The organism is Spartinivicinus marinus (assembly GCF_026309355.1).
Taxonomy (GTDB): domain Bacteria; phylum Pseudomonadota; class Gammaproteobacteria; order Pseudomonadales; family Zooshikellaceae; genus Spartinivicinus; species Spartinivicinus marinus.
In genome coordinates this window covers 1,381,440-1,439,110 of the sequence record NZ_JAPJZK010000001.1, presented here as the reverse complement: position 1 = coordinate 1,439,110, position 57,671 = coordinate 1,381,440, and the positions used below count along the sequence as shown (strand labels likewise).

General features: G+C 38.7%; 52 protein-coding genes and 1 pseudogene (2 of these 53 cut by a window edge). 30 read left to right on the top strand and 23 right to left on the bottom strand.

The features are described from left to right. On the bottom strand, window positions 1-593 hold the 5' portion of the coding sequence (locus OQE68_RS06685) for a phosphatidate cytidylyltransferase (protein WP_180570827.1). It extends 331 nt beyond the left edge of the window; the window shows 593 of its 924 coding nt (coding positions 1-593); the start codon lies at window positions 591-593; its stop codon lies off the left edge, out of view. Window positions 594-1,079: 486 nt separating this feature from the next. Between OQE68_RS06685 and OQE68_RS06680 the strand changes: the two genes are divergently transcribed. From OQE68_RS06680 to OQE68_RS06670, 3 genes are all read left to right on the top strand, one after another. Further along, complete coding sequence (locus OQE68_RS06680) at window positions 1,080-1,640, top strand: hypothetical protein (protein WP_180570828.1); 561 nt, start codon at window positions 1,080-1,082, stop codon at window positions 1,638-1,640. A 138-nt stretch (window positions 1,641-1,778) separates the two neighbouring features. Next, the gene (locus tag OQE68_RS06675) at window positions 1,779-2,552 is read left to right on the top strand and encodes a ferredoxin--NADP reductase (protein ID WP_180570829.1); all 774 of its coding nucleotides are present in this window, start codon (window positions 1,779-1,781) and stop codon (window positions 2,550-2,552) included. A gap of 190 nt (window positions 2,553-2,742) precedes the next feature. After that, the gene (locus OQE68_RS06670) at window positions 2,743-3,645 is read left to right on the top strand and encodes a hypothetical protein (protein ID WP_180570830.1); all 903 of its coding nucleotides are present in this window, start codon (window positions 2,743-2,745) and stop codon (window positions 3,643-3,645) included. A 147-nt stretch (window positions 3,646-3,792) separates the two neighbouring features. Here OQE68_RS06670 and OQE68_RS06665 read toward each other — a convergent pair whose 3' ends face one another. Further along, the gene (locus OQE68_RS06665) at window positions 3,793-4,656 is read right to left on the bottom strand and encodes a LysR family transcriptional regulator (RefSeq protein WP_180570831.1); all 864 of its coding nucleotides are present in this window, start codon (window positions 4,654-4,656) and stop codon (window positions 3,793-3,795) included. A gap of 101 nt (window positions 4,657-4,757) precedes the next feature. Here OQE68_RS06665 and OQE68_RS06660 point away from each other — a divergent pair, with 101 nt between their 5' ends. From OQE68_RS06660 to rimK, 3 genes and pseudogenes are all read left to right on the top strand, one after another. Further along, complete coding sequence (locus tag OQE68_RS06660; protein WP_180570832.1) at window positions 4,758-5,111, top strand: MaoP family protein; 354 nt, start codon at window positions 4,758-4,760, stop codon at window positions 5,109-5,111. Window positions 5,112-5,347: 236 nt separating this feature from the next. Then, window positions 5,348-5,761 (top strand): annotated as a pseudogene (locus OQE68_RS06655) (ATP-dependent zinc protease family protein); the annotation flags it as partial. 81 nt (window positions 5,762-5,842) lie between these two features. Then, entirely contained in the window at window positions 5,843-6,778 is a 936-nt protein-coding gene (gene rimK / locus OQE68_RS06650) for a 30S ribosomal protein S6--L-glutamate ligase (protein WP_219340186.1), read from the top strand. Between the two features lie 259 nt (window positions 6,779-7,037). Here rimK and OQE68_RS06645 read toward each other — a convergent pair whose 3' ends face one another. The 3 genes from OQE68_RS06645 to OQE68_RS06635 form a co-directional block, all read right to left on the bottom strand. Beyond that, window positions 7,038-7,394: a hypothetical protein gene (locus tag OQE68_RS06645; RefSeq protein ID WP_180570834.1), complete on the bottom strand. Its 357-nt coding sequence runs from the start codon at window positions 7,392-7,394 to the stop codon at window positions 7,038-7,040. 588 nt (window positions 7,395-7,982) lie between these two features. After that, window positions 7,983-9,977: a hypothetical protein gene (locus tag OQE68_RS06640; RefSeq protein ID WP_180570835.1), complete on the bottom strand. Its 1,995-nt coding sequence runs from the start codon at window positions 9,975-9,977 to the stop codon at window positions 7,983-7,985. A gap of 67 nt (window positions 9,978-10,044) precedes the next feature. After that, a complete protein-coding gene (locus tag OQE68_RS06635; protein WP_180570836.1) occupies window positions 10,045-10,863 on the bottom strand; it encodes a M90 family metallopeptidase in 819 nt (272 codons plus the stop codon). 125 nt (window positions 10,864-10,988) lie between these two features. Between OQE68_RS06635 and OQE68_RS06630 the strand changes: the two genes are divergently transcribed. Genes OQE68_RS06630 through tesB form a run of 3 tightly spaced genes read left to right on the top strand, consistent with a single transcriptional unit; the run spans window position 10,989 to window position 13,426 of the window. Continuing rightward, window positions 10,989-11,819 carry an SDR family oxidoreductase gene (locus tag OQE68_RS06630; protein WP_180570837.1) on the top strand — a complete coding sequence of 277 codons (831 nt, stop codon included), beginning with the start codon at window positions 10,989-10,991 and terminating at the stop codon, window positions 11,817-11,819. Between the two features lie 5 nt (window positions 11,820-11,824). Further along, window positions 11,825-12,538, top strand: coding sequence for a tRNA (guanosine(18)-2'-O)-methyltransferase TrmH (gene trmH / locus OQE68_RS06625; protein ID WP_255491042.1), 714 nt, complete (start codon window positions 11,825-11,827; stop codon window positions 12,536-12,538). Between the two features lie 30 nt (window positions 12,539-12,568). After that, a complete protein-coding gene (gene tesB, locus OQE68_RS06620) occupies window positions 12,569-13,426 on the top strand; it encodes an acyl-CoA thioesterase II (protein ID WP_180570838.1) in 858 nt (285 codons plus the stop codon). Window positions 13,427-13,532: 106 nt separating this feature from the next. Here tesB and OQE68_RS06615 read toward each other — a convergent pair whose 3' ends face one another. From OQE68_RS06615 to OQE68_RS06605, 3 genes are all read right to left on the bottom strand, one after another. After that, window positions 13,533-14,045: a GNAT family N-acetyltransferase gene (locus OQE68_RS06615; RefSeq protein WP_180570839.1), complete on the bottom strand. Its 513-nt coding sequence runs from the start codon at window positions 14,043-14,045 to the stop codon at window positions 13,533-13,535. 26 nt (window positions 14,046-14,071) lie between these two features. Further along, window positions 14,072-14,863, bottom strand: a complete 792-nt coding sequence (locus tag OQE68_RS06610; protein ID WP_180570840.1) for a substrate-binding periplasmic protein — start codon at window positions 14,861-14,863, stop codon at window positions 14,072-14,074. A gap of 115 nt (window positions 14,864-14,978) precedes the next feature. Further along, window positions 14,979-15,764, bottom strand: a complete 786-nt coding sequence (locus tag OQE68_RS06605; RefSeq protein WP_180570841.1) for a substrate-binding periplasmic protein — start codon at window positions 15,762-15,764, stop codon at window positions 14,979-14,981. A gap of 459 nt (window positions 15,765-16,223) precedes the next feature. Here OQE68_RS06605 and OQE68_RS06600 point away from each other — a divergent pair, with 459 nt between their 5' ends. From OQE68_RS06600 to OQE68_RS06590, 4 genes are all read left to right on the top strand, one after another. Next, window positions 16,224-17,834: a BCCT family transporter gene (locus OQE68_RS06600; protein WP_180570842.1), complete on the top strand. Its 1,611-nt coding sequence runs from the start codon at window positions 16,224-16,226 to the stop codon at window positions 17,832-17,834. 8 nt (window positions 17,835-17,842) lie between these two features. Then, window positions 17,843-17,944 carry a hypothetical protein gene (locus OQE68_RS30765; RefSeq protein ID WP_353618585.1) on the top strand — a complete coding sequence of 34 codons (102 nt, stop codon included), beginning with the start codon at window positions 17,843-17,845 and terminating at the stop codon, window positions 17,942-17,944. Window positions 17,945-18,149: 205 nt separating this feature from the next. Beyond that, window positions 18,150-20,123, top strand: coding sequence for a M12 family metallopeptidase (locus OQE68_RS06595; protein ID WP_180570843.1), 1,974 nt, complete (start codon window positions 18,150-18,152; stop codon window positions 20,121-20,123). Window positions 20,124-20,197: 74 nt separating this feature from the next. Then, window positions 20,198-20,590, top strand: a complete 393-nt coding sequence (locus tag OQE68_RS06590) for a YbaY family lipoprotein (protein WP_180570844.1) — start codon at window positions 20,198-20,200, stop codon at window positions 20,588-20,590. A gap of 241 nt (window positions 20,591-20,831) precedes the next feature. On the opposite strand, the gene OQE68_RS06585 is transcribed toward OQE68_RS06590, so the two are convergent. Beyond that, on the bottom strand, window positions 20,832-21,689 hold the full coding sequence (locus OQE68_RS06585; RefSeq protein WP_180570845.1) for a glycine betaine ABC transporter substrate-binding protein: 858 nt from the start codon (window positions 21,687-21,689) through the stop codon (window positions 20,832-20,834). An 801-nt stretch (window positions 21,690-22,490) separates the two neighbouring features. Here OQE68_RS06585 and OQE68_RS06580 point away from each other — a divergent pair. Continuing rightward, on the top strand, window positions 22,491-24,101 hold the full coding sequence (locus OQE68_RS06580) for an RICIN domain-containing protein (protein WP_180570846.1): 1,611 nt from the start codon (window positions 22,491-22,493) through the stop codon (window positions 24,099-24,101). Between the two features lie 186 nt (window positions 24,102-24,287). On the opposite strand, the gene OQE68_RS06575 is transcribed toward OQE68_RS06580, so the two are convergent. The 3 genes from OQE68_RS06575 to OQE68_RS06565 form a co-directional block, all read right to left on the bottom strand. After that, entirely contained in the window at window positions 24,288-24,959 is a 672-nt protein-coding gene (locus tag OQE68_RS06575) for a GntR family transcriptional regulator (RefSeq protein WP_180570847.1), read from the bottom strand. Window positions 24,960-25,238: 279 nt separating this feature from the next. Then, window positions 25,239-25,820: an HD domain-containing protein gene (locus tag OQE68_RS06570; RefSeq protein WP_180570848.1), complete on the bottom strand. Its 582-nt coding sequence runs from the start codon at window positions 25,818-25,820 to the stop codon at window positions 25,239-25,241. Window positions 25,821-26,126: 306 nt separating this feature from the next. Next, entirely contained in the window at window positions 26,127-26,693 is a 567-nt protein-coding gene (locus OQE68_RS06565; protein ID WP_180570849.1) for a hypothetical protein, read from the bottom strand. Window positions 26,694-26,956: 263 nt separating this feature from the next. On the opposite strand from OQE68_RS06565, the gene OQE68_RS06560 reads away from it, so the two are divergent. Continuing rightward, the gene (locus OQE68_RS06560) at window positions 26,957-28,192 is read left to right on the top strand and encodes an MFS transporter (protein WP_180570850.1); all 1,236 of its coding nucleotides are present in this window, start codon (window positions 26,957-26,959) and stop codon (window positions 28,190-28,192) included. A 50-nt stretch (window positions 28,193-28,242) separates the two neighbouring features. On the opposite strand, the gene OQE68_RS06555 is transcribed toward OQE68_RS06560, so the two are convergent. Beyond that, entirely contained in the window at window positions 28,243-28,614 is a 372-nt protein-coding gene (locus OQE68_RS06555; RefSeq protein WP_180570851.1) for a GFA family protein, read from the bottom strand. A 197-nt stretch (window positions 28,615-28,811) separates the two neighbouring features. Here OQE68_RS06555 and OQE68_RS06550 point away from each other — a divergent pair, with 197 nt between their 5' ends. Further along, on the top strand, window positions 28,812-29,393 hold the full coding sequence (locus tag OQE68_RS06550) for an NADPH-dependent FMN reductase (RefSeq protein ID WP_180570852.1): 582 nt from the start codon (window positions 28,812-28,814) through the stop codon (window positions 29,391-29,393). Between the two features lie 73 nt (window positions 29,394-29,466). On the opposite strand, the gene OQE68_RS06545 is transcribed toward OQE68_RS06550, so the two are convergent. Beyond that, the gene (locus OQE68_RS06545; RefSeq protein ID WP_180570853.1) at window positions 29,467-30,114 is read right to left on the bottom strand and encodes an HD domain-containing protein; all 648 of its coding nucleotides are present in this window, start codon (window positions 30,112-30,114) and stop codon (window positions 29,467-29,469) included. 221 nt (window positions 30,115-30,335) lie between these two features. Between OQE68_RS06545 and OQE68_RS06540 the strand changes: the two genes are divergently transcribed. Both OQE68_RS06540 and OQE68_RS06535 read left to right on the top strand, forming a co-directional pair. After that, entirely contained in the window at window positions 30,336-31,556 is a 1,221-nt protein-coding gene (locus OQE68_RS06540) for an RtcB family protein (RefSeq protein WP_180570854.1), read from the top strand. Window positions 31,557-31,814: 258 nt separating this feature from the next. Beyond that, a complete protein-coding gene (locus OQE68_RS06535; RefSeq protein ID WP_180570855.1) occupies window positions 31,815-32,186 on the top strand; it encodes a hypothetical protein in 372 nt (123 codons plus the stop codon). A gap of 5 nt (window positions 32,187-32,191) precedes the next feature. On the opposite strand, the gene OQE68_RS06530 is transcribed toward OQE68_RS06535, so the two are convergent. Continuing rightward, window positions 32,192-33,748 carry an ATP-binding response regulator gene (locus OQE68_RS06530; protein ID WP_180570856.1) on the bottom strand — a complete coding sequence of 519 codons (1,557 nt, stop codon included), beginning with the start codon at window positions 33,746-33,748 and terminating at the stop codon, window positions 32,192-32,194. 391 nt (window positions 33,749-34,139) lie between these two features. Here OQE68_RS06530 and OQE68_RS06525 point away from each other — a divergent pair, with 391 nt between their 5' ends. Next, window positions 34,140-35,012, top strand: a complete 873-nt coding sequence (locus OQE68_RS06525) for an SDR family oxidoreductase (protein WP_180570857.1) — start codon at window positions 34,140-34,142, stop codon at window positions 35,010-35,012. A gap of 106 nt (window positions 35,013-35,118) precedes the next feature. Here OQE68_RS06525 and OQE68_RS06520 read toward each other — a convergent pair whose 3' ends face one another. Continuing rightward, window positions 35,119-35,784 carry an OmpW family outer membrane protein gene (locus OQE68_RS06520; protein WP_180570858.1) on the bottom strand — a complete coding sequence of 222 codons (666 nt, stop codon included), beginning with the start codon at window positions 35,782-35,784 and terminating at the stop codon, window positions 35,119-35,121. 267 nt (window positions 35,785-36,051) lie between these two features. Here OQE68_RS06520 and OQE68_RS06515 point away from each other — a divergent pair, with 267 nt between their 5' ends. Next, entirely contained in the window at window positions 36,052-36,459 is a 408-nt protein-coding gene (locus OQE68_RS06515) for a hypothetical protein (RefSeq protein WP_180570859.1), read from the top strand. Between the two features lie 460 nt (window positions 36,460-36,919). Here OQE68_RS06515 and OQE68_RS06510 read toward each other — a convergent pair whose 3' ends face one another. From OQE68_RS06510 to OQE68_RS06500, 3 genes are all read right to left on the bottom strand, one after another. Next, on the bottom strand, window positions 36,920-37,540 hold the full coding sequence (locus OQE68_RS06510) for a class I SAM-dependent methyltransferase (RefSeq protein ID WP_180570860.1): 621 nt from the start codon (window positions 37,538-37,540) through the stop codon (window positions 36,920-36,922). A gap of 298 nt (window positions 37,541-37,838) precedes the next feature. After that, window positions 37,839-38,963, bottom strand: coding sequence for an ISAs1 family transposase (locus OQE68_RS06505; RefSeq protein ID WP_219340303.1), 1,125 nt, complete (start codon window positions 38,961-38,963; stop codon window positions 37,839-37,841). A gap of 103 nt (window positions 38,964-39,066) precedes the next feature. Next, the gene (locus OQE68_RS06500; RefSeq protein ID WP_180570685.1) at window positions 39,067-39,429 is read right to left on the bottom strand and encodes a SpoIIAA family protein; all 363 of its coding nucleotides are present in this window, start codon (window positions 39,427-39,429) and stop codon (window positions 39,067-39,069) included. Window positions 39,430-39,763: 334 nt separating this feature from the next. Between OQE68_RS06500 and OQE68_RS06495 the strand changes: the two genes are divergently transcribed. The 8 genes from OQE68_RS06495 (at window position 39,764) to OQE68_RS06460 (ending at window position 50,968) form a co-directional block, all read left to right on the top strand. Then, a complete protein-coding gene (locus OQE68_RS06495; RefSeq protein WP_180570684.1) occupies window positions 39,764-41,875 on the top strand; it encodes a type VI secretion system Vgr family protein in 2,112 nt (703 codons plus the stop codon). Continuing rightward, entirely contained in the window at window positions 41,876-42,814 is a 939-nt protein-coding gene (locus tag OQE68_RS06490) for a DUF4123 domain-containing protein (RefSeq protein ID WP_180570683.1), read from the top strand. A 51-nt stretch (window positions 42,815-42,865) separates the two neighbouring features. Then, window positions 42,866-47,539, top strand: coding sequence for an RHS repeat-associated core domain-containing protein (locus OQE68_RS06485; RefSeq protein ID WP_180570682.1), 4,674 nt, complete (start codon window positions 42,866-42,868; stop codon window positions 47,537-47,539). Beyond that, on the top strand, window positions 47,540-47,923 hold the full coding sequence (locus OQE68_RS06480) for a hypothetical protein (protein WP_180570681.1): 384 nt from the start codon (window positions 47,540-47,542) through the stop codon (window positions 47,921-47,923). It begins immediately after the preceding gene. A gap of 176 nt (window positions 47,924-48,099) precedes the next feature. After that, the gene (locus tag OQE68_RS06475) at window positions 48,100-48,429 is read left to right on the top strand and encodes a HEAT repeat domain-containing protein (protein ID WP_180570680.1); all 330 of its coding nucleotides are present in this window, start codon (window positions 48,100-48,102) and stop codon (window positions 48,427-48,429) included. Window positions 48,430-48,617: 188 nt separating this feature from the next. After that, window positions 48,618-49,043 (top strand): hypothetical protein, encoded by a 426-nt coding sequence (locus OQE68_RS06470; RefSeq protein WP_180570679.1) that lies wholly within the window; start codon window positions 48,618-48,620, stop codon window positions 49,041-49,043. 186 nt (window positions 49,044-49,229) lie between these two features. Continuing rightward, complete coding sequence (locus tag OQE68_RS06465; protein ID WP_180570678.1) at window positions 49,230-50,075, top strand: ADP-ribosylglycohydrolase family protein; 846 nt, start codon at window positions 49,230-49,232, stop codon at window positions 50,073-50,075. 104 nt (window positions 50,076-50,179) lie between these two features. Continuing rightward, complete coding sequence (locus tag OQE68_RS06460; protein ID WP_180570677.1) at window positions 50,180-50,968, top strand: substrate-binding periplasmic protein; 789 nt, start codon at window positions 50,180-50,182, stop codon at window positions 50,966-50,968. Between the two features lie 44 nt (window positions 50,969-51,012). Here the strand turns inward: OQE68_RS06460 and OQE68_RS06455 are convergent, their stop codons facing one another. From OQE68_RS06455 to OQE68_RS06445, 3 genes are all read right to left on the bottom strand, one after another. Continuing rightward, window positions 51,013-51,858: a rhodanese-like domain-containing protein gene (locus OQE68_RS06455; RefSeq protein ID WP_180570676.1), complete on the bottom strand. Its 846-nt coding sequence runs from the start codon at window positions 51,856-51,858 to the stop codon at window positions 51,013-51,015. 44 nt (window positions 51,859-51,902) lie between these two features. Continuing rightward, window positions 51,903-52,691, bottom strand: coding sequence for a rhodanese-like domain-containing protein (locus tag OQE68_RS06450; RefSeq protein WP_180570675.1), 789 nt, complete (start codon window positions 52,689-52,691; stop codon window positions 51,903-51,905). Window positions 52,692-52,915: 224 nt separating this feature from the next. Next, complete coding sequence (locus tag OQE68_RS06445) at window positions 52,916-53,707, bottom strand: rhodanese-like domain-containing protein (protein ID WP_180570674.1); 792 nt, start codon at window positions 53,705-53,707, stop codon at window positions 52,916-52,918. Window positions 53,708-53,967: 260 nt separating this feature from the next. On the opposite strand from OQE68_RS06445, the gene OQE68_RS06440 reads away from it, so the two are divergent. Both OQE68_RS06440 and OQE68_RS06435 read left to right on the top strand, forming a co-directional pair. Then, the gene (locus OQE68_RS06440) at window positions 53,968-55,308 is read left to right on the top strand and encodes a sulfite oxidase (protein ID WP_180570673.1); all 1,341 of its coding nucleotides are present in this window, start codon (window positions 53,968-53,970) and stop codon (window positions 55,306-55,308) included. 23 nt (window positions 55,309-55,331) lie between these two features. Further along, a complete protein-coding gene (locus OQE68_RS06435; protein ID WP_180570672.1) occupies window positions 55,332-56,030 on the top strand; it encodes a c-type cytochrome in 699 nt (232 codons plus the stop codon). Between the two features lie 150 nt (window positions 56,031-56,180). Here OQE68_RS06435 and OQE68_RS06430 read toward each other — a convergent pair whose 3' ends face one another. After that, window positions 56,181-57,671, bottom strand: the 3' portion of a protein-coding gene (locus OQE68_RS06430) for an alanine/glycine:cation symporter family protein (protein ID WP_180570671.1). The gene runs 66 nt beyond the window's last position; only the last 1,491 of its 1,557 coding nucleotides appear in the window; its start codon lies off the right edge, out of view — the gene reads right to left on this strand; its stop codon occupies window positions 56,181-56,183.

The window sequence follows — 57,671 nt, the reverse complement described above, 5'->3', positions numbered from 1 at the left end:
TTACCAAAAGTGAACTGAGCAACATCATTAAACTGGGTAAGTAACAATAAAAATAAGACTAGTCCTAAGCCTGATGGTACGCCTTCATTGGCAGGCAACTGAATTAAAAAAGCCATGTGGCCTAAAGAAAAAACGGTGAGCAGCAATAACCAGTTAATCGTGCTAGCGGCGACAGTGAACTGTTTGGTATTACCTATGAGCACCATTCTCATGGGGATAAACAGCATCATATACAGCGGAATAAAAATAATAAACATGCCGTACCAACCGATATAGATCCAGTAAAACTGGATGGGAATAGCGATATAGGCCCAAAAAATTGGCCGATGGTCTGTCCGACGGGTAGGGATTATTGAAACAAACTCTTTAAAGGCCAGATAGCTTAATACGCCAATTGTGGCAATAGTAAAGCCTTCGCCTAGAGCAAAGGAGGCTAAAATAACCGACACCATTACCCACCAGGACACGATTCGTTGTTTAAGCTCTGTAACATCTCTTTGCCTCAAGCTGAGCCCATAGCAGACAAGAGATGCAAGGGTTAATAACCCATAAATGCCTGCAAATACCTGTAGGATAACAGGGGGTAACGACATAAAGTTTGCTCCAGGTTGAACACTTAGGGAAAACCAAGTGAACTATAGTATAGGTTTGTTGCCCTAATAAACACAGTTAGTGAAGTATAACTACATAATACTAAAAGGCTCACCACATATACGCTTCACTGTGAGTATAGTGCTGAGGGCTGACTGATTTTTCAGCAGGACTAATAAGCTATATGAGTAAGCAGTAGTTGATGGCTCTCTAAGGGGAAACGTCGAAACAAACATAATTTTTAAATTGAATTGTAAAGACTCAGCTTGCTGTGAGCTAGCTCCTATAAACGGCAGTAGTGGAGTGGCAGAATGCTGAAAATATTAGTACCACAAATTTTTACTACCGGCTTTTATCTACAGCGGCCTGATAACCTAGGGTTAGTATAAGGGGTATGATGATCGCTATGAATATTACCATAAAAATGTTTCTAATAATTATGTGAGCTGGAAAATAAAGAAAAGAGGAATGAGTGGAGATCATGAAGGATGTTAGATGTCAGTCCAACTTCAGATAAGCCTTTCTTTGGTGTTGTTCAACTATCAACATCATTAGGTTATAAACAGTTCTTTCACCCAGAAGCTGCACGGCACCGGCCTGATGTCAGTTATCTTGCAGATATTTTGCGTCATACTCATCAAGCACCTAATAATCGAGCAAAAATAATAATTCAAAATGAACTGCGTCAGGAATGGAATAAGCTTCTAGAAGAAAAGCATCATTTACTTAATCATTATGTCAGTCAAATCAAAAATCACTACCAAAATGAAATGCTTAACTGGCTAAAATTTTTATCAAAACAGAAAAAAATGGTAGATATTCCTTGGAATGATCCAACAGTTTGGCAGTTAATTCGAATGGTATTACTGTTTGATGAAGGGTGTCATTATTTAATCTGTGCTAAAAAACAGCAGCTAATGACTGAGCAATGCTTTAGTAAAGCTTATTTAGAGCTGGTTAGACCCATTCGCTTTTGTCTGGCAAAGATGTTGCGCAGTTTGGAAGAACACCATTTATCTTTCGATAGCAGCCGCAAAAATAGCATATGAGGTTATTTAACGGTAAGATATATCCATCACGACTCATTTTTAGGTATAAAATAAGCGGTATATACTCACAGCGAAGGGTAACATAAGCGAGGAGTATATACGGTGAAGACTGAATAAGTCAGGAAAGGGAGGCTAATAATGGGACCAACTTATCAGATGACGTTGGTAGAGCAATATGAACTTGCTGAAAATGTAGTTGGCTTCCGCTTTTCACTCCCAGATAAAAACTTCCAATTTATTGCTGGGCAATTTATTTCACTGCAAATTCCTTGGCAGCAACGAATTCTTAAGAGAAGTTATAGCATAGCTTCAACACCAGTATTGGCACAACATCAAGGATTATTGGAAATATCAGTCGCCTTAGTTGAAGGAGGGCGAGCCAGTCAATATTTAACCAATATGCAGCCAGGTGATCAATTAGAAATGGCTGGGCCCTATGGTAGATTGATATTACCAGAGCAGCCACCTAAACGTATTGTATTGGTAGGTACTGGCACCGGTATTGCTCCTTATAGAGCGATGCTTCCAGAACTTCGCCAATTGGCGCAGCAAGCATATCAAATTGATGTGGTTATGGGTATTAGAACGCCGGTCCATTTATTTTATCACCAAGAGTTTACAGAGCTGGCAGCAGAGTTTAGCAATGTACATTATTGGGTTTGTTTTAGTCGGGAAATATCTGATCAGTTGTTTGTTGATGGTGAGTATTTGCATTTAAATGACTGCTATAATCAAAAAAAAGGCTATGTACAAACACTGCTACCAGAACTGAAATTGAATTCAGAAGAAACCATTGTGTTTTTGTGCGGCAATCCGGCAATGATTGATGAAGCGGCTACACAGTTACAAGTAAAGGAAGGGTTTTCTGTAAAGCAAGTAAGACGTGAGAAGTATGTCCTATCAACAAATTAACATTACCTATTAATGCCCTTTGTTTTGGTCGTAATTTAGCGCAATTTACTAGATACACTTAGTTACATTTATTTGTTGTAAATGAGAATCATTTTTTATAAGCTTGGTTTCCTTAATTAATACCACCTTTAAGAAGTGCGTCCTTCAAAGGTGGCCTAATTTTAATCACCAAGGAATACAGGTTTATAAAATGAAAAAAAAACTTGCATTTTTAGCCACCTTTCTTTGCTCTACTGGCTTTGCTCAAGAGCCAATTCGGGTTTTAGATATAGGGGTAATGGGGCTTGCTTCACACGACTTATTTCAATGGAACGGCAGAACAAAAACCAACGAAGAAAATGGTCGATTTGATTTAAGTACTATTTTTGATTATGGCAATGGAGAAAAAATAAGACAAGGTGGTAATAGTAAGAACTCTAGTAATGCAGCTGTATTTACAGTTACTCAAAGTTTAGTAAGTTTTTACTATGGACAAAAAGCATCTTTGCTTATGTCTAGACGTTTTACTGAAGAGCAAGCTCACGAGATTGCCAGAAAAGAAACCGTTACCTTTTTTATTGGTATGGTAAAAGAGTCATATCAGCGTTTTAGTGATAAATCATTGCCAGAAGTAGCGAGTAGTGGCAGCGTTACTGACGAAGAGCAAGCAGTAATGCGAGCCTTACATGATATCCTTCCCGGAAAAATTACCGTTAACCGTGGCGTTACCTCTCAAACATTTGAGGTAACAGACTATAAAACGGCAATGACTTTCCTTTCGCCAACAGAACTTAATCAAGAAGTGAAGTTTTTTGATGGAAAATATGATGTTGAATATTTAAATGTTTCTGTGCCAGGGCCTCGTGGGCCGATAACAATTAATTTACAAGAGGCAGATCAGCAATTTGTAGAAGGGCAAACTGACTTTAATTTCTCTATTATGCTGGGAGAGTTGGGGCGCTATGGTAATCAAACACAGCAGTATACTCAAAACTTGGTTGAGTATACTAGCTTTGGCTATCACCTAGAAAACCTGTTTGCTAAAGGCTTATGTAAACAAAATCCGGATGGCACTGAAAATAAATGGGTTATGCCTGGGATAGTTTGTAATTAAATTTTATTGATCTGTAAATTTATTGAACAGTAACGATTTGTTTTGGTTATAAAAAATAATAAAAATAGACACCGATCATGAATCATGTTTAAGTGTAAAAGTTATTCGCAAAGATTGTGGGTTAAAAAAGTGACTTTTGTTGTTAAGTCACTTTTTTGTCTCAGACGCGCAAATATATCTTTTAATTTGTTTGGTCAACTGTTCAATTTGTTCTAGATAGTCTGAAGAAAGGTGCCAGGCGGCGTATATATGCCTGGTAATAACCGGGGCATTTTTAAACACCTTAATAGCGCCAGATTCAATATGTTGACTGACTAAACTGATTGGTAAATAAACACAGCCCCCACTGGTTAATAAAAAGTCTAATGCAATACGAGTGTTGTTGGTGTGGAGGATAGGAGGAGGATTAGTTAACTGTTTACTAAGCTCGATACCAAAGCGTACTCCCCAGTCCATCATAATCCAACGGTTTATTTGAGGGTTGCCATCTTGGTAGGCAACCTTGTTTCCTACTAACATCAGCTCTAAGCTTGCTAGCATTTCATACGATAGCTCATCAACTTTGGGCGGGTCGAGAATGATGGCCAGGTCCAGTGACCGTTCTAATAGGCGCCTTGGAATTATCTCAGTACTCAAGCTTTCTGCACGAATAGCTAAACTAGGAGTGCTACCAAACACTTGGTTGATGCTTTCATGTAAGAGGATATCCCATATATTGGGTGTAGCTCCAATGGCAATCTGTGCTTGCTGGGTTTCGTTGATCACTGCAACTTGCTTGGCTCTTTCCCAGGCAGTCAGCACTGCTTCGGCATGTGGTAATAGTCTTTCACCACCAGGCGTGAGCTTTAAGTTATGGCGATGACGGCTGAATAGAGGTACTCCAAGGTGTACCTCTAACTGTCTTATTCTGGCACTAACCGCAGACTGAGTTAAATAGAGGTTTTCTGCTGCTTTGCCAAAGTGGCGAGTTTTCTGTACTTCAAGAAAGGTTCTGAGCAGCTCTGTATCCACAAATTTTACTCCTGACGAGAAAAAAATTTCATTTTACAGAATTTCTATTAGTGATTAAAAAGTCATTGTAGTGGGTATGTCTTACTTATGGGTAGTGTGGCATGAAAGGACAATATGATCTTACAGGTTTTTTTCGCAGCAATGCTGCGTGGTTTGACGATGTAAACTACTTCCATGGTTTTCATCGCTGTGGTGATTTCTCGGTTAGTGAGGCTGACTTTCTAAGCTATTATGGTCGAAGCCTGAATGACCTGACTGCAGGTATAAGAGAGCCTCAAACTGAGCAGGAGCAGGCTTTGATAGAGGTAATCAGTGGCCTTAGGCAACCAGAAACGTTTTATGAGAAAACGTGGCTTAAGTATTTAAATAAGACCAGAGATATTCCAATAGTTAGCTCAGTGCACTATTGTGATTACAGCCGGTCTTACTACGATAGTGTTGAAGAGTATGGCTAAGTGTTTATGTAACTAAGTGGTTACGTAACTAAGTGATTACGTAAACAGCCACTATTAAAAAATAGTGTGTGGCAATACTAATTGACCAAGCTATATATGTTGTATTCTTTCCCCTTCTTGGGCTAGCATTCAGCTCTGTTCTATCGTTTATCATTAAACCAGTGCTTGTGATCAAGCACTGGTTTTCTTTATTAAAATTTTTACATGAAGAGCAAATCACTGGAGACCATTTAAAGATGACAAATGGAGAATTCAACAAATTGATTGTCGGAAGTGAAGAATGGTGCAGCTTTCCTGACATTCACATTCCGGCAGTTAAGGCGCGTGTTGACTCCGGTGCTAAAACCTCTTCACTACATGCGTTTAATATAAATACCTTTAGAAAAGGGACTGAGCTTTGGGTTAGCTTTGAAGTACATCCACTGCAAAATAACCGTAAAGTAACTATACGATGTGAAGCGAAGGCCGTAGACCGCCGTTCAGTAAAAAGCTCCACTGGCATCAGTGAAAAACGTTATGTAATACAAACAACATTAAATCTTAATGGCCAACAGTGGCCTATCGAATTAACACTGGCTAACCGAGACTCAATGGGGTATCGGATGCTATTGGGCCGGGAAGCCATGATTGGCAGAATGCTGGTTGATCCATCTAGTAGCTTTTGTTTGGGGGAGTTAAATCAAGATAAGCTGAATGAGTATTATGGATCTACCTCAAACCAGACGAGTGGATTGAAAATTGGCCTGTTAGCCAGCAACCCAGACTTATACAGTAACCGTCGCTTAATGGAAGCAGGGGAAGAACGTGGCCATGAAATGATCTTTCTTAATATCAAGCAGTGTTATATGAAGCTTGATGCAGAAAATCCTGAAGTACATTATCGGGGAGGTCATTTACTGAGTAGCCTTGATGCAGTTATTCCCAGAATAAAACCCAGTGTTACCTTTTATGGTTGTGCGTTAACCCGGCATTTTGAAAGCTTGGATACTTATACGTTGAATTCGGCTGAAGCTATTGCTCAATCCAGAGATAAGTTGTATTCACTACAACTGTTGTTAAAAAATGGTTTAGATATTCCTACCACAGGTTTTGCCAATTCTCCCATGGATACTAATGATCTGATTGAAATGGTTGGTGGAGCGCCCTTAATTGTAAAATTATTAGAAGGGGCTCAAGGGCGAGGTGTCGTATTGGCTGAAACTAAAAAAGCCGCAGAAAGTGTGATTAATGCTTTTAAATCACTAAGAGCAAATTTGCTAGTGCAGGAATTTATTAAAGAAGCCAGAGGGAAAGATTTACGTTGTTTTGTAATTGATGGTAAAGTCGTTGCTAGCATTGAACGCCAGGCATCACCTGGTGAGTTTAGAGCTAATATTCATCAGGGAGGTACAGCCTCAGTGGTGAAGGTAACTGCTGAAGAGAAAAAGCTAGCAATAAAAGCATCGAAAACCCTAGGCTTAAAAGTGGCAGGTGTTGATATTATTCGATCTGATAAAGGTCCATTGCTTTTAGAAGTCAATTCATCGCCAGGGCTTGAAGGCATTGAAACCGCTACAGGAAGAGATATTGCTGGCGAAATGATCCGCGCCATCGAAAAGAAATTAAATTGGAAACCGGCAATGCCAGAAGCAGTAGCCACAAATAACCTGGAAACTGAGCAGGTGTAATTAGAAAACCTCTAAGGTTCAAAATGGATTTCTTGGGGCTAGATTAATAGCCCTACCAAATAATCCCTTATCAACAATGTATTAAATTATATATAAACTCAAACGTGTCTCCTCGGTAGCTGGGCGTACTAATATAAAATATTTTTGCTGATTCATGCTCACCGAGGAGACGCACTTTTAACAGTGGTACTTTAAACCGGATGCAGCCATTCTACAGCCAGGCTTTTAGGAAGATTCGGTTGGATTAATTACTAGATTCCTAGTGGGCGCTTTTAATTTTGTAGAGGAGTTCATAGTTTGCATCGGATGGTCGCTTGAAGTAGACACCACAACGATGAAGGTCTAGTTGTAAATCATAGTAATTGTCGGACCTTTTCAGATAGACTGACCACTCATCCCGAGCTGTTTCGTAGTAAGTATGGCGGCCATCTGAATTGTTTTCTACCCAGTTTCTGTCATTTTTTTCAATAAAAGATCCCGAAAAGTGATTGACAACACCAGTATTCCACCCATTGATGTTAGGACCGGCACACTGGGAGGCAAAGGCATTTGCGACAAGAAGCATTCCGCCTGTTAAAGATGCAAAAACCGGTTTTAATATCCGTTTAATTTTCATGTATATTTCCTGTTAAAAAAATAGAATTCAAACCCAAATTAGCTTTGCTATATTTGAATTTGTTAAGCCTTATATCAAAAAAAAACAGCAAATACAAAGAATTTACATTTGATATAGAGCAATAAAATATTGAAATAAGTATTTACTTTGATGGAGGCGATCTCCCTGCACTTTTGTATGGTTATGTTTGCGTCAAGTACAAATGTCACTCCTTTCCTCTCAAGTATCAAATTGTCAGAGTGGATGATGACTGAAATAGTTGTACATTTACCTACTAAGAATTGGTCAAGGCTATCACTAAACCCTTCCCATAACATCTGAAGTAAACCAGAGTCATTATCAGTATCGCTAATATATATTCCAGGCCGCTTTTGTACAACATCCAGGTCCTTTAAAGTTTAGATATCAGAAGCGGAATATTCATTTGCTATTTTAGCGATTCTTCGTTTTTGAGTGGTTGCGTATTATATCATATTTTGGCTAGTACATGTCTCAAATCCTGGATGCTTATCAAGCTAAGTAGCGGCTGCTATTTTTAAAGCCTTGGTGGTATTATTTGTATAACTGATTAAAAAATAATTATGACGCTTAACCAAACCTCAACTCCTCTATCGCCTGCTCAATTTCAGTGGATTTATTGTTGACTGCTTTATCAAGTTTATTCATTTCCTGAGATAGTTTTTCAAGTTGATCTTCTTCGTTACTTAAGGTTTTGACGTAGCGTTGTCTTAACTGTGATTCTTCTGGGGTACTTCCTAGTGCTTCAATATTTTTTCTTATTCTATCCTGACCTTTTTCAATTTTCTTTAGTTGATTTAGTTGCTGTTTGTGTTGTTGTACTAAACTGGTTTTTTCGGCGGATAAATTGGCGATAACCTCCAGTTGTTGTTTTATTTCGCTTGAGATTAGTTTTAATTGATTCATAGCCTGAATTTCTTGATAGGCTATATTAGGAATTTGGATAGCATCATAACTACGTTTAACTTCAACCACTTGATAGTTTATTTGTTGTTTAGCGGGTAGGGGAATATGAAAGCGCCAGTAGTTGTCTGTGGTTTCAATTAAGTCATCAGTATCTTCGTTTAATTCATAACTAAATGGGTGGTCTAAATAGAGAGTGGCTGCTTCATTTAATGTTGAAGCTACCGTATATTCAGTCATATACTCTTCACGATAGTGCCTGATAATAAGTTGTTGTTTATTAGTTGCTTGAGTATAAAAACGTTCGCTGGTGGTAATTTTTTTTCTAATAGTAACGCCGAGTTCTACTGAATAAGGAATTACTTGCTCGCTATCAGTTTTCATAGTGCCTAGCATGGCTTCACCAACGTAATTATCACCTTCAAAAACAGTAATTGGGCCGCCTTCCAACGTAAGCTCTGATCTATTTTGCAAGAAAACACTGGACATTGGATTGATGTCTCGAATATCTGCATTAAAAAACAATATTTTATTTACTGCCATATTGGTCTGTAAAATTGGTACTAATGCTGATCGGCCACGCTCAACATCGACAGGCTGGGTGATGTCATAAGAAAATAAATCCCCCATTTCTTGGTGTTGTGTTTGTATATTAATAGACTGCTCAAAGGCTTTCGCTCTACTTAAGGGTGTAGGTGCTGCACCTACTGTGATAGGCTCCGCAGCTGCTGCAGCGAATACTTCGGTATCTGACTCTGCCAGGTCAAGCATGGCTTCTGGTTCGTCAAGGATTGTCTGGTAGCCCCTTTCTACTATAGGGGGAGCGGTGACAGGGGCTTGCTCAACAGCAATTTCAGGGCGCTGGCGAAACCTTGGTGTGTAAAGATCATGAATAAAAGAAATAGGTAATCCTGCTACTAATGAAAGTTTAATATTACGCCAGTCTTCATCTGTTGTATTATCAATTAAGGCCCAGCCTTGTAAAATAGCCAATTGTTTTTCTGAGTTGTTAGCGTTGGCTGTATTTGACTGGCTGTCTGGTAATACCAATCGGTAAGAAGTTTTCCAAACCGGTGCGGCCACGACATAAGCAATTGATATCTTCCGCTTACCTTTACCCACAGTATAAATGGATAAGCGCTTTTGACCCTTATTTAAACTGGCAGCAAAAATATCCAGCAATGAATTAAGTTCTTCTTGAACTGAGTGGTCTTCAATCGTGATTTCAGATAATGCTGATAAACGGTAATGAACAATACCTTTGGCTAAGGTATAAATAGCTAAATAAGGAGCTGACAGATTGTTGTCATTGGCAATGGGTAGCTCTTCGATACCAATGATTGAACCGGTAATAGCTTGATTGTCATGGTTAAGTTTAACTTTAACTCCTTTCAGTTGATCTAATAAGCTGGTAATTGCGCCTTTTTTGGGTATTTTAATATTGAATTCTGCTAAGCGTTTATCAATAGGTTCTTCGCTATCGTATGACAGCGCGCCAAAAGTACCATCGTTAAAATCAAGTGTGGTCAGGCTTTTAAGCACATCATTCATTTGTTCCTGTTTAAACGATAGTTGAATTATTTCATTGTCTGTCACCTGACCATCATGTTGATAGTAGGCAACACCATGTTTAAATAGAACGACACGGGTAATTGGCAACATAAACACATCCATTGTGTGAGAGTTATTAGAGACGCCACTCGTTTAGATATAGAATATTAGGGGATAGTTAATGCTGCCACTCCCTTGGGTCCAACTTATAGAACTCAGTTAATTGCTCAAATAACTCAGGTTGTTCATGGGCCATAGCATGAGGCTTTTCAAAAAAGGTCTCTGTAGCCACTGCAAAAAACTCAGCAGGGTTAGTAGCGCCATAGTAATCCATTACACTATTGTTGCCGTTTAGTGCATTTGTTCTTAAACGGTGAAACTCTTCAGCAAATACTTGAGTCCAGACATTATACGACTGATTGATTGCCAGTTGTGGTAGGCCGTCAGCATAACCATCAGCTGTATCCAGTTGATGAGCAAATTCATGAAAAGTCACATTATGACCGTCATCAGGATATAAACCACCGAACTTTACATCATGCCAGGACAAAATAATACGGCCATTCTGCCAGGATTCACCCAGCCTTATTTCTGGAGAAGCATGATGAATATCATCAGTATTTTCTCCATGCAATTGAAATGAACCAGGATAAACTAGGATAGATTGTAGTTTGTCATACCAGTTATCAGGACGGCCAACGACTAATAAGCAAGCTTGTGCTGCAATGGTAACTTTTATCTCATCGGTAATGGTTAGGTCGGCGCAACCATAAAATTTTTTTTGTGCTACAAACAGTAAAATTAACTGATGTAAGCGTTGTTTAATCGGATCAGGTAATTGTTGGTAAAACGAAACATTTTCCTGTAGATATTGCTGCCATTGAGGAGGGAATGGCTGGCTGATAATTTTTTTAATCTTTTGGCGAGGATAAATTAGTAAATAATAACTTAATCCACCAATAAGTAGCAGTGAAGCAAGGGTAAAACCTAGTAGCATATTGGCTCCTATAGCACTACTTGGTATCTCTGGTTCAGGTATAGATAAGAAGATGGGGTGTTTTTTGACTTTTAAAAGGCTAACAGATATTGCTAGTCTCATATTAAGCTTGATGAAAAATAAAAATGATAACTATGACAAATCCAATGGGGCATTTTCGTAACAAAGTAGTGGTTGTTACAGGGGCATGTGCAGGAATTGGCAGACAACTCTGCTTGCGGTTTGCTAAAGCGGGGGCTTGGGTGGCTATGCTGGACTTAAACCAGGATGAGCTGGATACCATGGTCAATCATTTAGAAAGCCTCAATACTCAAGCATTAGGTCTAAAGTGCGATGTTGCTGATTATCAGTCAGTGCATGAGGTCTTTAATCGTATTGTTGACCATTTCTCAGGTATTGATGTGTTGATTAATAATGCAGGTATCACTCACCATAGCGCCTTTGCTGATACTGATATTCAAGTGTTACGACGAGTGATGGAGGTTAACTACTTTGGGGCCGTTCATTGTACCAAAGCAGCACTGCCCAGCATACTTGAAAGGCATGGTCAGTTAATTACCATGAGTAGTGTGTCTGGATATGCCCCTTTGTGGCATCGCAGTGGCTATAACGCTAGTAAACATGCATTGCATGGTTTATTTGATTGTTTGCGGTTAGAGGTGGCTGAGCAAGGAGTGGATGTTATGCTGGTCTGCCCTGGGTTTACAGCTACAGACTTAAATCGTAATGCTTTGCAAGGTGATGGTGGGATTGATGCTAATCCTTTTTCTTGGCAGGGGCAGCTGTCTTCGGCTGTTGATGTGGCCGAAGCGATTTATCAGGGAGCATTGCAGCGTAAGCGGTTATTGGTTTTATCTAATCTCAATAAAAGTGCGCGGGTTTTATATCGGCTCTTTCCTTCTTTATTTGAGCGTTATATTGCATTGAAAATGAGTGGTGTAAATGGACAGCGGTAAGTAAAATGTTACTATTTTGCAGTAACTACTACGACCTTATGACACCAGAACGTTATCAAAAATATCAACAAACATTAAATTTGCGTCAACCTGACTTAACCGTGTTAACAGATCAGGTGCATAAACCCCATAACTTATCTGCCATTATCAGGACCTGTGATGCGGTAGGGATTCATGAAGTTCATGTTACCCAGCCTAAAGAAGGTTATCGAGATTTTCGCGGTCGTGCTTGTGGAAGTCAGCGCTGGGTGCAGGTTAACTTGTATGATGAAGTAACGGATGCTATTACGCAACTACAACAGCAGGGGTATGCTATCTATGCTGCACACTTTTCTGAGCAGGCGGTTAACTTTCGAGATGTTGACTATTGTCGGCCTTGTGCCGTGTTGTTAGGGGCTGAAAAAAAAGGGGTAAGTTCTGCTGCCGCAGCCCTGGTTGATCAGCATATTACTATTCCAATGCAAGGTATGGTGGGCTCTTTTAATGTATCAGTTGCTGCTGCAGTAATTTTGGCTGAAGCACAGCGCCAGCGGGAGCAAGCGGGTCTATATGAGCAAGCTAGGTTAAACCAGGGTGTTTACCAGCAGACTTTATTTCAGTGGGCGTATCCTGAGCTAGCTGAGTATTGTGATCAACGAGGACTGGCTTATCCTGAGTTAGACGGGCAGGGAGTATTGATTAACCCGTCCGACTGGTATGCAAAGGTAAAAGATAAATAACTAATCATAAAGTTGATAGCTGGTATCAGTATGAGTAATGTACTTGAGAACTTATTAAATTTATTAAAGTTAGAAAAAATAGAAGAAACTTTGTTTCGTGGCCAGAGCCAGGACTTAGGTTTTCCTAATGTATTTGGTGGCCAAGTCATGGGGCAGGCGCTATCTGCAGCCAAACAAACTGTGCCAGAAAGCCGCTCGGTGCATTCTTTTCACAGTTATTTCTTGCGCCCTGGTGATGCATCAAAGCCGATTATTTATGATGTTGATTGTATTCGCGATGGTAAAAGCTTTACTACCCGACGAGTGGTGGCTATTCAAAAAGGTCGCCCTATTTTTAATATGTCGGCTTCGTTTCAGATAGAAGAAAAAGGCTTTGAGCACCAAATGCCAATGCCTGATGTGGCTTCTCCGGATGGGTTGATGTCAGAACTGGAAATGGCTCGTCGTTGTAAGGAAAAAATTCCTGCAAGCTTACGAGATAAATTCACCTGTGATCAGCCAATAGAAATTCGTCCTGTGACGCCTATTAATTATTTAGCGCCGGAAAAACGAGAAGCTAGGCATCAGGTGTGGTTTAAAGCGATCAGTAAAATGCCTGACGACCCAAGGGTGCATAAATATTTGCTTGCTTATGCCTCTGATTTTAGCTTTGTCACCACGGCATTATTGCCCCATGGTGTGTCTTTCTGGCAGCCTAATATGCAGGTAGCGACAATTGATCATGCGATGTGGTTTCATCGTAAATTTCGTTTTGATGAATGGTTGTTATACTCCATTGATAGTCCATCTGCCTCAGGGGCTAGAGGCTTGGTGAGGGGGCAGTTTTTTAACCAGGCAGGTGAACTGGTTGCGTCAACCATTCAGGAAGGGTTGATTCGGCAGCATTAAAGTATACCCGTCGCGAATCATTTTTAGGTTTTGTTCTCTTCGTCTGGCTAAAGCTATTCTTGTTAAGTTGGAATAGCTTTGGGGATTATTATTGTCAGCGATTTTTTCAAAAGTGCACCCCAAATAGGCTGGTAATGGGGGAGTTTTTGGTTTCTTGAATGTTTTTTTCAAATATTAGCCCAAGCTTGTTAAGTAGTTTAATAGAGGCTTGGTTATCAGGTGAGCTAATGGCGACTAGCCGTTTAAGTTTTAATGTATTTTGGGCATGGTCAATAACTGCTTTAGCTGCCTCATAGGCATAGCCATGGTTAAAGTATTCAGGAAGAAACCCGTAGCCAATATCAATATCATCAAGAAAGTCCCTTTTAATTAAACCACAAATACCAATGGGGGTATTTTCTTTAAGTGTTTCTACCATATAAAGCCCGATGCCAATGCGTTGATACATAGCAATAGGGCCGTTTAACAGATATTCTCTAGCTGCTTCAACTGAATGAAGTTGCTTATCTCCTACAAACTTCAGAAAAAGTTCAGTGTTATATAGTCGATAGATAAATGTAGCATCGTTTTCTGTTAACCAGCGGATATGTAACCTTGGGGTTGTAATGTTAAGAGTCATAATTAAATGAAAAGTTTATTGTTTGATTATTTATTGTCAGGGCGATATTTTCCTAACAATACGTCTTCCATGATTTGATCAAGCTTACCATTAAGAGTCAATACCTTAAGCCCTTTATTAAATTTTTCTAACCAATACTGTGCTTTAGGGCTTTTTTTCGATATTAATAAATGCCACTGCGTTTCTCGTAATGGCCTAGGATGGTTGGTGAGTAATTCTGTACTTGCATCGGTAAAATGTTCCGCTAATAGTTCATAGCCAACTTCAGGCTCTATTACAAATAACTGAATTCGTTTTGCTAGTAACTTGTGTAAATTAATTACATCTGTATTGCCAATATCAACTTCAAAAATATTCTTCTCGATAGATTTTTTTAAACCTTCCCCATAGTAGTATCCACGAGTAACGCCAACTTTATATCCTTTTAGATCATCCCAGTTTTTCCAGTTAAAAGGCATATCTTTTCTATGAAAAAAAACAGTTCGAAGGGTTAAAACAGGGTCACTGTATAGAAAATACTGTTGCCGTTCTTCATTTTTTCCCCATAGTAGGGTCGCATCCCATTTGCCCTCACTTGCTTCTTTCATTGCTCTTTTCCAGGGGTAAAAACCATAGATAACTTTGATGTTTTCCAAGGCAAATGCGGCTGACACAATATGCGAGCCTGCACCATAATTAAGGTAGTCTTGGGACATAAAGGGTGGCCATTCACCATTGGTGATTCGAATAACTTCTTCAGCTTGAGCAAATAAGCTACACCAACAGGAGAAAAAAATGAGCGTAGTAGTTTTGGTTCTAAATAGACTACATAATATCATGTTCTGCTCTTAATAATGGTACCAATATTGATGAACAGCCTATGTGGTGAATAAAGTATAGGCTATTTGAAACTACTACCCACAAAATATAGCGTAGAGATGAAGGTGATATAGATCAATTAGAATCATTATTTGATGCTGGCCGATATATTCCCATAATAACGTTGTCTAATATTTGCTCATACTGTCCATTCTTATTTAATTGATTTAGGCCAGTGTTAAACGCTGATATTAAATCAGCTCCCCTATTGATTTTTCTAGAAATAATAAGGTGAAAACTGGTTTCTCTGATAGGTAACGGATGGTTGGTTATTAGATTTTTTATGCCTACTGGAAAACGCACATTTAATATTTCATAACCGATTTCTGTATCAATCACAAATAGATCAATTTTTCTAAGCAGTAGTTTTTTTAAATTAGCTATATCAGTCGGTTGACGTATTACAGTAATAATACCTTGTTCCTCTGCATGCTTGAAATTTTTACCGTAGTAGTAACCCTTTGTTGCACCAACCGTTTTACCTTGTAAGTCGTTCCAGTCTTTCCAATCAAAAACGGTATCAACCCGATGAAAAAAAACCGTTCGCAAAGTAATAACAGGATCGCTATATAAGAAGTGTTTTTCTCGCTCTTTATTCCAAGTCCATACTAGTGATCCATCCCACTGGCCTGTTTGCGCGAGCTTAAGGGACTTATCCCAAAGGAAAAAACCATATTGCACTGCTATGCCTTGGAGTTTGAATGCTTGAGTAACAATATCAGAGGCTGCACCATAATTTTTATAGTGCTCTGACATGAACGGTGGCCACTCACCATTAGTAAGGCGTACCGTTTCACTAGCATTTACTCCTGGGTATATCACCCAAAGAGCACTAAAGACAATCATTATTAATAACTGCACATTGCACTCTCAAACTCTCCAGTGCGTTAGCACTTAGTATAGATACAGGGGCTGTAATCATTTCTATTAAGTTGCCAAAGCGGCTTAATGCTGGCATGACTTGGAGGCTTTCACTTGCTTTCATTGACTTACATTCTGTAAAAATTTGCTTAACATTTATTGTATGTTGTCATACAATCTGCGGTATTCTAAAAACAATAGACATAAATAAGGAGTTTACAATGAACTAATGTTTAGTCTGATTTAGTGCCAAGGGCTTTTTTAGTGATCCCATGCTAAGCATTGGCTAATTGTGTCTACCATTTCTTCCAGTGGGCCAATGTACAACTATTGTTTTAGTTTTACTGAGTTATATGGATGTTTTCTGTGGTTTGATGAAATATTTGGGCTGGCTGCCCTTAAGCTGATGTGATCCTTTTAGTCTTGTGTTGAAAGCTTCAGCACAAGAAGGAGAGACTTATGATAAAAACAAAAAAATTAGATGTATTATTACTAGCCATTAGCCTGATTACTGTTAGTACTATTGTAATTACCCTTACTTTGTTTCCTGAGTTTGGTAAATCAAGAGCAAATTATATTTTTAATTTATTCACCATGATTTTTGGCGCGCCAATATTACTTGCTGTATTTTCAGCTGTCGTATTTCTTGTCATACTTGGTTTTAGTAAATATGGTAATATACGCTTAGGTAGTGCTAAACCTGAATACTCTACCTTTAGCTGGGTGGCAATGATGATTTGTGCAGGCTTGGGCTCAGCAACTGTTTACTGGGCATTTGCTGAGTGGGCTTATTATTTTACATCACCACCATTAGGTATTGAAAAAGGCACAACAGAGGCCTATGAAATTAGCACGGCTTATAATCTATTTCACTGGGGGGTTAGTGCTTGGTCTACTTATTGTGTAGCAGCGTTACCTGTTGCATATCACTTTCATGTGCGAAAAAATCCTGGTTTGAGCTTGTCGGCAGTTTGCTCTGCAATTAGGGGGAACAAAAAAACAACTCCTATGTGGCGAAGTCTATATCGGCTAATTGACACGATCTTTATTTTTACTTGTTTTGGTGGACTATCTATAACGCTAGGGGTTTCTGTACCGATGGTGGCAGAAATATTGTCTTCTATTGTGGGCATTAAGCCGAGTTTTGGGGTGAACCTAGGGATTATTCTGTTTATATCAGCGATTTTTTCCTTTAGTTCATATATTGGTATTGCTAAGGGGATGGCTCGCATTAGTAGCATGAATACCTATCTTGCTCTTGGCTTTTGCCTTGCGGTTTTTATTATTGGGCCTACGTTATTTATAACTAAGTCTACTGTAAATGGCTTGGGCACAATGTTTCAGAACTTTATTAAAATGAGCCTTTGGACTGATCCAGTTGAAAATAATGGTTTTCCGGAAGGCTGGACAATTTTTTACTGGCTCTATTGGATTACCTATACGCCATTCGTTGCCTTATTTATTACTAAAGTTTCCAAAGGGCGCACTATACGAGCGGTGATTACGAATATGTTAGTAAGCGGTAGTGCTGGCTGCTTCTTTTTCTTTGGGATAATTGGGAATTTTTCACTGCATGCCAATATCAATGGCGTGGTTGATGTGGTAGGCATGGTTGCGGCAGGTCAAGGAAATCTCGCTATTGTGCAGTTACTAAACACGTTACCTATGAGTGAAATATTTATAGTGCTGTTTGCTGCAATTTCTATATTATTTTTAGCCACTACTTTAGATTCTGCAGCATTTACTATGGCTTCTACTGTTACCCGAGGCTTGAATGAGGGGGAAGACCCTTCGCCTATTAATAGATTGTTTTGGTGTATTATGCTGGCTGCTGTGCCATTGGCAATGTTGTTTATCAATGCACCTTTAAATACCATTAAAACCTGTGCCATAGTAACTTCTATTCCTTTAAGCTTTATTCTTGGCTATATGATTTATGGCTTTATCAAGTGGCTGAAAACTGATTATGGACATAAAACCGTTGAGGTAATACTACAAGAGTCAGGCGCTAAACCAAAAGAGACTATTTCTGAGTCTGCTAGCTGTTACAGTTATGAGAGGTGCCCTTAAGTTAAACCGTGGCATTCTTGAAAGCTGGTGGCAAAGTACAAGAAGTGCCACCTGGAGCAAGCGGGCTATTCAGTATCAAGGACATTAAGCTGTCATATCAGTTGAGTTAATACAATAGAAAAAGAAAGGTAGTTATCACTATTTGTGATATTTACTTCTTTATTGAATTAACTTGTTTCACAGTAAACCAAAAAGTCTGTCACAAAAAAAGTTAAGCATGATAAATGTCTGATTGTTTTGTGAACAGCAGCAAAAACCAACGTTCGTTTATGGTTATTATTCGATCACTTTTTTATACAGCGGAGAATTAAAGCCATGAACTTCAAGCATTCATTAACGGCATTAGCGGCAGCAATATCAGTAACAGCAGGAACGGCTTCTGCCTATAGTGAGCTTGATGCGAATGCAGATAAATTCGAAAAAACAGTTCAGTCCTACTTTCAAGAAACAGGGGAAGCAGCAACCGTTCAGACAATTAACGGCAAAGCCCTTGTTCAAGGTGACATACTAGTTGGTAGTGAAGAAGACGTGCAAACCTATGGAATCGAACCACTGGTAGTGAGAAAAGCGAGTGAGTCTGATACACCTGATATATATGAGCAAGATGGCGCTTTCATTGCACGTAGCTCTTGGGGGGGCAAGACAACTTGGCCAGGTGGTATTGTGCCTTACCAATTTGCTTCAGAATACCCAAAACATCTTCGTGAAAAAATGAAAACAGGGATGAAGTGGATTGAAGAAGCCGCCAACATTAAGTTTGTTGAGCGAACGTCAGAAAACGACTACATCTATATTTTTGAGGATGGTGGCGCTTATTCATTGCTAGGTAAAACAGGTGGTCGCCAGCCTCTCTCCTACACTGATGGTTATGCACTTGGTACAACAGCCCACGAGTTAATGCATGCCCTTGGTTTTATGCATGAACAAACAAGATATGACCGAGATGACTATGTCACTATCCACTGGAATAACATTTCAGATGACTGGAAAAGCCAATATAGGAAGCTAGGGGAATATTCACTTAAACACGGCAGCTATGGTTACGATTACCACTCTATCATGCATTATGGTGGTGGTAGATCAATGTCGACTAATGACTCTAAATACCAGCGTGTGATTGGCCAAAGGGAAAAACTCAGTGAAGGTGACATAAAAGCATTGCAGTCGGCATATGGAAAGCCAGAGTCTAAAGTAACAAATACCGCTCCATCTTTATCATTATCTGCCAGCTCAACTTCCTTAGTAGCGGGTAGCAATTATGGACTTAGAGTTCGTATTAGTGATGGTGAAACTGAAGCAGGACAACTTAAGGTAACGGCCCAGTCAAACAACCAAGCTATCTTGTCTAACTATGACATATCATTAAAACCTGGGCGTGATAACAACGAACGCTTAATTATGTTGCAAACTAGACAACAAGCGTCAGCTGGAAAGGCAACCGTTTCAATTGAAGTAGTTGATGGCCACGGGTATTCAACAAAGCGTAGTTTTGTGCTGAACGTTACCCCCAAAAAAGTAACAGTAACCCCCACAACTACTACTACTACTACTACTACCACAACAACTACGACGAAACCTACAACCAATACTAATGCGACTAGAACAAGCAGCTATAAACCGTTTATCACAGAAAGCAACAAAAACCTGTGCTTGGATATTAAAGGTGGAAGTGCAAAAGCAGCTGCATCAGTTGTAGTACAACCTTGTAAAACTCAATACAGCCAACAGTGGGCAACGTTTAGTGATGGCACCATCCGTCCTAGACAAACCACTTCACTATGTTTGGATGTAAATTCACAAAAGCAAAATCTAACGGCATTAAACAACTGTAATGGCCAAAGCAGCCAAAAATGGGAAGTAGATGGAAAATTCATCAAAAATGCAAGTAGCAGTTACTCTGTATTAGATGTCTTTTACTCGCACCCCTATGGTCAAGGTGCCCATGTTGGTATATGGCCAAAACACGGCTACAACAATCAGCAGTGGAAGTTAGGACAAGAACCTGTACAAACTGTTTCTTCAGTAGCAGAGGTTTACAAGCACTGTAGTTTTGGTGGCTATAAAGTTAGCTTAAAGCCTGGCCGTTACAACTTAAAGCAGTTGCAAGCATTGGGAATGAAAAATGACGATATCTCATCACTAAAAGTAAGTGCTGGATATGAAGTTGTACTTTACCAACATGACCAATTCAGCGGCTGGAAAACGTCTCGCTCTTCAGATACTAGCTGTTTTGTTCAGTACGGTATAAACGACACTATCTCGTCTATTGAAGTTCGCAAAAAGCAATAAAAAATCAAAAAAACAGCAAGGGGTGTATTTACACCCCTTTTAAATTTACACCCATAGAGAAAACAGTGAACCTAATGAAACAATTAATATTAATTTTATTTGGTTTGTCGATTCAGGCGGTTGCCGTTGCAGCAGAGCTTAAGCAAGTGCATATTGCAGGCACAGTTAACTATTCAGAAACTGTTGCGTTACCAGAAAATGCAACGTTTAAAGTTAGGCTAATCGATGTATCAATAAGAGACGCTAAGAGTAAAGTTATCTCAGAACAAAGCATGAAAGTATCAAGCCAGCCTGGCTTTTATCAGTTACCAGTGGACCTTAAATACATCAAACCATCAAATAATTACGAAGTAGAAGCATTTATCAAGGTTGATGGTAAAAACTGGTTCCTTAATACATCAGTTCAGCCAGCATTTACAAAAGAGACGCAAGACAGAGTTGATTTAAAATTAGATTTTGTAAAATAATTACAATTGTCTAAGCGAGAGTGTAATTTAAATGAATTACACTCTCCTCCGAAGTTACTCGATTCCCCCCGCACCGCGTTGAGCTTAGTAAAGCCTTGTCCCCTACCGATCAGCACAAAACTCGATATAAGTTCTCAGTTACATTCATGTTGGGAGCATTGAGTAACTCTCAGAACCCTAGTTGAGTTTTAAACACTGCTGCAGTAGTGCATATGTTATGGTATAACGAAGACAGAAAATATTATTTTCTACTACTTTGCCATTTAAAAGCAGCATCTTTAGGGGGCATGCCTTTGTTCATCCATACCATGACTTGAGCAATATCACTGGTTGTCCACTCAAAATCATCAATGATTTTGCTTGCTTTTGGATTATTTACTAAAAACTTTTTGTTAGCAATAGAGTGAATAAATTCTTGTTTGCCAAATACTTGTTTTGGATCTGCCAAGTACTTTAACTCGAACTTGGCAAACTTCCAGTGTGGTGTCCAGCCAGTGATCACAATATATGATTTCTGATCGATGCTTTGTTCAAGTTTATTGAGCATACTTGCACTGGTATTTGAAACAACTTGATAATTAAGTTGATAGTCTTTGATTGCTTGATTGGTTAGTTTCATTAACCCAGCAGTTGGCTCAATTCCATGTATAATGCCATTGAATTGATCTGAGGCATTATTTAGCTCTGTTATAGAACTAATTTTAACATAAACAGGAACAACTAGTCCTAAGCGAGTTCCTGACAAATTTGGTCCCAAGTTTTCAATTTTTTCTTGAAATTGCTCTAGATAAGCCTTGTGGGTAGACGGTAACCAAGCAGTAACCATAGCATCTGCTTCTCCTGACGCAACCATAGTCCATACTTTGTCAATACTGGCAGACACTATAGACACCTCGTAACCATGGGTTTCTAGGATAAGCTTCATGACATGAGTGGTTACAATAGCATCTGTCCACTCAGCATATGCTAAGACTATCTTTTCTTTTGTTTTTTTTGTCGTCGATTGCTGAGAATCCAGCTTATTATCACTGCAACCTATTAAAAGGCTAACAAATAGAATTAAATTAGCTAAAATATTAACTGTACTTTTGAGCATCATCGAAATACTTGCAATTATCATCAGATCATACGTAGTTAATACTAAATGTAGCCTATAGATTTCACTTTTAATCAAACTTAAAGTTCACTCCTATGCCTTCCGATAAGTGATCGTTATCGGTGGGTTTTGATATAGGTATAGGTAGCGTGGGTTGGGGATGGAAGTGAGTTTTGCCAACTCGTGGTGAAAATAATAAAAAATAATGTGAAAAATTTCCGTCGTAATGCATTACTTTGTTTGTGTGCAATTACAGTTAGTTTTTAATTGATTGTTTAATATTGTTATAAAGAACTTCACTATTCATTTAAAATTTCATGTTTCACTAAAATAATGGCTTGTTACGCATTTGTAACAAGCATAATCTGCCTATTCAAAATTTTACAAATCACTTTGACTAAAACTGAATAGTCTTAAGGGCAGCTATAATACTTGTTTGCTGTCTCTGGCCTTTTGGTAAATTTGCAATCAAGGCGTTGCTTTGAAGGCCTGCTGGTGGCTTGTCGAAAAGCTAAGTCATGGGCTCTTAATATACTAAAATCAAGGAAAAATTAATTAAGTGATACTATCAAAATCTACAATATTTTTTCTTTGTAAAAAATAAATAGTTTGTATAAAACGATTTGTATATAGCCTTTCGAAATAATGTTATCAAAATAGCAGCTGTATGAGTTCATTTTTTTAATCAGTGTTGCTTTAAGTTGTCGCCTAATGAATCTTGCTCACATTTTTACTTTTAAGGTCTGTATAAAATTTGCTCACTCAAATTTATTCAAACAATCAATTTAAGGCAAGGAATCAACAATGAAAGCTAGCCACCTGCTATCTCTTACCATACTTGGTTTATCGATTTCAGCTGTGAACGCTGAAGAATATCAGCAACTAAAGTCAGGTAGCGGGCTCTGCCTTGATGTCTTTAACGCTGGAGTAGCTGATAAAACCCCTGTTACTCCATTTAGTTGTCATGGTGGTGTTAATCAACAATGGTTGATGGATAGTCAGGGGCGACTTCATCCTAAGAACGCACCTGATAAGTGCTTAGAAGTAGGTCGTAATGTCACCTATAACAAAACCGCTTACATTGCCCAGTGTAATAATGAAATGTATCAGCGCTGGCGTTGGTCAGGGAACAGCATACACAATCAAAGTAACCCATACATGGTTCTTGATTATTATGCTGATCGCCAAGTGATTGGAACATGGCAGTTTCACGGTGGCTCAAACCAACAATGGGAGTGGGTTAAGTCAGAGAAGCCAACAACCACAACAAAACCTCAGAAGCCTACTCAAGCTGATGATGTTCGCCACATCATGATATCTGTGAATGTGTGGGGAGAATACAATAATCGAGGCTGGGCAAGACAAAGTACACTTAGAGAAAAAGGCAACTTTAAGCTTTACAATGCAACTATCTACCCTGACATAGCAGAAGGCTATGATTTGGGTAACCTTAAGGAGGGCTTGAAACAAGAAGATGCCTCATATCATCAAGAAAATGTATTAAGTCAACAACGCTTTATTAGTGTTCATGACATGCGAGGTGAACAACAGCCAAAGCAACATAGTACTGATTTATTGAAATTTTTTAAAAATTATATTGGTAAGGTTGTTAGCAAAGAAAGAAAAAACCATCCTAATAAAAGTCTGCGTTTCAGTTTAATGGTTCATGGGCATGGTGGTGTTGGTTTAGGTAGTTTATTTGAACGTCGACTCTACCCTGAAGATGCAAGGGAACTATTTAATTACATCATAGAAAAAAGTGGTAATAAAATAGAATTACTCGATTTGGCAACTTTATGTAATGAGTCATTTTGGGAAAATATTAGTAATTTCTATCCATATGCAAATTATATTTTAGCTTCACAATATACTTCAGGCGGAATGAAAGGAAATATTAAGGCTGTTACTGATATTCCTGAAGAGCTGTACCCTGAAGCATTTAATTCTTCCATGAGTCTTAGAGAGATTGCAGAAGAGCGATTGAAAAGAGTAGTTGATATTCGTTATGCTAACCAAACAGGTCCATCAGTCCCGAATGGATCGACTCAAAAGTCCAAAACATTAATTGACTCATCCCAAGTTGAGCCTTTTGTTTGCTCATTAAAAGGCATCTACGGAAGCACTAAACCAAAGCAACATTCCAGAGAGTCAAGTGTACATGATGTTAAACAGTATTTATTAGACCTAAAAACTCACGGTGCTGATCAATATAAACTTAACCAATCTTTACAAGCCTTTGATCAAATGCTGATAAAGCATGTGACCAATGAATTTAAGTTTTCAGAGTTTTGGAAAAGTTATAGAAGCTATGGTTTAGGAATTAATCCTACTTTTTATAAACATACCAAGCCTGTTGGTAAAGACCTGTTTGAAGCATTCACTGAAGTGATGCATCAAAAGCCACAGTGTAAATAGTAGGCTAAACCTGAAATAAAAAGGTCATTCAATGAATGGCCTTTTCGCATTTTAAAATTACAGATTACAAACTCAAATATAACCGTCGCTAATCATTTTTAGGTTTTGTAATCTTCTTTTTTGACCACCAAGGATGGTGGGAATGCAGTTTATGCAGGAGCATTCAACTGTCACCCCAATCACCTATTAATCTAGCCCACAGGGATCCATATTGAGTCGTAATTTTTTACCCAGCCCTGTAAAAATAGTGACGTTTTCTTTGGCTAGTTTGCCTGCCAAGTGAGTATTGCCTTCACAAATGGCTTTAATTAATTCAATGTGAGTATTTGCGCTTTCTTTGGCATCGAAATCTAGATGGGTCATTCGGATAAAGATTAACAGCTGATTCAAAACGCTGTTATAGATACGTATCAGTCGTTGGCTGCCAGTTAGCGATACAATAAGCTGATGCAGTTTTAGGTCATGCATGCAAATTTCTTCAAGGTTATCTGGCTGTGTTTTGCACAAATGAGTATATTTTTCAAAAAAGCTTTTAAGTTGACTACTTTTTTCTTCTGTTATTTGCTCTGCGAGCATTTCGGCTGCTTGGCTTTCCAAAGCAACTCTTAAGTGGTATATCTCCCAAAGGTCGTGCTCAGTAAAAGACGCAACTCTCCAGCCAGCATATGGTTTTTGAATGACTAACCCTTCATTTGCTAGGGTGTTAAGAGCCATCCTGATCGTTGTTCGAGATAATTCTAAATCTTTCGCAAGATTACTCTCCACAAGCTTTTCGCCAGTTGGATAACTACCAGAAAGAATTTTTTCTCTTAAATACTCAACTGCTTGTTCTTCAAGGCTTTGTTTTGAAAACATCATTCAATAACCTGGTCTATATGAAAGCTGAGGCCATAAACAATTATTAGAGGAGCCCTTTAAAAATGCTTTATACAATACTTGTTATTGTAAGTACTTACAGGGCCATTAGGATAGCTGTCAATTATCTTAAGAAGAATTGTATAAGCTATAGCGCAGAAAAAATAGTTTGCAGGTAAAAAGGGTATGTTAAATGTTTTCCTTGAGGAGTAGCTAATAATTGGCTACCTAGCACTGCTAGATAGCAAGGAGTAAGAACTTACTAAGTCTCTTGGTGATTAACTAACTGCCATAACGAGCGGTATATTCATGATCAGCGGTTTTGGGGTTGGTAAAAAAGCGGTGAATCATTGGCTCAAAGAAAGATAGGGATCTCCAGTTGTAGTTAGGATCAAAGCAATTTTGATCATACTCCTCACAAAAATGAACACAGTCTTCGAACCATGGTGAGCCTCTAAAAGCATCACGAGCATTAGGATTTCCACCACAATGGTGAGCATAATAGTGAAGTTGAAACACGCCGTGATGCTTAATTATCCAATAGGTTTTGTCAGATACGAATGGGCGGAGGATTGCTGCTGCCATTTCGCTATGAGACCAAGGAGCCAAGTCGTCACCTATATCATGAACCAGTGCAGCCATTATCATCTCTTCTGACTCACCATTGTTAAGTGCCCGCGTTGCTGACTGTAAGGAGTGTTCAAGACGATTAATAGGGTAGCCACCTAAGGTGAATTCCAGTCGTTTGAGTGCTTCTATTATTCGATCAGGCAAACCTGCTCGAAATCTTTCTTCTAAGCTGTCCAGGTATTCAAACTCTTCACGGGTGCTATCATTTAAGCATGTAAAGCTAACGGTTTTCATGGTGACTCCTTCTTTTTATTCTATTATTTGTTTTCTTTGCTTAGCTCTCTTGCTGCTCTTGGTCTTTCTTCTTCTTTTTTTTCATTTGTTTGTTGTTGTATTGCTAAGAAAGTACTTATTGCAGCCTAACGGTCATCATACCTGTATATGATTTATTGTCAAACAGTATTCTGTCGACAATTTGATGTGAATGCTTGCTGAGGAAGAGGAAGGTATTTTTCTATTAGCCGTTTTTAGCTTGATCAATAATTATTAGAGGTGCCTTTTAGGCAGACAGGGGACACCTGCTGCCTTGAGTAGTTAACATTAGCTAAAAAGCCTTCTTTGCATAAATGGTATTAACCCCATGAACATTAATAAGCTTAGTGGTGGCTCTGAAATAGCGATTGCTTCTGTTGCACTAAATTGTATTTCTCTTACCTGAAAGCGATTAGGTAGTTGAGTCTCTGTAGGAAATAACCTCACTCGATTAAATGGCCCAGCGGTGGTTGAGTAAGCAATATCATGAGTAGCCACAGCTGTGGGAGATAATAGATCTTTTTCTAATGCAACCAGGCTAGAGTCGTTATAAAACGCTAAATTAAATTTAATGATACTATCGTCGTTGACTGAATAGTCATTATATAGACGAATCGAATCACTCAGATAATAGTTTGAAAAACTAAATTCAATATAAGCACCTGTTTTATAAGGATTGACATATACTTGGCTGCTGGTATTGCCATCAATAAAACCATTAGCTGAGCCTATGGCAAATGTCATTCCTGATGCAGTAGCAGAATCTGGCGTAATAAGACCTGCTTGTGCTGTATAAAATGGTATTACTAACAAACAAGAAAAAAAGGTTGTTAGTAACAACTTTAACTTGGGCATGAGCTTATTCCTTAGCAGCAGTAAAATGATGGAAAGCAATCGGTGGTTGTATAAAACCAGGGAAAGGTAACTGAGCCAAAACCAAATAGTAAATAATACCTTTGTCTAGCAGTGGGTGTTTATAATAGTAGTTATAAAAAGCTCAATTAACTGAAAGGTGCCTCTAAAAAAGTTTGATTGATACAGTACTGTTGTTAGCTGTCAATAAACGGGTATTATTCGCTGAATTTACAATTTATTAGATAAAGCGTAGTAGGTTAGTAATGAAGCAACATACCAAGAAAAACATAACAGCGATATATTGTACTCACCAACTTTTGCATTGGGCTGCCTTTGGGCTGATTCTGCCTGTCATTGTATTACTTTTTCAAACCAGAGAATTAAGCTTAAGTGATATAGGCATAATAATGGCTGTTTGGATTGGTAGTACAGCTATTTTTGAGTTACCACTAGGTGGAGTTGCAGATCAATATGGTAGAAAACTGGTATATCAACTTTCATTAGTAATGAATAGTATTGGCATTGGTGTCGTATTGATCGCGAATGGTTTTCTGTCAATCTTATTAGGTGTTGCTTTATTAGGATTGGCGAGGGCCATGTATTCTGGCACTTTGGATGCCTGGTTTTATGATGCATTTACTAAAGCAGAAGGTGAAATGGATTTTCATCAATCTACCTCTTATGTTGTGTTTGCTGTGACTGCTGGTTTGGCAATTGGCTCATTGTCTGGCGGTATTTTGCCTGAATGGGAATTATTACAAAGTGCATTTAATTTTCAGAGTGAATATGACGTCATTTTGCTAACCAATATTATTTTCAATGGTCTGTTACTTGTATTTACGTTTATTTTTATTGAAGAAACAGTGAAAGAAGTTCAAACAGTTAAAGAAACAGTTGCAAACCGTTCATTAGGCGCGCTTAAATTTTGCTTAAGTCATGATGTAATAAAGTGGCTCTCATTTGCCACTATTTTTTATGGTATTACCTTATCTACGATAGAAACATTTTGGCAGCCTCAGTTAAAAAGTGTTTTAACTGAAGGTCAAGATAGTGTTTGGGTTTTTGGTGTTGTATCCAGTGGATACTTTATTGTTGCTGGAGTGTCTGCATTAGTAGCGCCACTATTGCTCAAGCTTTTAAAACAGTCTCATCGGTTTTTATTATTTGGTAGCCGATTCTTTGCAGCATTAGTGTTGCTGTTGTTAGCTTTTGCAAGTAGCTTAACCAGCTTTGCTGGATTTTATTTATTGTTCTTTTTCTTATTTACCTTGGGGGTTAGTTCGGCAAGGGTAATTATTAGTACCAATACTGATAACAATCATCGATCAGCGGCACTTTCTGTATACTCATTATTATTAACAGGCGGTAGTGTTCTATCTTCATCAATTTTTGGTTTTATTGCAGAACAATATAGTATTACCCTGGTTTGGGTTGTTTGTGCAATACTTTTAGTTATAAGTTCATTTTTGTTATTAAGGATTAAATCTTCTTCAGAGTGAAGGAAAATAAGACCCGCCAGAGGTATAAAGCAGGCGGGTTGTTTGTAGTTTTAAGCTTCTTCTACCAGAGACTGGCTAGCACCATTAGCAGTGGCTATATCTTTTAAATCGAAAGGATTAACTCCTTCCAAACACGCAACATTAACACCATATAGTGCCGGGTTACTGCGACGCTGGTGATGAGTGTAAATACCACAGGTTTTACAGAAATAATGTTTGGCTGTATTTGTATTCCACTGATAAAGGCTGAGGTTATCTGCGCCTTTGGTAACAGTTAATTTATCAAGAGGCACGCTGGCTATAATGGCGCCTTTACGGCTGCATAGTGAGCAGTTGCATCGTCTAAGTTCTTCAAGCCCATTGTCTAGTTCAACCTGAAATGCTACTTTACCGCAGTGACAGGTGCCTGTTTTTATTTCCATTTTTACTCCACTTATTTTTTTATTCCATTATTAAAACATACAACATATGGTAACAAGGTGACAATTATACTTTCACGAATGATTTCTAAATGCTGATTAAGTGTTAGTCATAGTAGTTGACGTTTCTTTCATTCGCAGATACTTTTATAGAAAAATCAGTACAACTAAGCAGTAGTTAAAATTAAGGGGGAAATACAATGGCAAGCAAACCCAAGTTACTCGCCTTTGCTGGTAGTTTGCGGAAAGAGTCAGTTAATAAAAAGCTGGTTCAAGTGGCGGCAAAAGGAGCTGAGCAGGCCGGTGCCGAGGTTACTTTTATTGATTTAGTGGATTATCCACTACCCATTTTAAATCAAGACGATGAGCAAGCGAATGGTGCCCCAGAAAATGCTAAAAAACTTCACCAACTGTTTGCTGAGAGTGATGGCTTTTTGTTAGCCAGTCCAGAATATAATGGTGGGTTGTCAGCAGCGCTAAAAAACCTGATTGATTGGTTGTCTCGACCATCTTCTGGTGAGCCAGCACTGGCTTCTTTTCAAGGGAAAGTGGTGAGTTTAATGAGTGCATCACCTGGTGGGCTGGGCGGTATTAGAGCATTACCGAATGTACGCTTTATTTTGGATGGACTGGGCTGTATTACTTTACCGAAACAATTAGCGTTAAGCAAGGCGTATGAGGCATTTGATGACCAAGGTGGCTTGGTTAATAATGTGCATCAGGAAACAGCGCTGAAACTGGGGCGTAATGTAGTTGAGATGGTTAAAAAATTAAAAGATTAATAGGCTGCTTGTTTTGAATAATGCTTTAATTCGTGACTGGATAAAGCATTATTAGAGTTACCCTTGAGCTTGTTTAACTTAATAACTGAATTTCTCGCTGAATATTCTTTCTAGCTTGTTGTTCTAATTGAGTGAAAAACGGCTCACTAAAATACAACTGTTCTCGTTTTAAAAAAGCCGTTAATATTTTTTTGCGACCAGTTTGGTATTTGTTTTTGGGGACAAACCAATACTCCTTTCTTATTTGTTGGCAATAGTGTAGATAGTTTTTCCATTGGCTGCCCAATATTGCTAAGTCAAAATCTAATAATAATTCAGCGTCTGTTTTATTCGTGGAAAACTGGTCTGCTATTGGTAGGTGTTTTTCTGTCGCTAAAATTATTTGCTCTACATCATGGCTAAGTGAGCCTAAATGAAGTTTGTGCAGTTCTTTTATGGCTTTTGTGGCACTGCGTTTTTCGTTGTTTTTCCGCCAAGGTAAATAGTAATAATCATGAAAACAGATAGAAAAAAATACTGTTGGTGGCGAGCTAATAGATGACTCATACTGTTGAAAGAGTAACAGCATCTGCTCAATATGATTAAGCGTATGATAATACCGCCAAGGTTGGCGATATTGCCTGGCTAGCTTTTTGAGTATTTGTTTTACAACTAAGGTGTGTTTGGCATGAGAGGGTTGAATGTAGCTGAGCCAATAGTTGTCAAGTAAATTGTTATTCATCTGTATCTTTATGGATAATCGTATATCTATATAGATATATTTGTAAGAGAAGGTGTATAGGGTAAATACCATAAATTAAATGAAATCAATGGCTTAGATCTTTGTATGATTGTTGGCATGGTCAGTGCTATACATAATTTTAAAGTGTTGTAAGTCAGTTTAAATAAGTAGCAACCGGCAATTAGCTGACAAGAAATTATCTCGGTTATTGGAAGTTTATTATGTCATACGAAGTTATTCATCAAAAAGGTCAGTCTCCCATCAAGGCATGGACCTGTGGCTTACCTTTTGAAGACGCGGCTAAACAACAGTTACATAATATTGCCAGCCTGCCCTTTATTCATAAATGGGTGGCGGTAATGCCTGATGTTCATTTAGGTAAAGGCGCGACCATTGGTAGTGTAGTACCTACGTTTGGAGCTGTTATTCCCGCAGCGGTTGGTGTTGACATTGGCTGTGGAATGATGGCTGTTAAAACCAGTTTGGTTGCAGCTGACTTGCCTGATAATTTATACGGCATTCGACATGCAATTGAAGTAGCTGTACCCCATGGACGATCAGCGCGAGCCAGAAAAGGCAGAGATAAAGGTGCCTGGGGAGAAATACCAAGTGATGTTATCCATGCCTGGCAGCCATTAAAAAAACCGTTTGAACTATTGGCTGAGCAACATCACGTATTGCAACAAACTAATAACATTAATCATTTAGGCACGTTGGGTACAGGTAACCACTTTATTGAGGTGTGTTTAGATGAGGCTGATAGCGTATGGTTTATGTTGCATAGTGGCTCTAGAGGCGTTGGTAATCGAATTGGTACCTATTTTATTGAAAAAGCCAAGCAAGAAATGGAGCGTTGGCATATTCATTTGCCTGATAGGGATTTGGCCTATTTATCAGAAGGCAGTGAGTCATTTGAGCAATATATAGCAGCTGTTGAATGGGCACAGCAATATGCGTTTACTAACCGTCAAGTGATGATGAAGAGAGTGATTCACGCAGTTCAACAAGCGCTACAGCGACCGTTTTCAGCAGAGATGATGGCTGTTAATTGTCACCATAACTATGTCTCTAGAGAGCATCACTATGGTAAGGATGTACTAGTGACTCGAAAAGGTGCTGTTTCTGCTAAAGATGGGCAGTTTGGTATTATTCCTGGCAGTATGGGGGCAAAATCCTTCATCGTAAGAGGGTTGGGTAACCCAGAAAGTTTTCATAGCTGTAGTCATGGCGCAGGGCGTGTTATGTCGCGAACTAAGGCCAAAAAACTAGTGACAATGGAAGAGCATGAAGCAGCAACCAAAGGTGTTGAGTGTCGTAAAGATAAGGACGTGATTGATGAAACCCCAGCTGCTTATAAACCCATTGAGAAGGTAATGAAGGCTCAGCAAGATTTAGTGGAAATCGTCCATACCTTAAAGCAAGTAGTGTGTGTTAAAGGCTAGTATTAAAAGAATAGTTCATTGGGAAAAATAGCCTTTTTAGCGATATCTGCTTATAAAATATCTTTTTTTAGGAAAAAGATATCTTGCTTACAATACCTGTAAATATATTGATACATCTAGGTGTTAGGTGGGCGTTAGGCGATAATAGTTGTTGCATTGGCTGTCACTTTTTCTTGTGAAATAATCAGGACTGCTTATGCATCAATTGTTTTATAGATGCCTCTATTGTTAGAGGTGCCCTTTATAAGGAAATAGCCCATGTTGCGCAAAATAATCTTTTCAGTTGGATTCGTATTTATCGCTATTCAAATGTCAGTGGGGCAAGCTATCGCGGGGCATAATTGTACGCTATCCAGCCAAGCATCTGCTCGGTTGATTGTTATGTTTAAAACGCTGCAAGATCGCCAAAGCCCGCAAACATTAGATTATGTCGCAGGTATGGTTGGGCAACAGCAGTTGCAAATTATTCGTCCATTTCAAGAGAAAGGGTTAATTATTTGTGTGGCGGCCTCAAATGAGGCTGAGCTTGAAGACACCATTAGCAGTCTACAACAGCTACATTATATTAAATATGTAGAGGTAGACCAGCTAATGAAGCCTGTTAAACCCAGTACCTTAGGCATAAAATAACAGGTTTAAACTGTGGGGACGGTAAAATAAAAAATAGCGCCGCCTTCAGGGTTATTTTCAAATCGCAACTTACCGCCGTGGGTCGATATAATCGACTCACAAACGGAAAGGCCAATCCCCATACCATAGCTTTTTGTGGTAAAGAAGGGGTGAAATAGTTTATCAGCAGCGTCTTCTGTTAGCCCGTGGCCACGGTCAATAACAGATACTTTGACAAACTGATGGTTTTTATCAAGCTCTGTTTTAACCCAAACTCCAATATCACGGGTTTCCCGGTCTCCCATTGCTTCCATACCATTACGAATCAAATTAAGGGCAACCTGTTGTATTTGCACTGGGTCAGCCTCAATGAGTGGTAATTCATCAGCAAGATCCAGGTGAATTTCCATATTGTTATTGCGGGCATCTACTTCTGCTAATTTAACTACATCACTGATTAATTTATTGCAGTCGACTTTCTCAAGGCAGTGAGCAGGTTTTTTCACAAAGCTGCGGATGCGCGCGATAATATCGCCTGCCCGCCTGGCTTGGGTACCGATTTTTTCCAGGGCTTCAGAAAGTGACTCCTTATTTAAAGGGTCACGCTGAATCATCCGGTTACATACCTGGGCATAGTTACAAATGGCAGTTAATGGTTGGTTTACTTCATGGGCAAATCCAGCGGCCATTTCTCCCATAGTGCTTAACCGGGAAACATGAGTCAGACGTTCTTTTTGCTCTTGTAATTCATCCAGTGCCTTTTGCAGCGCCTCTTCATTTTGCTTGCGCTCAGTAATGTCTTTAAAGACCACAACAGCACCAGAAGGGTGGTGATCAGTATTGATTGGTGTAACTGAGTATGTGACTGGGAAGTGATGACCATTGTGGTGCCAGAACACATCTTCTTCTATGTGCTGCTCTGAACCATCTTGCAAGGTCTTTAAGATAGGCACAGTTTCAGGGTCGTTTGGTTTAAGCAGAATGTTGATGAGCTCTTTTCCTATCAAGTCATCTTCACTAAACCCTGTCATCCGGTTCGCTGCCGCATTCACAAAAGTGATACAACCTTTTTGATCCAGGCCAAAAATCCCTTCCGTCATGGCTTCCAGAATGCGTTGATTATCAGCTTCTAGTTGCTTGTTTCTTTCCGAGAGCGCGCGCTCGAGTCGGTGAATTTTAAGTTGAGTAGCAACTCGGGCCAGTACTTCCTCTGGTTGAAATGGCTTAGAGATGAAGTCAACTGCACCTAGATTAAGCCCTTTGACTTTATCTTTGGTTTCATCGAGAGCAGATAGAAAAATAACGGTTATGCCATTGGTGTCAGCACTGGCCTTAAGTTGTCGGCAAACTTCATAGCCATCAATGCCAGGCATCATGATGTCTAGTAAAATTAATGCTGGTTTGTTTTTTTGAGCAATTTTAAGTGCGCTTTCACCGTTTTTAGCTACAAGAAGTTTGTAGCCCCGGCCATTCAAGGTTTGTAATAATAGCTGTAAGTTGGTGGGATTATCATCAACCAACAAAATTTTATCTTCAGCGATATCTTGCTCTGCATGCACACTATCTGGGTTAGTTGCAATCATAAAAAGCCATCATTCCTATAATTCTTTGGCTAGATAGCTTGATTGTGCTTCATGATTGAGGAACTCTGCAACCTATTCTCGGCTAAAATGTTTGCCATCTTCTGTCAATAGGTGCACTTTTAACCTCTTGGGGGTGCTAGCGAAGGCTGTAGCCAAAGGGGTTATAGCCATGCATCATTTAATGCTGTTGGCGCAATGAATATCGTTGTTGTCTTATTTTTGCGGTTATAATTGTTTGGCAGTGGTAATAAACAGTTGGGGGTAATGTGAACCGCATACTAGCTGAAGGTGTGTGAAGTACACCAGCTGTTGGATAGTTGACAGATAGGTGATGGTTAGCATTAACTGGTAAGCCCATAATAAGTTGCTTCAGGATAATTTAAGTTGATTTATGAAAGTATTAGTGTTTGGTGGCTCAGGCCAGGTGGGTCATGAGCTGTGTCAACAATTAACTGAACATGGCATCGTTTTTAAAGCACCTAGCCATGATGTCTTGGATATTACTCACAGCAAAAAAGTCGCTGAGCTAGTTAAGAGTTATCAACCAACCATGGTTGTTAATGCGGTAGGTTATCGGGATTTGATGAAGGCGGAGTCAGAGCCTTCAAAGTGTTTCGCAATTAATCGCGATGCTGTAGCTGAAATGGCAAATATTTGTAAAAAGCACCAAGCTACATTAATACATTTATCGTCTTATCTGGTCTTTGATGGTGCTAAGGCAGAGCCTTATACAGAAAAAGATGCTGCTAATCCTCAAGGGGTTTTGGCTGGCAGTTTGTGGCAGGGGGAGCAGCTGGTTAGAGAGCGTTGCCCAGATCATATTATTCTACGTTTGGGCTGGGTTGTGAGCGCTAGACGATATAATCTGGTCCATACTATCTTGTCACAGTTAAAGCAAAATCAAGAAGTGTGGGTAGCCTCTGACCGCTTGGGTAATCCAACCCCTGCTGCGGATATAGCGGCAGTAATTATAGCGATTCTTTATCAGCTGGATTGTGAGGCAGAGGTTTTTGGTACCTATCATTATGGTGGGGTAGAGCCTGTGGCAGAAAGTAAATTTGCTGAAGTGTTACTTAATGACGCACTTCATTATGACGAATTACCATCGGATAAGTTGTTAGTGAAAGAGTGTGGTCAGCTAGATTATTTACCCCACCACTTAAATGCCCGGTTAGCGGTTAACAAAATCCGAGATACGTTTGGTATTCATGCTAAGGCCTGGCGACCGGCGATTGCGAAAATAGTGAAAGGGTTTTATGTGTAGTGGGGGGAGAGTATGGAGCAATAGGGTATTTGTTCACCGTTCTTGAAGGGCCATCCATGGACCCTCAAGAACTAAAAAGGCATCCATGCCTTAGTGACCAAACACCCTAAAACTTATACCCTAGCCCCACCATATAAACCCATGGGTCTAACTCAACATCCACTTTGGCTTTAGTATTCCCAACTTTGAAATTAGCCTCAGTATCAATATCGATATACCAGACACTGGCATTAACTAGCAGATTATCGGTTAATTGATAATCTATTCCTGCTTCAAAGGCTATCCCCCAGGAATCTTCAAGTTCTAAACTGTTGTAACCTTGTGACTTATGTTTACTAGTAAATTTCTCATCAAAGAAAGTGGTATAGTTTACCCCTGCACCCACATATGGCTGTAAGTTAGCCTTAGTGTCATTAAAATAATATTGCACAGTTAAAGTAGGGGGTAAGTGTTTTATATCTGCTAAAGAGCCATTATCAGGACTATTTTTTAAATCCAGGGTATGCTCAAAAGGTGTTGCGGCTAATAAACCAATACCAATATGGTCAGTGATCATATAAGTACCAGTTAGGCCTAATTGGGTATTACTATCAACGCCGGCAGTCCAACCTGTATCTGCTCCACCAGCTTTAACATTACTGCTATCCTCATTTGGATCAACTGTTGCTGCACCGGCTCGAACAATAAAATCCCCTTCCTGGTAAGCCATTGCAGCCTGGCTAAGAGCTAAACTTAAAGCAGCGGTTGCAAATACAGCAATTGGTGTACGCATAAAAAATGACCTCATTATTCCTTATCTACAGCAACAAAGCGTTGGCTGGAATACTAATCAGGGAACAATGTAACAATATTGAGTTATATCAATAGCCAGATAAAAGATAAGGAAATTAGGTAGTTTTACTTATTAGGTATGAGTTTTTCGGTAGCGAAAAAAAGCAAGAATTTCCCCGGTGAACAGTAGATGATCTAAATTACCAGTAAGGCTATGTTATAATACATACCTTTTGATGTACTTCACTGAGAAGCTAAGTGGATTTATATGGCAATTAAAATAACAGGAAAAATTGGTGACTTATCAGTGGATTTATCAATAGAAGCGACTGATGATTTAAAAGTATTGATTGCTGAGTTAAGTCGTGGAGTGCAAGACGATAATACCTTTTCAGAGCAACCTCAGGAATCGGTCGATCGGCCAGTGAAGCTTGATGTGGTCAGTGACAACAAAGGGAGCAAACCAGCGAACTTCTTTGAAAAGTCATTAGATTTTATTAAACAACAGGGAACGGTCACTAATTACCAATTAATTGACTTTCTTGCTGACAGTGGGGCAGAAGATGTTGAGATAAAACGAACCATGATGCGTCTTAAGCATAGCCACTTTATTCAGCTTGAAACGATTGCTGGTCCAGGACAGAGTAGTTATTTAAAGTTTCACTGGCACGGATGATATTCTCTTTACAGAGGGCATTAGCTTATTTGGCGACAGTAGTTTCTTTATTGCGATTGCTTATCTGGAACTGATTGATAATGCCGTGAATATCACTAATTAACTCAGATAGTGATGAGCTGGTTTGCTCAGTTTCATCTGCTCTTAAATTGCCTTCTTTGGCTAAATGATTAATTGTCGATAAGTCAGTTTCGATTGTGTGAGTTACTTCTTTGTAGATATTTAGTTGATGAGAACTTTAATCGTTTGCTGAAGCTCAGTAAGTTCGGCAGTTGGCATAATAATGTACTACTTATTTTACTAATGTGTTTCAAAGTAAATATAGGAAAGGAATCAACTTATACAACCACCTCGAATTGTAACTGACACAATGGCTATTTGTGAGGCGGTCATAAAACATTACTGCCGCCCCTTATATTATTTAGTAACTACTTTAAAGTATTAGGAAACAATATCTGGCTTATTTGCGCTCCCATAAGCCAATGAATTGAACGCGCTTAGTAAATATCCTTTTAGGCCATCCATCACAGCCTACAGGATGTTTTAGCTCAACAAGGGTAAAGCCAGCCTTATCAAAAACCTTTAACCACTCCCATTTGTGCTGATAATGTAGGGTGCTGTTGGTTTGTAGTTTTCGATTACCACGCATATCTTCCAGCGCGACTAAAAACCAGCTGGGTAAATGACTGTAGGTATAGTCTTTAATCAAACAATACTGTTTAGTGAGTCGTAATAAATCACGAAGGGTTTCTTTGGGATCGCGAGAATGGTGAAGAACATCAATTGCACAAGTTAATTCAAAGGACTGACTGGGTAAAGGCGCCATTCGGCCATTGTATAAAATAGCATTACGACTAACCGGAGGGTGTTGACGCCATCGTAACATTGCTACATCGTCAGTTATTCCATTTTGAATTAAACCTTGTCCAAACCATTCATCACCATTACTAAACTCAAGCCCATTTTTAAATGGGCTAATGGGTTTTAGCAACTGGTTACATAGTTTTAGGGCATTGGCTTCATGAGGGCTTAGCCGCCTAGCAAAAAGAGGGGCGGGTGCCCTAACTTGATTTGCAGACATATTAATATAGTCCTATCCAGTGGTTATAAGATTTGGCACAACTACAAGAAAAACGAGCTCCCAAGAATCAGGCAGCAAGTAATGAAAAGTTAAGAATTGCAATGTGATTTTTATTGTCGTTAAGCAGTCTAACTGATAGATATGGAAATATGTTGTGATCAAATAGCTAGGTTTATTTTATGAGTATAATTCATAGTGAGTATGAATATTAACAACAAGTTAACTAATTATTTCGCTATTTGAGTCTATATTGTTTGATTTGTTAAACTACATAAAGCCAGGGCAATCGCATATAAATTTACACGGAGCAAATTAACTTCATTAAATACTCATGATCCCAACCAGCAGAAAGCCTCTTATTTTTTATACCAATTTTATAAGTGTCATCTTGTTTAAGAATATTAAGGGCTATTTGCCTAATCCTAGACATGTTTTCTGCTGAATGACCTATACGAATTCGACTATCATCTTCCCTAAATGCAACATCCAAACTCCAATGTAGGCTGTTCTCAATTTGCCAATGATGTTGAATCATTTCACTGACAGCTTTTGCTGATAAGGGCTGGCTAGAAATATAATAGCGTTGTTCTTTTGATTTTTTGCCTTGCAAGGTACGTTCTGTCTCAACCCTAATGACAGCAGCTAAATCGATCCACTCTGTTGCTATAGGTAGTTTAGCCACTGAGTGATAAACCCAGCAGCGTCGTATCTCATGACGGCCATGCTGTTCTTTTTCTGAAGAATGAAAGTCAATAGCTGGACGTTGATACACTTTGGCTTTTTTAGAATACAGTTGTTCTTGAATAGCAGAATATAAGCGACGCTGGTTATTTTTAACTGCCAACAAGTAATGAGCCCCTTTTTCACGAATTTTTTTAGCAATGGCTTTATGACACCCCATCGCATCTATTGATACAACAGCACCTTTAACCGCTATCGCTTCTAATAGTTCAGGAATGGCGGTAATTTCATTGGATTTTATATCAGTCTTAAGTTGACCTAACACTAACTTATTTTCTATTGACCATGCATTAACCAAGTGAATAGCATTCTTCTTATCAGGTTCAGTAAATGATCGTCTAAGCGTTTTACCATCAATGGCTACCAACTTGCCAGGTAAGCTATCAGTGATTGACTGAACCCATTGGATGAAGCAGCTTTGAAACGATGTAGGGCAAAGGCGTGAGAAAAAACGACCAAAGGTATCATGAGAGGGTATTCCGTTGGGTAGCTCTAGAAAGCTCTTAAACCATGCTTCTTTGGCGTTACCAAATCGCTCAATAGCGACCCAGTCATCTGCCCCGCATAAAGCAGCACAAATCGTAATAGTAATAATATCAATGAGCTTATGACGACGACGGCGTTCCATTCGAGGATCATCTAACTGTTCAAAATGATCTAAAACTGTACTATTTTTTACCAATGTTGCACTCTATATCAGTTGCTTTTTATTCTATTATACTGATTTTGTTGTATTTTTATATGCAATTGCCCTGTACATAAAGCCCGTTTGAGAAAAGTGATAATTAGCTACATACCCAGGCTTTTGCTTCATTAAACTGATGATTTTCAAAAATTTTATATTCACCTGGAATTAAGAAACCAATCATTTGTACAGCATGACGAATCCATTTTAAATTAGTAACAATGGCTACTTTTTCCCATGCCTTAAAATGCTTTACTCCCAGTTTGGCATCATCCCAAAGCGCTTGTAGGTCAAATCCCTCAAACTCTTCTCCTAATTGATACAACAATCTTACTTTGCCATGGCTGTTTATTTTATCTTCAATAATGGGGATTAAAATGGCGTCATAATTGTGGCCAGTAACTTTACCTTTAGCGATTACTCCAACCAGGTTATCTGGTAGGTCGGGAATGAGTTCAAGCATATTGTGACCTTGTGTTGGAGAGTCTAAATGAGCTAAACCGCTAATGTTATTCAGAATGTGCAATAAAGTGCTCCGGTGCGCCTTTCGCCTTGAATAGTATAGTCCGAATTGTTTGTTTAATGAACAGTCTGTGGCAGTTTTGTTTAAAAGCTGTAGCCTATGCCAACTCTTGGGTATTATCGTAAAATCATGTGGAATTACGAAATGTGTGGTACGTCAGGAGATGATGACTCGCCGCTACAATGAACCTGATTGTTCGTTACAATTGACGTATTAGCAGCCAATAATGTTTGAGAGCAACACAATCCCTAAGTTTATGAAGGAACAATAAAATATGGTACTTGCAGCTAATCGAAGTCGTTTTACGATTGAAGTTTCAGGGAGTCAAGAACCATTAAGGGTTATTGGGTTTAAGGGAACTGAAGCGTTATCGGAAGCTTATCAGTTTGATGTTGTCGTGGCTTCAGAAAATCCTAACCTGGATACAGCGGCTTTTATCAAACAAGCTGCAGTGTTGACCATTCAGGGCGAAGCTAGCCCAGGGGAAAGCGACTCACGTTTAGTGCATGGTGAAATTTGTCTCTTTCAGCAACAAGAAATTGGTAGAAAATTCCATACTTATAAAATAAGACTTGTACCCAAAATATGGTATTTGCAGCATCGTACTAATAGTCTTGTTTTTCAGAATTTAACGGTACCAGATATTATTAAGCAAGTGTTTGAAACTGCACAGATATCAGGCCAGCACTATCTGTTTAGGTTGACAGCTAATTATTCGCCGCGTGTATATTGCGTCCAACATCAGGAAACTGACTATCAGTTTATCTGTCGTTTAATACGTGAAGAAGGCATGCACTTTCATTTTGAACATGAAGTCGATGGCCATAAATTAATCATAGGTGATAATAAGCCTGCTTTTCCTCAATTAAGTAAAGCGCTGGATTATTACCCTGTTTCAGGCATGGTGCCAGAACAAGATACACTTTACCGGTTATCTTTTAAACACAAAACGGGAGTGGGCAAAGTTGTTTTACAGGACTTTAATTTTGAACAACCTGGGCTAAATCTGGCTGTGAATCAGGCAAAAAAACAGCAACAGGCATTAGAATATTATCACTATCCAGGTGAGTATGACCTACCAGCCAATGGTGAGAGCCGTGCTAAGTTACAATTGCAAGCATTGCAAGCAGCTCAACGGGAAGTTACTGGGCAGGCAAATGCTGCGCGATTAACGGCAGGTCATCGGATAATAGTGCAGCAACATCCAGTAAAAAAATTAAATCAGGATTATTTGCTGGTTAAAGTTGAGCATATTGGCAGGCAGCCGCAATCCTTAGAGGAAGAAGCGAATGGAAAAGGTAGTCAATATAATAATCGTTTTGTTGCATTACCAAGTGAAATACCATTTCGTAGCCAAGCTGATGAAGAGTCTAACCAAATAGCCCATCAACCAAAAGGGATTCAAACGGCTGTTGTCACAGGCCCTGGGGGAGAAGAAGTTTATACAAACGCTCATGGCCAAATAAAAGTACAGTATCAATGGGATCGACAAGGGCAATTAAATGAAAATAGCTCTTGTTGGATCAGGGTAGTCCAAAACTGGACTGGCTCTCAGTGGGGAAGTTTAGTTTTGCCCCGAGTGGGCCAAGAGATAATGTTGGATTTTATTAATAGTAATCCCAGTCAACCGATTGTTGTTGGTAGACTATACAATAAATTACAACGTACTCCGTACAAATTACCCATAAATAAAACACGTACCACTTTAAAAAGCCAAAGTAGCCTTGGGGGTGAAGGTTTTAATGAAATTCGCTTTGAGGATAAAAAAGGCCAAGAGCAGGTTTTTATCCATGCAGAGAAAGAGCTGGATTTGCATGTCAAAAATGAGCAGCGAGAACAAGTAAAACGCAACCGACATTTAATTACCCAAGCAGCCCGTTATGAGCAAATAAAATCAGAACAACATGTGGTGATTGATATGGCAAAATACCTGCAAACGGCTCAATCACAACACCAAACGGTGGGTAATAATTATCAATTAACCACCGCTACCGCACATTTAGAACAGGCTGGCCAAGAAGCCCACTTAAAAAGTGGGATGAAAATTATTATTGAGGCGGGTAGTCAAGCTACCTTAAAAGTAGGGGGCACATTTATTACGCTGGGTAGTGATGGAATAAAAGTACAAGGCCCTTTGGTTCGGTTAAATAGTGGTGGTTCGGCAAGTAGTGGTTCAGCTATCTCACCTGCGGTTGCAATGGCAGCGGTGCAGGCTGCTACTGATATTGCGGGTAAAGTGACAGCAGCATTAACCGCAGTACCTTCTCAAATGGATAAATTAAATTTTCCTACATTATGTTCAGGGCAGTTGAATAAAGGCCGTAACAATGATGCTGCTTTTTGTGAGCAATGTGAGCAGGCGGCTGAACAGGGCGGGGATGAATAAATGACAAAGTCATTAATACAGCAGTTATCCAATTATTTTTCAGACTACCCGACAGAACGTTGTTATATTGTTTTTGATAGCGCTGGGCATCCACAATTACCAGCCAAGTTTTTTGAGTTGGCGGGTGAGTGTGACTATCAGCAGTTTTTACCTAATGGTGCTGACTTATCCAGTGATATTCAACCATTAATTATAGAGTTACCCCTGGATATGCAGCACCCGTTTTGGCAGTGGCTATTTCAGTTACCTGCCAATGAAGGTGTGTTTTGGCCTATTGCCAGCGGTTTTGATATGGAAACAGTATTGGCACACTTGCGTAGTATGTTGCAAGTGACATTACCAGATGGCAAAAAGGTCAACTTCCGGTTATTTGATCCCAGAGTACTTAGTCGCTGGTGGCCATGGCAGCAACAATGGCAGGCAGAAGCCTTGGTCGATTTACTAAAACCCATCGGTTGTTGTTGGTTACCGGTGGTGGACGAATGGCAAGCTATTCTTAACCCACAGCCACACAACCAAATGAGCATTGCGCCTGAATGGTTGATGTTAAGCAAAGACCAGTTGGCTCAGTTAAATAAAGCATCAGATAAAGTCCTTTTTGCTAATACACGTTATCACTTGTACGATTATTATCCACAAGTATTGGCTGAGTATCATCCTGAATTAATTGATTTACTGATTGATCAAGCCATTAAAGTAGCGCAACAACAGGGAATGAAGTCTGAATACGCTATGACTCAATGGGTCATATTCATGTTTTCGATGGGGCCAACTTTTTATCAAGATAATGCGCTGACTGCTTATTTTTCGGCTTATCAAGAACATCAAAATGATAACCAATTAATAGATAACTTAATGGCAGTGCCTGCAGATAAATGGCAACAAGTGTATGGGCGTTATAACGCCTCTGGCTGGTTTGCAACACCTGTTAGTGAATAAGTTTACTATTACGCCATAATAGCTTGCTGGCTGATAAGGAAATAAATAGTTATGTCTGACCTGTCGTCATTTATGCCTAATGCCAATTTTATTGAGTCTATGGTGGATAATGGCAAAAGCCTGTCTAAAGGTGAGCCCAATTCGACTATTAAATGCAGTAAAAATAACCATTGGTTAGCGTTAAGTTACTGCTATAAAGACCACGATCACACGCCAGCGGCTAAAGCCCCTTATAGAGTGCTGGTGGATGGTAATGAAGTGGCGTCTGGCACCTTGGATGATAAAGGCAACGCACGAGAAGAAAATATTCCGCCCGGTAAAGTTGAAGTCATTTACGGTGAAGACCCAGACGAAGCTGAAGCAGAGAAATTACGAACAGAATTTGTGGCAGCCCTGGACGGCATTATTAAAGAACAAGAAGCCAAAAAGCTTTATATGGATGAAGCGCTAGATAAAGAGGCCTGGTGGAAACAAGGGCTGATTTATACCGGTGCTGCCTTTGAAGGGGTGGGTGATTCAATCACGGGTATTTGGGATATGGCTACCTTTGCAGCCGACGTGCTGCGTAAAGCGCAAATGGAATATTTTGATATTCTCAATGCCATTGCAACGGGTGATATTGATAAATTAGAGCGTAAATTAAATACGGCACGAGATGAAGGTAATGAAGTTCTTGCCGATGCGGTGGAAATCAAAGAATTACTCATAGCTATCCTGGATGACTCAGAAACCCTGGGTTATTTACGCGACTTCCCCGGTCGTTATTGGGAGGCTTTGCCAGCCGTGGATAAAACCCGAATGGCAAGTGGTGCAATTTTTGACATAGTGGTAGGCATTGTTTTAGCGGCGGTTTCAGGGGGAGCAGGTGGTGTCGCTATGGCGACCAATATAGCCTCTAAATTAGGCAGCTATGGTAAAAAAGCTATTTCTACCTTGCAGAAATTAGCCAAAGCCTTGAAAAAAATAAAGCAGCGTAAAAAGTATCATGGTGTTACTAAAGCAAAAAATGATCATATTGTAGAAAATAACCCTAAATCTGGCACCACTAAAAAAACAGGTCAGCTTGATAATGACAAAGTGTGTCCAACTGATAGCAAAGTCTGTAAAGGAGGTGACCCTATCAGTTTAGTAACAGGGGAAGAACTGCTAACCCAGCAGGACTTTGTTATTGATACTCCGTTACCTTTAGAGTGGCACCGAACTTATCGAACAGGGCATATACGTAACACTGGGTTAGGTCATGGCTGGACCTACCCACTCAGTGAATACTTAAGCTTTTCAGAATGGGAAATTAGTTTATTTAACCATGAAGGTCGGGTTATCAGCCTGCCAGTGATACGCGAGCCAGGTCAGTATTCAGAAAATACCGCAGAACAGCTGACGCTGACTTGGGAAACAGAAGATGTTTATCGATTATCGGCACCTGATCAGCCGGATAAACTATTTAAAAAATCGAATCAAACTGCCCGTTTGTATCGACTAGAAGATGCAGCCAATAACGTTTGGCAATGCCATTATGAAAATGGTTATCTAACTAGCCTGAAAAGTAACTGGGGACGCACGGTAACATGTCAATATCAAGGAAGGTTGCTCACTCAATTAGAAGAGTTGCGTTATGATGCGGAAGGGAAAATTAGCCATCGTCACACTTTGGTTCGCTATGAATATAATCAGGCAGATGAATTAATAGCTGTTGTCGATCAAGCAGGTAATAAAGAGCAGTTTGCCTATAAAAACCATGTTATTACCCGTCGTATTTTAAAAACTGGCTTTAGTTTTTATTTTGAGTGGGACCAGTACAATATTAATGGCCGTTGTATCCACCAATGGGGAGATAATGGTATTTATGATTATCGCTTTAGTTGGGATGACGAAAACAAAATCACCACTTGTACTGATAGTAATGGATGTGTGCGTACTATTTATTACAATGAGCGTGGCCTGGTTGATAAGGAAATAGACCCAGAAGGTGGCGAAACCCTTTACCAATATGACGAACATGGTAGAAAAATCAGTTCCACTGATCCCAATGGAGCTGTTACTGAATACCAATATAACGAACAGGGGCTGCTTGTCTGTGTCATGGATGCTGAGGGTAACCAGCACCAACTGAAGTATGATGAAGCTGGACGAGTGACAGCGGTTACTGATCCTATAGGCAATAGCTGGCATCGAGAATATAATCGATCAGGGTTACTCACCAAACGAGTAGACCCCGAGGGAAATGAAACCCAAATTGAATATACCGAGCAAGGCTTACCTAGCAAAATCACCAATGCTTTAGGGCAAGTACGGCTGCTGTTGTGGGATTCTCATGGGGAGTTAATCGCTGAAAAAGATCATGCGGGTAATAGCCAAAAATATGCCTATAACCCTCAAGGCCAAATTGTAGCCAGTCAGGATCATAACAAAGCGGTTACCCAATATGAATATAACGCTCTAGGTTTAGTTAGTAAAATCAGCCAGCCTGATGGACAAGTACAGCAGTTTGAGTATAACGAAGCCGGGCAGTTGACCCGTTATGTTGATGGCACTGGTCGAGTTACCCAATATCAATATGATGGCTTATCCCAAGTTAGAAAGCGGATAGACCCAGCTGGCCAGGCATTAGAATATTTTTATGATAAAGAGCGTAATTTAATTGGCCTAAAAAATGAAAAGGCTGAAATTTACCGTCTGGCTTATGATAAAAATGAGCAGCTAATTGCTGAAGTTGGCTTTGATGGTAGAGAACAGCATTATCAGTATGATTCGGCAGGGCACTTAATTTCCAGTATTGATGGGCCATTAACCGCTTCTAAAACGCCTACTAGTCAAAATACAGAGCAAGCCACTCAGCAACAAAGCCAAACTGGATTAATAACTCAGTTTACTCGTAATAAGCTTGGGCAGTTAATCAGTAAAGTGACTGCTGACGGTGAAACCACTCGCTTTCAATATGACGGCTGTGGCCGTTTAATCGCGGCGCAAAACCCTCATCGTGAACTCGCCTTTGAGTATAATAGTCAGGGCCATTTAACCCTGGAAAAGCAAGATAATATAGAATTAAAGCACCGTTGTGATGCATTAGGTAACCGGGTAGAAACGATTTTACCGAACGGGCAAAAACTAGAGTTTAAATATAATCACCAGCAGTTGTATACCGAAATAGCGTTAGACGGTAGCCCAATCAGTCAATTAAAGCGAGACCAGGCCGGGCGGGAAATTGCCCGCTTGCAGGGTGATATCCTAAGTGAGTTTCAATATGATCCCATAGGACGATTACAAAAGCACCGAGTATTAAGCAAAGGGCAGCAACAGCCACTGATACAGCGACAATACGGTTATGATCAAAGTGGTAATCTGAATTTAATCAGTGACCTGAAAAAAGGGACCACCCGTTTTTATTACGATGCACTGGATCGATTAACCCAAGTTCAAGGTTTTATCAATGAGCAGTTTGCCTTTGACCCTGCAAGCAATCTACTGGCTAAAAAAGACAGCTCAGAACCTGAGCTACCAACTCTAACCAGTCAACAGCAAGCCACAGGAAACCGGTTAGCATTCTTTGGTGATCGCCATTTTGAATACGACAGCCGTGGTAATTTGGTTAAAGAAAAACGGGGAAGAGAAGGACGACTCGTTACCGACTATATATACAATGCCCAAAACCAACTGGTTAAAGTCAAAAACCCAAAAGGTGAATTTGAGTATAAATACGATGCCTTAGGTCGTCGAATCAGTAAAACCACTCCACAAGGAGAAGTACAGTTCTATTGGAATGGCGATGTCCTGTTAAGTGAAGTACGCCCCAAACAGCAAAAGCTGTATATTTATGAACCAGACAGTTTTAAGCCATTAGCGCAAATCATCAATGGTAAAACCTTTTACTACCACCTTGATCATCTAGGTACCCCCCAAGAAATGACCAGCATCCAAGGGGAGTTAGTGTGGTCTGGCCGATATAAAGCCTATGGCGCCTTAGCATTAAAAGAAGAAGCGCTAGTTGAAAATAACCTGCGGTTTCAGGGGCAATACCATGATGAAGAAACGGGGTTACACTACAATCGATTTAGGTATTACAACCCTTATATAGGTCAATTTATTACCCAAGATCCAATCGGTTTATTAGGTGGAATTAATAATTATCAGTATGCACCTAATCCTTTGGGGTGGATTGATCCAATAGGACTTGTTTGTAAAGAGCGTTTTGAGCGTTATAAAGAGTTAAGAGCGCAAGGCCATACTGCACCAGAAGCTGCAAAACTATCTAAAGCTAAGAGAGTTGATGATCCTGATGTTTCTCCTAAAGTTAAAGTTGGTCAATTTGATGAGGCTATTGCTTTTGGACTACAAGGAAAGAATAGCAAAGGAGATCCTTTACCAAAGAAACAAGCAATAGATGCAAAATTTGAGGCCGAAGTTGCACAATCTCTACGTGATGACCTGGTTTCTTTTAGGCGTGAAGTCCCCCACCCTATGGAGCCGAGGCCTGCAGGTGAAATTGATATTGAAACACCAAACCATATTATAGAAGCCACTAAAGGCAGATCTAGTAAAGCCAATCAAGTAAAAGAGCGATTGACAAGCCCTATAGTTAACCCATCAAATAAGCCAGTAATTGTTGTTGCTCCTAAAATGACCAACAAGCAGAAAATACAAAATACTCTAGATGCTGGAGCCGAAACAGTAGTTCACTCTATAGATGAACTGCATGAATACTTAGCAAAAAAAGGAGGGCCCTAAATGTCTACATCATTATATTTAGTTAGTAGTGATAAAATTACTAGAGAAGAAGGGTTGAAGTTTTTGCAAGACTTGTCAGCGATTGATGTGAATGAACAAAAAGTTAGCGGCATGATTTGTGAATTACCTGCAGTTGTATGGGTCAACTACTTAGCCTCTTTTGTTTTAGAGGAAAGTGATGAAGAAGAATTAGCAATATGGCGTAGTGAACTAAAAGCTAATCCATGCAGCTTTTATGAATTAACTTTAGGTAAAGAAGGCAAATGTATGGAATTAGCAGTGAAGATAGCCAGAGAAGGGATGAGACGGTGGAATATGGTTGTTGATGATCTTGATGAAATGGTATACACAAAAGATAATTTGGATCTAATTCTTGATCCATAATCTATTATTATTGATATACAATGAGAAGCGAACAAAATATTTAAAAAAATAATTGGCTATAATATTCAATTAAAATGGACATAGATACTACAGTAGATCTTTTATTAGGAATAAAGCAGGCTCGAAATTTGCGAGAAGATGTTGTTCCTAAGTATTTAGAAGGAAGGTATACAAGGATGTCTGCAGCGGAAAACCTAGCAGAATATGCAGAAAATAATACATTGGTTCAAGCATCTTTGATAAAAGCTTTGACAAGTGACGACGAAGAAGATGTTAGAAAAGTTGCACTTGAGTCTTTGTCTCAACTAACCAGTGATATTAGTACTATAGCATGTATTATTGGTCTGTTTGATTCAGATAGTGGAGTTAGATATGACGCACTTGAAGGTTTAAGGTGGAAGAATTTAGAGCTAGCAAAGTTTTTTTCAGCGAAACTCGTTAATGATGAGGATGATGCTGTAAAAAATTATGCTCAGGCAGTTCTAGATTTAGACATAAGTGACTGAATCCAGGCTCTATTGTAACTGAACTTGCATATGGTCATAGTAAGAGAGCTAATTTATTATTGGCTTGCTACCTAATGTTTGGTGAGGTAAGTAGCTTAATTTAAATATTCTATTTAAATTAAGCTATAAGATGGTTGGACTTGCTGTAAAGCAAGTTGATCGTAAAATGTATTAAGGGCTATCTTTTTGTGGGAAAATTTTTCAATGGATTTAAAAATAGATTGAAGTTAAGTGAAAATGACTATCATAATTTTGCATATTTATTAGTGAACAGGCTTGAAGAAGAAATAGATGTAGAATTGAAATTTGAGATTGACTCAATTGGAGATGACTTTTCTTCCTTAAGAGTATTTGCTAATCAAAATAAAAAAATACTAGGGAGCATAGACATCACAGTTACTGTTAATATGGTTATAACTGTTGAAGATGAGTTGATTAAAGGGTATGCAGATATCATGCTTTACTCTCGCCCTAGGAGACTACAAATATACAATTGTAAGGGAGATTACATTAGCTACACCTGTAACGAAAAAGAAGGCTTTATCTGGAGAAAAATTGGGTGGGCTATTGATGAATATGGTGACTATGATAACTTTTTAGAAAGTGATAGCTAAATAAAAATTTTCATTAAGGAAATAAGCATGAGATTCTATGTATAAAATACTGGACCATAATCAGTTTTTTATTTTACCTTATAGCTAATTTAAGTGTTGTTTTTTTCATGCTTTTTGGTCCTATACCTAAAAATAGCCTTATGTTAAAATATACTCTATGTTCAATAAAGTACTTTAAGAGTAAAAATGCTAGTAGAACTTGCAATTGGTGATGCATACGGCGCTGGTTTTGAGTATGTTAATAAAAAGGTTGTTAAGGAACATAACAACTTGCAGCAATATATTCAGCATCCAAGGCACCTGTCCATTAAGCCTGGTTGCTACACTGATGATACCCAAATGAGTTTGGCGGTTGCTGAGCTATTAATTAGTGATGATGAGTGGATGCTGGAAAATATTGCGAATTATTTTGTAAATGCTTTTAAACGAGACCCCAGAGAAGGTTATGCCAGTCGTTTTTATCAATTTTTAACGGATATAAGTGATGGTAAGCAATTCCTTGAGCAAATTAAGCCTTATAGTGATAAAAGTGGTGCGGCTATGCGAGCGGGTCCTATTGGTTTACTGGCTGATGAAAAGCAGATTGTTGAATATGCCACTATTCAAGCAAAAGTAACCCATGATACACCAGGTGGAGTTAATTCGGCTGTAGCGGCTGCACTGATGGTACATTATTGCCAATATCAACTGGGTGACAAACAGGATTTAGGAAACTATCTCAAATCGAAGGTACCGGGTGATTGGAATACACCTTGGCAAGGTAAGATCGGACATTTGGGAGTTGATGCTACTCATGCTGCTGTAGCAGCTATTATTAGTCATCAAGATTTATCAGCTATTTTGAAACAATGCGTTGACTATACAGGGGATGTCGATACTGTAGCTACTATAGCGTTAGCTGCAGCATCATGTAGCCAAGAAGTTAACCAAGATTTACCTGAAGTGTTGTATAGTGAACTGGAAAATGGTCAGTTTGGTTTAAAGTACCTGCAAAAGCTAGATCAGAATCTAAAGAATATATTAATCTTGTAGGCAATAAGTAGGGGGGAGTGCCTTACCTCCTCCCTGGTACACGAAACTCTCATCGACTAAACTATATTATTAACAGTTGGTATTGATTGGTTGAGAGTATAAAAATGTTGATTCTAAATAAACGATTTTTATTATTGTTAACCTGTTTTTCCCTTCAGTTATCAGCTGACTTACCCCCCAATACTGAGATACTGGCTTGTACAACACCACAAACACTGTGGGCACCTTATGAGTATCATGATCGTAAAGGAAATAATGAGTTAGTGGGTTATAATGTTGATGTGATGGAAGAGATTCTCAAGCCTTATAACATAAAATTAAAGCACGTTATCAGACCTTGGAAGCGATGTTTGGAGTCGCTAAAGTCTGGCGAGTTTCACATGATATGGCCTACCTCTTTAAATGAAGAGCGCCGTAGAGATTACTTATATTCTCGCCACAGTTATGAGCTAACACCTGCATTTTTCTATTTAAAAAGTCAATTTCCTTCAGGACTGACTGTTGAGCAAGTGAAAAATAACTTAAGTCCCGATTTACGTTGTGGGTTATTAGGCTATAACTATACAAACTTTGGTTTCAAAAATGAAGAAATCTCGCGTTCAACAAAAAATCATGAAGCTTTGATTGGCAGAGTTCACCATAAATTCTGTCATGCAGCTTTTGCTCGTCTAGAAATTATTGCTGCTGCATGGATGATTTTAGATAAGCCTTTATTAACGGAAGAAATTGGTTATCAAGCACTTCCTGTGCCAAAAGAGCGATTTCATTTCTTAATATCAAAACAGCACCCTCAGGGGAAAAAGCTGTTAAATATTATCAATAAAGGATTAGATGAAATGGAGCGTAAAGGACGGTTGAAAGAGCTACTAACCAAATATATACCAAATCTATAATTTGGCCTGATCTATGCTTTTATTAATATAATTATTGAAATTATTTATAACCTGAGAGATGGACTTCTAGCGTCTTTGTTATGCATGTTTTTTATAAGTACTCTAGCACCGCCTTTTAAAAAGTAATATTTTTGAACGTCTTCCATTTTTAAGTAATACTGTGCCCAATATATCTGCCTTCCAACTGCATCAAAAATGAATAGTATTTTATCATTTATTCCTATCCTGTTCAGTTGAATTGCTGAAATAAAGTTTGAGAAAGGGATTCTTCTAACTTGGATGCCAACTATATTTTTTATTTCTACTTCTCTCTGAAATGGCTCTCTTATATCGATGACTATTATATCGTGATTTGATTCATTAAATAGGCTGATTCTATCTTTGAAATCGCTAATAGTTAACGCATGAGACTCAAACTCTTCTTGAGATATTAGTTTGGATAAGTTAGCTGGGCTTTTTCCTAGAAAGTTGGTTTTATCTGGATATAATTTGACCCAATCAAAAATTCCTGAATCCATTGCAAACGCAGAAATATGGTGTTTCATTAGTTTTTCAGCAGCTAAGTAGCTTTTTTTACATTGATGGCCATTACAGTAAACAGCAACTTCTTTATTGGGATTATTATTGATCAATTCTGATACTAAATGTGTGAAATCTCTTTTAGATAACTCTATGTTATATGAACCAGTAATGTGGATTATATTATATTCTATCCAAGATCTAACATCGATAATAACATACTTGTCAAAATTATTATTTAAATTTTGTGGGAGTAAAATTGGTATATGCTTGTACTTGTAGCGATGAGGGAATGATTGATCTAAGCAAAAAGTATTTTCCGTGGAAAACAATAAAGTTAGTACAAGTAAGGTCTTCTTCAGTAAAAACATAAATAATGTCTTGTTTTGAACTGCTGTTTGAATATAGGATGCTACTATTTCTGTAATGCTTTAACTCCTCCTTTTAAGAAGTAATAACTTTGATATTGATGGTTTTTTAAGTGATACTGTAGCCATTTTACTTGTTTGCCAACAGCATCAAAAATAAACATGGTTTTATCTTTATATTTGCTGTTCTTGAGGGCTTTAGTGAATCGGTCAAAGGGGATATTTCTAATATTACTGTAACTAGGAGAAAAACTGCGTTGTACAGATTCTCTTATATCTATAACAACTGAATTTTTAGTAGAGTTTAGCTTGCTTTCAAAATGGTCTTTTTCTAATGTATGCTGCTTAAATTCATCTTTGCTGATGATCTTGTTTAAGTCTGCAGGAGACTCACCAAGTAATGATGAGTTTTCAGGGTATTTATTGACCCAGTCAAATATTCCAGCATCAAATGCATAGCAGTTATCTATATTTGAATCCATTAGTTTTTTGGTGGCTTTGTAGCTTTTAGCGCAAGTATGTCCATTGCAATACACAATAATCTTTTTGTTTGGATTTTCCTTTCTTAGGTTTTGTACTTTACTAGTAAATCCCATATTTGATAGGGGAATATTATGAGCGTTAGCTATATGTATAACATTATATTCAGCTTTAGATCTAACATCGATGACAATTGTGTCACTAAGCTCTTCACCAAGAGTGTTAAGTTCTATAATAGGTATGTCTTTATATTTTTCTCTTAGTGGAAAGTTACTTGCAGTGCTGATATTTAAAGCAACTAGGCTTATAAGTAGTATAACTACTGTATAGTTTTGCTTGAAGAGAGTGGCGTTCATTTTTAAGCTCGAAGGTGGGGTTTTTAATGCAGTAATTATAGTTAATATATAGTTGAAAGTATGATTGAGTAGAAATAATTAGGTTGGTAGATATAGCTAAGTAATATGGAGGTTAATAAATAGTTTTATTTTTGCCTGAAATGCTTTTGGGGTAAGCTATACAGAAAAGCTTAACCCCAAACATTATGCTATCGTTAGCATATTTCTATTATTGATGAGTGAATTTATTCGTTTTTATTAAAGGTGGTGCTGCCTCCTTTTAGGAATACATAATTTTTGTAACCGTACTCTTTCAGGTAATAATGCAACCAACGATTTTGTTTGCCTACTTTATCAATAAAGAGTAAATTTTCATCTTTTATAAGATGCCTCTTTAGTAAGGGGCGTATTCGTGTTAAAGGAATACGTTTTACTGCCTTAAGATGGATCTTTTCTTCCTTTCTTTGAAAGTGGTCTCTTATATCAATAGTATTAAATTTGTCATTTATTTCAGCTTTAGTGATTGAATATTGTTCATACTCTTGCTTGTTAATCAGCTTGCTTTTATCTGTAAGTACTTTTCCAAGTAGGATAGTTTGATTGTTGTATTTATTTGCCCATGAAAAAATCCCTGCATCAAACGAACGTACTAGGTTGTATAGTTTAGAATGGCTCATTTTTTGTGCAGCTTTATAAGACTTCTTGCAGGTATGACCGTTACAGTAAAATACAATACAAGCTTTGTTCTGCTTTTTTTGTGCATTTTCAACTAGCGTACTGAAATTTATTTTACTTAAAGAAATATTAATGGAATCGCTAATATGAATAACGTCATATTCCACTTTTGATCTTACGTCTATAACAAGGCATTGCTTTTTTTTATGATATAGTTCATCTAACTCTATTGTTTTTACATCGGGGTAACTCGATCTATGGGGGAAGGAGTCATCAGCATAAAGATGCTTAATAAATATAAAAACAGTTAGAAATAGAGATAAGAATAGTTGTAAATGCCTGCGTTTGGTTATTTTTAGCACAACCAATGTCCTTTTAAACACTTTTGCTAAAGTAAATGTAAATCTTGATTTGAGAACAGTTTTTTGATATCTACTGATTCGCTATAGTACTAAATTTGTTAGTTGTTACCAATAGCTAAATAATGTACTGGAACAAGATAATACGTCAAATGTAATACATATATTTTTGTATAAAATTGATACAGATTAAGTATTGAGCCTTTATTGTATATAATGGCACCTCTAAATAACTGTATGTGCGTTGCTGCATAGGGATTAAGATGTCTGATAAAAGAAGAAGTAGTGATATTACCAAAAATGCAAGTCAATCTAATCAGAAAAATCTGTTAGACCTTTATCTAGAAAATCCAGATAAAGCGGATGAGGTTGCATTTGGTCGAAAAGCTTATTCTGATCGAAGAGGGTTTCTTAAGGGGCTTGGCTTGGCAAGTATGGCTGCTACTTTAGGTGGCTACATTCCATTTCATCGAAATATGCCTGGTGGCCTCATTCCTGCGGCAATGGCCAGTGGAATGCCAGACTTACAAATACAAGGCAAGGATGGCCTTTTAATCCTAAATGACCGTCCGGTTAATGCAGAAACTCCACCACATTTATTGGATGATGAAGTTACGCCTACAGCACGTCACTTTATTCGTAATAATGGAGTTCCTCCGGTAAATGTTGACCCTGAAAAATGGCTGTTAACGATTGATGGCCTGGTTAATAAATCCCTATCGCTAAAAATTTCTGACCTTAAAAAACATTTTGATGTGGTAACCAAAAACCTTGTGTTGGAATGTGGAGGTAATGGCAGAGCATTTTTTGAGCCGAAAGCCAGTGGTAATCAGTGGACTTATGGAGCTGTTGCTTGCTCTCAATGGACAGGAGTAAGGCTAGCTGATGTTTTAAAAGCGGCGGGAGTTCAAGAAGAAGTTGTTTACACTGCTCATTATAGTGCTGATAGTCATCTTTCAGGAAAACCAGGTAAATTACCTATTTCAAGAGGTGTTCCTATAGAAAAAGCACTGGGTGCTGAAAACTTGATTGCTTTTGAAATGAATGGAGCACCACTACATCCAATGAATGGTGCGCCTCTACGTTTAGTTATTCCTGGTTGGCCTGGCTCATGCTCCCAAAAGTGGTTAACCCGCATAGAGTTGCGTAACCAGGTGCACGATGGTCCTAAGATGACTGGTAAAGCTTATCGTGTGCCTAATCATCCTGTGGCTCCTGGTGAGAAAGTAGAAGAAAAGGATTTTGCCATTATTGAAGAGATGCCAGTCAAATCGCTTATTACTTTTCCTGAGAACAATGTTGAAATAAGAACAGATGAATTAGAGATTCGTGGTCATGCTTGGGCTGGTGATAGATTAGTAAAAAAAGTAGAGATATCAATTGACTTTGGGGCTACATGGCAACAGGCAACATTAAATCAACCTGTTAATCAAGGTGCCTGGCAACGCTTCAAAACAACAGTGAAATTTCCTCAGGTAGGCTACTATGAGGTGTGGGCTAAGGCTACTGATGAGCAAGGTATAAGCCAGCCTTTTGCAATCAACTGGAATCCCAAGGGTTATTTAAATAACAGCTTTCACCGTATAGCTGTTCGGGTAGTATAGTCAGCAGTTTAGGTAGTTAGCTAGTGCAAAAATACTTATCTTGTATTATTTTTATGAAAGTATTGGTAGGGGGGGTTCCTGCTAATGCTCAATCAACCAATGATGAAACAGTAGTCAAACTAAATGAATTAGCTGCTGTTGGTCGTCAGGCTGCTAATATTTGTTTGGCATGCCATAATGTTGAGAAAGATCAGCCCCATAAAATAGGTCCTAATTTATGGGGCCTTTCCTCTAGAAGCATTGCTGGCGCTAGTGGTTATCAGTACAGTTTAGCTTTATCGAATAAACAAGGTAGCTGGAATTTCCAGCAGCTTGATAAATTCCTCCGTCAGCCCGCAGCTTTTGCACCAGGTAATAAAATGGCCTTTCCGGGGCTTGAAAATGTATCTATGCGTGCAGCTGTTATTGCATGGCTTGCTACATTAAATAGTAAAGAAGCCAACTGGAAAATTCCTTTTGATGACCTTTTGTCTAGCCAAACTATAGTAGAAACAGATATAGCGGCAACAAATAAACTATTAAAAGCCGGAAATGGCAGTGAGGTAGTTAGTGAATTATGTGCAAGTTGTCATTCTTTGAGATTGGTTGTTCAGCAAGGAATGAATCGTGAACGCTGGGAGGAAACACTAGATTGGATGGTTGATGAGCAAGGCATGGACAGTATAGCTTATGAAAAAAAGCAAATAGTATTGGATTATTTGTCAACTTATTATGGTGAATGATACTCACTGATCTGTACTTGATGATACTTAAAAGGGCTGAGTATTTTACTTAACCCTTTTATGCTTTTCTTAAATGATTTTTGGGTTTGTTGTTGTCATTAACAACTATTCGCTTTGGCTATAAGTTAATTGTATAGGCTCTGGGAATTGCTATTTCTGAACTATTGCTATTGAGCTAACTGTTTTGTTGTGCTTAAGTTGTCTATAGTTTTTTAATTTGCCTTGTTGAAGCTTGGCCATATATTGATGGAGTTCCTTTTTGACCTTGGGTGCTAAAATATATAAACCAAGGATGTTAGGTATTGCAATAATAAAGACTAATGCATCGGAAATTTTAATAATGGAATCTAGCTGTACCATACAGCCTAAAGCAATAAATAAACAAAATATCATTTTAAAAATCAATTGTGAGTTCTTCTTGCTTCCAAATAAATAAGTCCAGCTTTTCAATCCATAGTAAGACCAGGCAATAGAGGTAGAAAATGCAAATAACAGAGCTGCTAATGCTAAAGGATAGGGAAACCAGCTAATATGGTAAGCAAAAGCAGCAGATGTTAGTTCAATGCCTTTAAGGCCGCTATCCATTAAACCATATGGTATTGCTGTGGTAATAATAACGAGTGAGCTTAAGGTGCAAATTACAATTGTATCTATAAATGGTTCTAATAATGATACAATACCTTCACTTACAGGCTCGTTGGTTTTTACAGCAGAGTGAGCAATGGATGCGGAACCTAAGCCTGCTTCATTGGAAAATAGCGCCCGCTGAAAACCAATAACCATCACCCCAATCATACCACCAGTGATGCCATCTGAAGTAAAAGCCCCTTGAAAGATTAACTTGAATGCTGTGGGAATAAACTGATAATTGAAGCTAATAATTACAATTGTTGAAACGACGTAAAGAATAGCCATTAATGGTACAATGCGTTCAGCCACTCTAGCAATAGAGTGAATGCCTCCAATAATAACAGTTGCAACAGTACCAGCGATAAGAATACCAAATAGCCAACTGTGTTCAGCAAAAAAGCTTTGTTCGCCACCAGTAATATTGACAAATTGGATATACGCTTGGTTTGACTGAAACATATTACCAATGCCAAGGCAGCCGACTACCATTGCTAGGGCATAAAAAATGCCCATAGTCTTACCTAGTTTAGGCCAGCCTTTTTCAGCAATTCCATGCTCAAGATAATACATTGGGCCGCCAGAAACAGAGCCATCTTCATGGTGGCGTCGGTACATAACGCCCAAGGTACATTCAACTAGCTTGGTTGACATGGATAAAAAACCAGCAAAAACTAACCAAAAGGCTGCCCCAGGGCCTCCTATAGTAATAGCAATAGCAACACCGCCAATATTACCTACTCCTACAGTACCTGATATTGCAGTAGCCACGGCTTGAAAATGTGAAATTTCACCTTTTGCTTTTGGATTACTATAATCACCACGAATGAGTTGTAATCCATGGGAAAAGCCACGTAAATTAATAAATTTTAGATAACAGGTAAAGAAGATAGCTGCACAAGCAAGCCAAATAACAATCAGTGGAACATCTGCTCCTAAAATGGGAATACTAAAAAAAACAATGGTTGATAAAGCATTGGAAATAGGTTCGAGAAAATTATTAACAGCGGTATC

Excerpts from the sequence above, each read along its gene's own strand:
- OQE68_RS06680 (WP_180570828.1), top strand. The coding sequence starts at position 1,080 with ATGTTAGATGTCAGTCCAACTTCAGATAAGCCTTTCTTTGGTGTTGTT.
- OQE68_RS06675 (WP_180570829.1), top strand. The coding sequence starts at position 1,779 with ATGGGACCAACTTATCAGATGACGTTGGTAGAGCAATATGAACTTGCT.
- OQE68_RS06670 (WP_180570830.1), top strand. The coding sequence starts at position 2,743 with ATGAAAAAAAAACTTGCATTTTTAGCCACCTTTCTTTGCTCTACTGGC.
- OQE68_RS06660 (WP_180570832.1), top strand. The coding sequence starts at position 4,758 with ATGAAAGGACAATATGATCTTACAGGTTTTTTTCGCAGCAATGCTGCG.
- OQE68_RS06645 (WP_180570834.1), bottom strand. The coding sequence starts at position 7,394 with ATGAAAATTAAACGGATATTAAAACCGGTTTTTGCATCTTTAACAGGC.
- OQE68_RS06640 (WP_180570835.1), bottom strand. The coding sequence starts at position 9,977 with ATGTTGCCAATTACCCGTGTCGTTCTATTTAAACATGGTGTTGCCTAC.
- OQE68_RS06635 (WP_180570836.1), bottom strand. The coding sequence starts at position 10,863 with ATGCTACTAGGTTTTACCCTTGCTTCACTGCTACTTATTGGTGGATTA.
- OQE68_RS06630 (WP_180570837.1), top strand. The coding sequence starts at position 10,989 with ATGATAACTATGACAAATCCAATGGGGCATTTTCGTAACAAAGTAGTG.
- trmH (WP_255491042.1), top strand. The coding sequence starts at position 11,825 with ATGTTACTATTTTGCAGTAACTACTACGACCTTATGACACCAGAACGT.
- tesB (WP_180570838.1), top strand. The coding sequence starts at position 12,569 with ATGAGTAATGTACTTGAGAACTTATTAAATTTATTAAAGTTAGAAAAA.
- OQE68_RS06615 (WP_180570839.1), bottom strand. The coding sequence starts at position 14,045 with ATGACTCTTAACATTACAACCCCAAGGTTACATATCCGCTGGTTAACA.
- OQE68_RS06610 (WP_180570840.1), bottom strand. The coding sequence starts at position 14,863 with ATGATATTATGTAGTCTATTTAGAACCAAAACTACTACGCTCATTTTT.
- OQE68_RS06600 (WP_180570842.1), top strand. The coding sequence starts at position 16,224 with ATGATAAAAACAAAAAAATTAGATGTATTATTACTAGCCATTAGCCTG.
- OQE68_RS06595 (WP_180570843.1), top strand. The coding sequence starts at position 18,150 with ATGAACTTCAAGCATTCATTAACGGCATTAGCGGCAGCAATATCAGTA.
- OQE68_RS06590 (WP_180570844.1), top strand. The coding sequence starts at position 20,198 with ATGAAACAATTAATATTAATTTTATTTGGTTTGTCGATTCAGGCGGTT.
- OQE68_RS06585 (WP_180570845.1), bottom strand. The coding sequence starts at position 21,689 with ATGATGCTCAAAAGTACAGTTAATATTTTAGCTAATTTAATTCTATTT.
- OQE68_RS06580 (WP_180570846.1), top strand. The coding sequence starts at position 22,491 with ATGAAAGCTAGCCACCTGCTATCTCTTACCATACTTGGTTTATCGATT.
- OQE68_RS06575 (WP_180570847.1), bottom strand. The coding sequence starts at position 24,959 with ATGATGTTTTCAAAACAAAGCCTTGAAGAACAAGCAGTTGAGTATTTA.
- OQE68_RS06570 (WP_180570848.1), bottom strand. The coding sequence starts at position 25,820 with ATGAAAACCGTTAGCTTTACATGCTTAAATGATAGCACCCGTGAAGAG.
- OQE68_RS06565 (WP_180570849.1), bottom strand. The coding sequence starts at position 26,693 with ATGCCCAAGTTAAAGTTGTTACTAACAACCTTTTTTTCTTGTTTGTTA.
- OQE68_RS06560 (WP_180570850.1), top strand. The coding sequence starts at position 26,957 with ATGAAGCAACATACCAAGAAAAACATAACAGCGATATATTGTACTCAC.
- OQE68_RS06555 (WP_180570851.1), bottom strand. The coding sequence starts at position 28,614 with ATGGAAATAAAAACAGGCACCTGTCACTGCGGTAAAGTAGCATTTCAG.
- OQE68_RS06550 (WP_180570852.1), top strand. The coding sequence starts at position 28,812 with ATGGCAAGCAAACCCAAGTTACTCGCCTTTGCTGGTAGTTTGCGGAAA.
- OQE68_RS06545 (WP_180570853.1), bottom strand. The coding sequence starts at position 30,114 with ATGAATAACAATTTACTTGACAACTATTGGCTCAGCTACATTCAACCC.
- OQE68_RS06540 (WP_180570854.1), top strand. The coding sequence starts at position 30,336 with ATGTCATACGAAGTTATTCATCAAAAAGGTCAGTCTCCCATCAAGGCA.
- OQE68_RS06535 (WP_180570855.1), top strand. The coding sequence starts at position 31,815 with ATGTTGCGCAAAATAATCTTTTCAGTTGGATTCGTATTTATCGCTATT.
- OQE68_RS06530 (WP_180570856.1), bottom strand. The coding sequence starts at position 33,748 with ATGATTGCAACTAACCCAGATAGTGTGCATGCAGAGCAAGATATCGCT.
- OQE68_RS06525 (WP_180570857.1), top strand. The coding sequence starts at position 34,140 with ATGAAAGTATTAGTGTTTGGTGGCTCAGGCCAGGTGGGTCATGAGCTG.
- OQE68_RS06520 (WP_180570858.1), bottom strand. The coding sequence starts at position 35,784 with ATGCGTACACCAATTGCTGTATTTGCAACCGCTGCTTTAAGTTTAGCT.
- OQE68_RS06515 (WP_180570859.1), top strand. The coding sequence starts at position 36,052 with ATGGCAATTAAAATAACAGGAAAAATTGGTGACTTATCAGTGGATTTA.
- OQE68_RS06510 (WP_180570860.1), bottom strand. The coding sequence starts at position 37,540 with ATGTCTGCAAATCAAGTTAGGGCACCCGCCCCTCTTTTTGCTAGGCGG.
- OQE68_RS06500 (WP_180570685.1), bottom strand. The coding sequence starts at position 39,429 with ATGCTTGAACTCATTCCCGACCTACCAGATAACCTGGTTGGAGTAATC.
- OQE68_RS06495 (WP_180570684.1), top strand. The coding sequence starts at position 39,764 with ATGGTACTTGCAGCTAATCGAAGTCGTTTTACGATTGAAGTTTCAGGG.
- OQE68_RS06490 (WP_180570683.1), top strand. The coding sequence starts at position 41,876 with ATGACAAAGTCATTAATACAGCAGTTATCCAATTATTTTTCAGACTAC.
- OQE68_RS06485 (WP_180570682.1), top strand. The coding sequence starts at position 42,866 with ATGTCTGACCTGTCGTCATTTATGCCTAATGCCAATTTTATTGAGTCT.
- OQE68_RS06480 (WP_180570681.1), top strand. The coding sequence starts at position 47,540 with ATGTCTACATCATTATATTTAGTTAGTAGTGATAAAATTACTAGAGAA.
- OQE68_RS06475 (WP_180570680.1), top strand. The coding sequence starts at position 48,100 with ATGTCTGCAGCGGAAAACCTAGCAGAATATGCAGAAAATAATACATTG.
- OQE68_RS06465 (WP_180570678.1), top strand. The coding sequence starts at position 49,230 with ATGCTAGTAGAACTTGCAATTGGTGATGCATACGGCGCTGGTTTTGAG.
- OQE68_RS06460 (WP_180570677.1), top strand. The coding sequence starts at position 50,180 with ATGTTGATTCTAAATAAACGATTTTTATTATTGTTAACCTGTTTTTCC.
- OQE68_RS06455 (WP_180570676.1), bottom strand. The coding sequence starts at position 51,858 with ATGTTTTTACTGAAGAAGACCTTACTTGTACTAACTTTATTGTTTTCC.
- OQE68_RS06450 (WP_180570675.1), bottom strand. The coding sequence starts at position 52,691 with ATGAACGCCACTCTCTTCAAGCAAAACTATACAGTAGTTATACTACTT.
- OQE68_RS06440 (WP_180570673.1), top strand. The coding sequence starts at position 53,968 with ATGTCTGATAAAAGAAGAAGTAGTGATATTACCAAAAATGCAAGTCAA.